This is a genomic window from Nostoc cycadae WK-1, assembly GCF_002897135.1.
In the GTDB taxonomy this organism is placed as follows: Bacteria; Cyanobacteriota; Cyanobacteriia; order Cyanobacteriales; family Nostocaceae; genus Nostoc_B.
Genome location: NZ_DF978442.1, coordinates 17,554 through 71,895, shown reverse-complemented (window position 1 = coordinate 71,895; position 54,342 = coordinate 17,554). Strand labels below are relative to the sequence as shown.

Annotated in this window: 49 protein-coding genes, 1 pseudogene and 1 CRISPR repeat array; of the genes and pseudogenes, 19 read left to right on the top strand and 31 right to left on the bottom strand. The window is 40.0% G+C overall.

The features are described 5' to 3' along the window. Window positions 1-144 precede the first annotated feature (144 nt). A complete protein-coding gene (locus NCWK1_RS25130; protein WP_103126586.1) occupies window positions 145-2,976 on the top strand; it encodes a pentapeptide repeat-containing protein in 2,832 nt (943 codons plus the stop codon). Window positions 2,977-3,206: 230 nt separating this feature from the next. Here the strand turns inward: NCWK1_RS25130 and NCWK1_RS30695 are convergent. Both NCWK1_RS30695 and acs read right to left on the bottom strand, forming a co-directional pair. Continuing rightward, window positions 3,207-3,419 (bottom strand): annotated as a pseudogene (locus NCWK1_RS30695) (hypothetical protein). A gap of 159 nt (window positions 3,420-3,578) precedes the next feature. Further along, entirely contained in the window at window positions 3,579-5,552 is a 1,974-nt protein-coding gene (gene acs, locus NCWK1_RS25115) for an acetate--CoA ligase (protein ID WP_103126585.1), read from the bottom strand. Window positions 5,553-5,830: 278 nt separating this feature from the next. Here acs and NCWK1_RS25110 point away from each other — a divergent pair, with 278 nt between their 5' ends. From NCWK1_RS25110 to NCWK1_RS25100, 3 genes are all read left to right on the top strand, one after another. Next, window positions 5,831-6,523, top strand: coding sequence for a hypothetical protein (locus NCWK1_RS25110; protein WP_187308245.1), 693 nt, complete (start codon window positions 5,831-5,833; stop codon window positions 6,521-6,523). A 45-nt stretch (window positions 6,524-6,568) separates the two neighbouring features. Further along, window positions 6,569-6,988 (top strand): hypothetical protein, encoded by a 420-nt coding sequence (locus NCWK1_RS25105; RefSeq protein ID WP_096574986.1) that lies wholly within the window; start codon window positions 6,569-6,571, stop codon window positions 6,986-6,988. Between the two features lie 407 nt (window positions 6,989-7,395). Next, window positions 7,396-8,115 (top strand): TerC family protein, encoded by a 720-nt coding sequence (locus NCWK1_RS25100; RefSeq protein WP_096574989.1) that lies wholly within the window; start codon window positions 7,396-7,398, stop codon window positions 8,113-8,115. Window positions 8,116-8,231: 116 nt separating this feature from the next. Here the strand turns inward: NCWK1_RS25100 and ndk are convergent, their stop codons facing one another. Next, complete coding sequence (ndk, locus tag NCWK1_RS25095) at window positions 8,232-8,681, bottom strand: nucleoside-diphosphate kinase (protein WP_096574991.1); 450 nt, start codon at window positions 8,679-8,681, stop codon at window positions 8,232-8,234. A gap of 206 nt (window positions 8,682-8,887) precedes the next feature. Here ndk and speA point away from each other — a divergent pair, with 206 nt between their 5' ends. After that, window positions 8,888-10,906 (top strand): biosynthetic arginine decarboxylase, encoded by a 2,019-nt coding sequence (gene speA / locus NCWK1_RS25090; protein ID WP_103126584.1) that lies wholly within the window; start codon window positions 8,888-8,890, stop codon window positions 10,904-10,906. A gap of 80 nt (window positions 10,907-10,986) precedes the next feature. Here the strand turns inward: speA and NCWK1_RS25085 are convergent, their stop codons facing one another. The 4 genes from NCWK1_RS25085 to NCWK1_RS25070 form a co-directional block, all read right to left on the bottom strand. Continuing rightward, a complete protein-coding gene (locus NCWK1_RS25085) occupies window positions 10,987-12,153 on the bottom strand; it encodes a nucleotidyltransferase family protein (protein ID WP_096574995.1) in 1,167 nt (388 codons plus the stop codon). Window positions 12,154-12,157: 4 nt separating this feature from the next. Next, window positions 12,158-12,394, bottom strand: a complete 237-nt coding sequence (locus tag NCWK1_RS25080; protein WP_103126583.1) for a hypothetical protein — start codon at window positions 12,392-12,394, stop codon at window positions 12,158-12,160. A 183-nt stretch (window positions 12,395-12,577) separates the two neighbouring features. After that, the gene (locus NCWK1_RS25075) at window positions 12,578-13,405 is read right to left on the bottom strand and encodes a segregation/condensation protein A (protein WP_096574999.1); all 828 of its coding nucleotides are present in this window, start codon (window positions 13,403-13,405) and stop codon (window positions 12,578-12,580) included. Between the two features lie 179 nt (window positions 13,406-13,584). Next, the gene (locus tag NCWK1_RS25070) at window positions 13,585-14,682 is read right to left on the bottom strand and encodes an AI-2E family transporter (RefSeq protein ID WP_096575001.1); all 1,098 of its coding nucleotides are present in this window, start codon (window positions 14,680-14,682) and stop codon (window positions 13,585-13,587) included. Window positions 14,683-14,808: 126 nt separating this feature from the next. Here NCWK1_RS25070 and pdxH point away from each other — a divergent pair, with 126 nt between their 5' ends. After that, window positions 14,809-15,453: a pyridoxamine 5'-phosphate oxidase gene (pdxH, locus tag NCWK1_RS25065; RefSeq protein ID WP_096575003.1), complete on the top strand. Its 645-nt coding sequence runs from the start codon at window positions 14,809-14,811 to the stop codon at window positions 15,451-15,453. A gap of 58 nt (window positions 15,454-15,511) precedes the next feature. Here the strand turns inward: pdxH and NCWK1_RS25060 are convergent, their stop codons facing one another. Both NCWK1_RS25060 and NCWK1_RS25055 read right to left on the bottom strand, forming a co-directional pair. Beyond that, entirely contained in the window at window positions 15,512-15,928 is a 417-nt protein-coding gene (locus tag NCWK1_RS25060) for a hypothetical protein (protein WP_103126582.1), read from the bottom strand. Continuing rightward, complete coding sequence (locus tag NCWK1_RS25055) at window positions 15,925-16,767, bottom strand: FAD-binding domain-containing protein (protein WP_103126581.1); 843 nt, start codon at window positions 16,765-16,767, stop codon at window positions 15,925-15,927. The genes NCWK1_RS25060 and NCWK1_RS25055 overlap by 4 nt, the downstream gene beginning before the upstream one ends. 123 nt (window positions 16,768-16,890) lie before the next feature. On the opposite strand from NCWK1_RS25055, the gene bcp reads away from it, so the two are divergent. Next, window positions 16,891-17,370 carry a thioredoxin-dependent thiol peroxidase gene (gene bcp, locus NCWK1_RS25050; protein ID WP_096575009.1) on the top strand — a complete coding sequence of 160 codons (480 nt, stop codon included), beginning with the start codon at window positions 16,891-16,893 and terminating at the stop codon, window positions 17,368-17,370. A 234-nt stretch (window positions 17,371-17,604) separates the two neighbouring features. Here the strand turns inward: bcp and NCWK1_RS25045 are convergent, their stop codons facing one another. The 11 genes from NCWK1_RS25045 to NCWK1_RS24995 all read right to left on the bottom strand — a co-directional run bounded on the left by NCWK1_RS25045 (window position 17,605) and on the right by NCWK1_RS24995 (window position 28,038). Then, the gene (locus tag NCWK1_RS25045) at window positions 17,605-18,705 is read right to left on the bottom strand and encodes a T3SS effector HopA1 family protein (protein ID WP_103126580.1); all 1,101 of its coding nucleotides are present in this window, start codon (window positions 18,703-18,705) and stop codon (window positions 17,605-17,607) included. A 410-nt stretch (window positions 18,706-19,115) separates the two neighbouring features. Next, window positions 19,116-20,294, bottom strand: coding sequence for a phosphotransferase (locus NCWK1_RS25040; protein WP_103126579.1), 1,179 nt, complete (start codon window positions 20,292-20,294; stop codon window positions 19,116-19,118). A 67-nt stretch (window positions 20,295-20,361) separates the two neighbouring features. Then, window positions 20,362-20,682, bottom strand: coding sequence for a hypothetical protein (locus NCWK1_RS25035; RefSeq protein WP_096575015.1), 321 nt, complete (start codon window positions 20,680-20,682; stop codon window positions 20,362-20,364). Window positions 20,683-20,718: 36 nt separating this feature from the next. After that, window positions 20,719-20,976, bottom strand: a complete 258-nt coding sequence (locus tag NCWK1_RS25030; protein WP_096575018.1) for a hypothetical protein — start codon at window positions 20,974-20,976, stop codon at window positions 20,719-20,721. Window positions 20,977-21,175: 199 nt separating this feature from the next. After that, window positions 21,176-21,418 carry a hypothetical protein gene (locus tag NCWK1_RS25025; protein WP_096575020.1) on the bottom strand — a complete coding sequence of 81 codons (243 nt, stop codon included), beginning with the start codon at window positions 21,416-21,418 and terminating at the stop codon, window positions 21,176-21,178. Window positions 21,419-21,530: 112 nt separating this feature from the next. Beyond that, complete coding sequence (locus tag NCWK1_RS25020) at window positions 21,531-21,788, bottom strand: hypothetical protein (RefSeq protein ID WP_103126578.1); 258 nt, start codon at window positions 21,786-21,788, stop codon at window positions 21,531-21,533. A gap of 109 nt (window positions 21,789-21,897) precedes the next feature. Beyond that, window positions 21,898-22,155 (bottom strand): hypothetical protein, encoded by a 258-nt coding sequence (locus NCWK1_RS25015; RefSeq protein ID WP_103126601.1) that lies wholly within the window; start codon window positions 22,153-22,155, stop codon window positions 21,898-21,900. A gap of 135 nt (window positions 22,156-22,290) precedes the next feature. Further along, window positions 22,291-22,536 carry a hypothetical protein gene (locus NCWK1_RS25010; RefSeq protein ID WP_103126577.1) on the bottom strand — a complete coding sequence of 82 codons (246 nt, stop codon included), beginning with the start codon at window positions 22,534-22,536 and terminating at the stop codon, window positions 22,291-22,293. 665 nt (window positions 22,537-23,201) lie between these two features. Beyond that, complete coding sequence (locus NCWK1_RS25005) at window positions 23,202-23,471, bottom strand: hypothetical protein (RefSeq protein ID WP_103126576.1); 270 nt, start codon at window positions 23,469-23,471, stop codon at window positions 23,202-23,204. A gap of 436 nt (window positions 23,472-23,907) precedes the next feature. Next, window positions 23,908-24,528: a CRISPR direct-repeat array (repeat unit 37 nt; unit sequence GTTTCAATCCCTAATAGGGATTAGGTGAAATTTAAAC). Window positions 24,529-24,830: 302 nt separating this feature from the next. After that, on the bottom strand, window positions 24,831-26,315 hold the full coding sequence (locus tag NCWK1_RS25000) for a M16 family metallopeptidase (RefSeq protein WP_103126575.1): 1,485 nt from the start codon (window positions 26,313-26,315) through the stop codon (window positions 24,831-24,833). A gap of 91 nt (window positions 26,316-26,406) precedes the next feature. Next, window positions 26,407-28,038, bottom strand: coding sequence for a M16 family metallopeptidase (locus NCWK1_RS24995; protein ID WP_245894987.1), 1,632 nt, complete (start codon window positions 28,036-28,038; stop codon window positions 26,407-26,409). Between the two features lie 234 nt (window positions 28,039-28,272). Between NCWK1_RS24995 and NCWK1_RS24990 the strand changes: the two genes are divergently transcribed. Beyond that, complete coding sequence (locus NCWK1_RS24990) at window positions 28,273-28,887, top strand: TetR/AcrR family transcriptional regulator (protein ID WP_096575033.1); 615 nt, start codon at window positions 28,273-28,275, stop codon at window positions 28,885-28,887. A 16-nt stretch (window positions 28,888-28,903) separates the two neighbouring features. Here NCWK1_RS24990 and NCWK1_RS24985 read toward each other — a convergent pair whose 3' ends face one another. Beyond that, window positions 28,904-29,401, bottom strand: coding sequence for a DUF4332 domain-containing protein (locus NCWK1_RS24985; protein ID WP_103126574.1), 498 nt, complete (start codon window positions 29,399-29,401; stop codon window positions 28,904-28,906). A 190-nt stretch (window positions 29,402-29,591) separates the two neighbouring features. Then, window positions 29,592-30,173, bottom strand: coding sequence for a TIGR04376 family protein (locus NCWK1_RS24980; protein WP_103126600.1), 582 nt, complete (start codon window positions 30,171-30,173; stop codon window positions 29,592-29,594). Between the two features lie 351 nt (window positions 30,174-30,524). Between NCWK1_RS24980 and NCWK1_RS24975 the strand changes: the two genes are divergently transcribed. Beyond that, the gene (locus tag NCWK1_RS24975) at window positions 30,525-32,969 is read left to right on the top strand and encodes an ATP-binding protein (RefSeq protein ID WP_103126573.1); all 2,445 of its coding nucleotides are present in this window, start codon (window positions 30,525-30,527) and stop codon (window positions 32,967-32,969) included. After that, window positions 32,966-34,255, top strand: a complete 1,290-nt coding sequence (locus NCWK1_RS24970; RefSeq protein ID WP_103126572.1) for a hybrid sensor histidine kinase/response regulator — start codon at window positions 32,966-32,968, stop codon at window positions 34,253-34,255. Before NCWK1_RS24975 ends, NCWK1_RS24970 begins: the two co-directional genes overlap by 4 nt. Window positions 34,256-34,327: 72 nt before the next feature. Here the strand turns inward: NCWK1_RS24970 and NCWK1_RS24965 are convergent, their stop codons facing one another. Both NCWK1_RS24965 and NCWK1_RS24960 read right to left on the bottom strand, forming a co-directional pair. Next, window positions 34,328-35,215 (bottom strand): alpha/beta fold hydrolase, encoded by an 888-nt coding sequence (locus NCWK1_RS24965; RefSeq protein WP_103126571.1) that lies wholly within the window; start codon window positions 35,213-35,215, stop codon window positions 34,328-34,330. Between the two features lie 100 nt (window positions 35,216-35,315). Further along, window positions 35,316-35,813 carry a HugZ family pyridoxamine 5'-phosphate oxidase gene (locus NCWK1_RS24960; RefSeq protein WP_103126570.1) on the bottom strand — a complete coding sequence of 166 codons (498 nt, stop codon included), beginning with the start codon at window positions 35,811-35,813 and terminating at the stop codon, window positions 35,316-35,318. A gap of 150 nt (window positions 35,814-35,963) precedes the next feature. On the opposite strand from NCWK1_RS24960, the gene NCWK1_RS24955 reads away from it, so the two are divergent. The 4 genes from NCWK1_RS24955 (at window position 35,964) to NCWK1_RS24940 (ending at window position 39,310) form a co-directional block, all read left to right on the top strand. Then, entirely contained in the window at window positions 35,964-37,448 is a 1,485-nt protein-coding gene (locus NCWK1_RS24955; protein WP_103126569.1) for a CIA30 family protein, read from the top strand. Window positions 37,449-37,696: 248 nt separating this feature from the next. Next, a complete protein-coding gene (locus NCWK1_RS24950; RefSeq protein WP_103126568.1) occupies window positions 37,697-38,044 on the top strand; it encodes a hypothetical protein in 348 nt (115 codons plus the stop codon). 5 nt (window positions 38,045-38,049) lie between these two features. Beyond that, a complete protein-coding gene (locus tag NCWK1_RS24945; RefSeq protein WP_096575050.1) occupies window positions 38,050-38,442 on the top strand; it encodes a GFA family protein in 393 nt (130 codons plus the stop codon). 493 nt (window positions 38,443-38,935) lie between these two features. Next, window positions 38,936-39,310 (top strand): hypothetical protein, encoded by a 375-nt coding sequence (locus NCWK1_RS24940; RefSeq protein ID WP_096575052.1) that lies wholly within the window; start codon window positions 38,936-38,938, stop codon window positions 39,308-39,310. A 204-nt stretch (window positions 39,311-39,514) separates the two neighbouring features. On the opposite strand, the gene NCWK1_RS24935 is transcribed toward NCWK1_RS24940, so the two are convergent. Continuing rightward, a complete protein-coding gene (locus NCWK1_RS24935; protein WP_187308242.1) occupies window positions 39,515-40,303 on the bottom strand; it encodes a DUF1868 domain-containing protein in 789 nt (262 codons plus the stop codon). Between the two features lie 165 nt (window positions 40,304-40,468). Here NCWK1_RS24935 and holA point away from each other — a divergent pair, with 165 nt between their 5' ends. Further along, the gene (holA, locus tag NCWK1_RS24930; protein ID WP_096575056.1) at window positions 40,469-41,458 is read left to right on the top strand and encodes a DNA polymerase III subunit delta; all 990 of its coding nucleotides are present in this window, start codon (window positions 40,469-40,471) and stop codon (window positions 41,456-41,458) included. Between the two features lie 110 nt (window positions 41,459-41,568). Further along, window positions 41,569-42,036, top strand: a complete 468-nt coding sequence (locus tag NCWK1_RS24925; protein ID WP_103126567.1) for a DUF4168 domain-containing protein — start codon at window positions 41,569-41,571, stop codon at window positions 42,034-42,036. A 183-nt stretch (window positions 42,037-42,219) separates the two neighbouring features. On the opposite strand, the gene mutL is transcribed toward NCWK1_RS24925, so the two are convergent. Beyond that, a complete protein-coding gene (gene mutL / locus NCWK1_RS24920; RefSeq protein ID WP_103126566.1) occupies window positions 42,220-43,890 on the bottom strand; it encodes a DNA mismatch repair endonuclease MutL in 1,671 nt (556 codons plus the stop codon). A 147-nt stretch (window positions 43,891-44,037) separates the two neighbouring features. Here mutL and NCWK1_RS24915 point away from each other — a divergent pair, with 147 nt between their 5' ends. Next, window positions 44,038-44,373: a rhodanese-like domain-containing protein gene (locus NCWK1_RS24915; RefSeq protein ID WP_103126599.1), complete on the top strand. Its 336-nt coding sequence runs from the start codon at window positions 44,038-44,040 to the stop codon at window positions 44,371-44,373. A gap of 55 nt (window positions 44,374-44,428) precedes the next feature. Here the strand turns inward: NCWK1_RS24915 and NCWK1_RS24910 are convergent, their stop codons facing one another. The 5 genes from NCWK1_RS24910 to NCWK1_RS24890 form a co-directional block, all read right to left on the bottom strand. Continuing rightward, on the bottom strand, window positions 44,429-45,472 hold the full coding sequence (locus tag NCWK1_RS24910; protein ID WP_103126565.1) for an adenosine deaminase: 1,044 nt from the start codon (window positions 45,470-45,472) through the stop codon (window positions 44,429-44,431). A 254-nt stretch (window positions 45,473-45,726) separates the two neighbouring features. Then, window positions 45,727-47,487: a serine/threonine-protein kinase gene (locus NCWK1_RS24905; protein WP_103126564.1), complete on the bottom strand. Its 1,761-nt coding sequence runs from the start codon at window positions 47,485-47,487 to the stop codon at window positions 45,727-45,729. 369 nt (window positions 47,488-47,856) lie between these two features. Next, entirely contained in the window at window positions 47,857-48,474 is a 618-nt protein-coding gene (locus NCWK1_RS24900) for a PEP-CTERM sorting domain-containing protein (RefSeq protein ID WP_096584692.1), read from the bottom strand. A 700-nt stretch (window positions 48,475-49,174) separates the two neighbouring features. Then, window positions 49,175-50,725, bottom strand: a complete 1,551-nt coding sequence (locus tag NCWK1_RS24895) for a YcjF family protein (protein ID WP_103126563.1) — start codon at window positions 50,723-50,725, stop codon at window positions 49,175-49,177. An 81-nt stretch (window positions 50,726-50,806) separates the two neighbouring features. Then, complete coding sequence (locus NCWK1_RS24890; RefSeq protein ID WP_103126562.1) at window positions 50,807-52,897, bottom strand: amylo-alpha-1,6-glucosidase; 2,091 nt, start codon at window positions 52,895-52,897, stop codon at window positions 50,807-50,809. Window positions 52,898-53,100: 203 nt separating this feature from the next. On the opposite strand from NCWK1_RS24890, the gene NCWK1_RS24885 reads away from it, so the two are divergent. Both NCWK1_RS24885 and NCWK1_RS24880 read left to right on the top strand, forming a co-directional pair. Then, window positions 53,101-53,712: a peroxiredoxin gene (locus NCWK1_RS24885; RefSeq protein ID WP_015113183.1), complete on the top strand. Its 612-nt coding sequence runs from the start codon at window positions 53,101-53,103 to the stop codon at window positions 53,710-53,712. 198 nt (window positions 53,713-53,910) lie between these two features. Further along, window positions 53,911-54,342, top strand: a 432-nt coding sequence (locus NCWK1_RS24880; protein WP_103126561.1) for a peroxiredoxin family protein, incomplete at its 3' end; no start/stop codon positions are given.

Sequence of the window (54,342 nt, the reverse complement as noted above, 5' to 3'; positions counted from 1 at the left end):
GAGGCTGAAAGTTGAGCCTTTGAGGCTGACAATTGAGCCTTTGAGGCTGACAATTGAGCCTTTGAGGCTGACGGTTGAGCTTTTTTTGCTTAAACTTGGTGAAATACTGTGACTCAGTACGTCTACCAACAAAACCTAACAGCAATGAGCAGCAAAACTGGTATTTTAATCAAGCAGCCTGTCTCAATATTAAACAAACGTCTTAATGTCAACTTTGGAAGTTTCTTTACAGCACTAGCTAAAACTGCGGCGAACGCTGCGACTGCTAATTTAGGCAACGTCCCCGAAAATGTGATAGAGATGGGTGCAGCTATTGGCTTGGCAAAAGAACCAGGAGAAATTGCTTGGTTACTAATTTTTCGGGCGTTAACTCAAGCGATGGCTGGTTTGGTAGATGATAGTCAAGATTTATTTAAGCAAATTGATAATCATGACATTGAGATTATAGTTAAACACCGTTTAGAAACCTGTCTACAAAAACTGGAAGACACAGAATTAACCATTGACCAAAACTTTTTTAATCACCCAGAAGAATTAGCTATTGTTGCAGCCGTTAAAACTCCTTTTCGCCAGTGGTTAGAAGATATTGTAGAGACTCCTGCACAAGCTGAAGCAATTAGCGATCGCTTGCCTATGGAATTCGTGTATGCTTTGCACAACGAATGGAAGCAACACAGCGATAAATATGCTGTTTTACAAAATGAACTCAATACACCTTTTGTTAAAGCAGGTGAAAGAGAAAAAACTTGGCAACGTTACTCTACATGGTTGCAAAAACAAATTAATGAACGGATGTTTTCTGAAGCCTTCAGCTTAGAACAAGTGTATATTTCCCCTCGTGCTTACTATGAGCGCAAAATTGAAGGTAACGATGATGATGATTTAGAAAGTCGATTAAAAGATTATTACAAGCAAGGTCAAGATTATGAACGCATTGTTGTTAATTTACAAGATGAACTACAAATTTGGGTAGACCAAGCTGATAAAAATGATGCTATCCGGGTAATTAGTGGCGGGCCAGGAAGCGGTAAATCTTCTTTTTCTAAAGTTTTTGCAGCTACACAAGCAAAAAAAGGCAAGATAAAAATCTTATTTATTCCCTTACACCTATTTGACCCAGAAGATGATTTAGTTAATAGTGTTGGTAAATTCATCAATAACCTGCGTGATATTCCTTTACCACCTAATCCCCTAATTTCAGAAAATTTTGTATCACAATTACTGATTATATTTGATGGTTTAGATGAACTAGCAATGCAGGGTAATATCGCAGAAGAAATTGCCCAAAAGTTTATTAATGAAGTAGAAAGACAAGTAAATTCTTTTAATAACAGTCAAACTCGCTTGCTGGTTCTCATTAGTGGTCGGGAATTAGTAGTCCAGAAAAACAAAAGTGAATTTCGTAAACAAAAGCAAATTCTCCAGATTTTACCTTATTTTGTAGATGAGAAAGAAAAGAGGAGACATAATTACATTGATACTCAAAATTTACTAAAGGAAGACCAAAGAGAAATTTGGTGGTGTCAATATGGTAAAGCTAGTGGTCTTGGTTATCCTGGCTTACCCGAAGAATTAGACAATGGACATTTAAGAGAAATCACTTCTCAACCCTTATTAAATTACTTAGTTGCTTTAAGTTTTGCTCGTGGAGCAGTTAATTTTGCCAAAGATAGTAATTTGAATGAAATTTATGCAGATTTAATTACAGCAGTTTATCAAAGAGTTTGGGCTAAGGATAACCCTATTATTAAAGGGGTTGAAGAAAAAGATTTTGTTCGCATTTTAGAAAGTATTGCTGTTTCTGCTTGGCATGGTGGAGATGTCAGAATAACTACCATAAAAGAAATTGAAAACAATTGTGATAGCTATATACTAGATAGAGTATTCCATGTTTTTAAGCAAGATAGAAAAGCTAGCCTAACTCGTCTATTAACTGCTTTCTATTTCCGTCAAAATGGCGTAAAAGGACGCGAAGAAACATTTGAATTTACTCATAAAAGTTTTGGCGAGTATTTAGCAGCAAAACGCATCGTTAGAGAATTAGCACTTATCTATAAAAAGCTACAAGCTAATAAAGAAGACCCCGATGATGGATGGAACAAGCAAGAAGCTTTGGTACGCTGGGCGAGATTGTGCGGTTTAACCGCTATGGATCAGTATATCTTTAATTTTATTGTTGATGAAATTCAGTTACAGCAAGATAAATATCAGATTGATGTTGCTGAATGGCAACAGACAATGTGCGACCTGATAAGTTATATGCTAAAAAATGAAATGCCGATGGAAAAATTGCAGTTACGTACTTTTCAGGAAGCTAATCGACAAGCACGTAATGCGGAAGAGGCGTTATTATTTGTCTTAAATGCCTGTGCTAGAGTCACACAAGAGATTTCTAAAATTGACAGGCCTTCCCCTGAAGCTTTTGGTAATTGGATTTCTCGCTTGCAAAGACAAAGAATCAATTTTAATGGTGATATATCGTGCTTAGATTGTTTGAGTTTTTTAGATTTAGAAGATTGTGTTCTAATTTTGAAAGATTTTTTCAATGCAAATCTTCAAGGAGCAAATATTCAACGAGCAAATCTTCAACGAGCAAATCTTGAAGAGGCCAATCTTCAAGGAGCAAATATTCAAGGAGCAAATATTCAACGAGCAAATATTCAACGAGCAAATCTTGAAACGGCGAATCTTGAAGAGGTCAATCTTAAATGGGCGTATCTTCAAAATGCGAATCTTGAAGGAGCGAATCTTAAATGGGCAGAGTTGGAAGGAGCAGATCTTGCATATGTAAGTCTTCAAGAAGCAAATCTTGAAGGAGCAAATATTCAACGAGCGAATCTTAACAATGCGTATCTTGTAGAAGCAAACCTTACAGAAGCAAACCTTACAGAAGCAAACCTTACAGATGCAAACCTTACAGATGCAAATCTTACCGATGCAAATCTTCGCGGAACAATTCTTGAGGGTAAAGTTTAAACTTACTCAAACCTTTGTGCTACTAAATATTTCTTCGCTGTCTCCAAACCATCTGTCCTCAGAACCAGCTTGACATTTGGCACACTGAAATTATATGTACATCAATGCAGCGCGGCGATCACATCTCAACTACGGACATTGGAGATAATGTGTTTTTTCATCCTTGATTTTCTCTGGCTTGAATATCTTCTGGTAAATCTGCCAGTTCTTTTAAAAACTTTTTAGTATATTCAACTTGCCACATTCTTTTTCTTCAATGACTGGTAATATTTCAAAGCTTCTTCTTTAGTCAGGCGTTCATCATTTTCTGACTCGTCCATTAACTTTACCAAGCCGTAGTTTTCTAATATTTATTCGATTTTTTCAAAGTCAGCAATAGAAATTTGTACAGCAATAGGTTGCTGATTTTCATCCATCACGTAATTTTTGCTTATTTCTAACATTGTTCTGACATTTGAATTAAGTGATTGGCCTGCTTTACTTCAGCTTTCAGGCATATACGATGATTTTATCTTGGACTAGGAGGGTGCGTTATGAACGTTAGTTCTAACGCACCGCAATTTCAGGTGGTGCGTTGCGCTACGCGACAACACACCCTAAATTTACGCACCTTCGCGCAGTTTATCTAATACGCCACGGTCTTCTAAGGTTGAAGTATCACCAGAAACTTCTTGTCCCGATGCGAGGTTACGCAACAATCGCCGCATAATCTTGCCCGATCGCGTTTTGGGTAAAGCATCGGTAAAGCGGATTTCTCCGGGACGGGCGATCGCACCAATTTCCTGCACAACGTGTTTTTTCAGTTCTTTACTCAATTCCTCGCTAGGTTGATGACTACCTTCTAAAGTGACGAAAGCTACGACATCTTCACCTTTGAGTTCATCTGGCTTACCTACTACCGCCGCCTCTGCAACTGCTGGGTGAGACACTAAGGCTGATTCAATTTCCATTGTGCCGAGGCGGTGTCCCGACACATTCAACACATCGTCAACTCGTCCCATCACCCAGAAATAACCGTCTTCATCTCGTCTCGCACCATCGCCAGCAAAGTAAGTATACTTGCCATCTTGGGGCGGAATATGTTCCCAATAAGTGCGACGGAAGCGTTCAGGATCGCCGTAAACAGTCCGCATCATTCCCGGCCAAGGATGGCGCACTGCTAAATAGCCACCTTCGTTATCGCCTAAAGAATTGCCATCTAAATCAACGATGTCTGCCAAAATCCCAGGGAAGGGACGCGTCGCGGAACCAGGTTTGGTGGGAATTGCCCCCGGTAGCGGTGTAATCATAATTCCACCTGTTTCAGTTTGCCACCAAGTATCGACAATTGGACAGCGATCGCCACCAATTACCCGGTGATACCACATCCAAGCTTCGGGGTTAATTGGTTCGCCGACGGTTCCCAGCAAACGCAGCGAAGAAAGATTACGCGCTTTGGGATGGTGTTCGCCCATTTTAATAAACGCTCGAATCGCCGTTGGTGCAGTGTAGAAAATATTCACCCCGTATTTTTCAATTACATCCCAAAAGCAGCCGGGATTGGAAGCACGGGGCGCACCTTCATACATCAGCGTGGTTGCACCGTTAGAAAGGGGGCCGTAAACAATGTAACTATGTCCAGTAATCCAACCCACATCCGCAGTACACCAATAAACATCAGTGTCTTGCAAATCAAAAATCCACTTGGTGGTGATATGGGTGTACAAGTTATAGCCAGCAGTGGTATGCACAACGCCCTTGGGTTTGCCTGTACTCCCCGACGTGTAAAGTACAAACAGCATATCTTCGCTGTCCATCGGTTCCGCCGGACAATCAGCCGATACACCTTTTTGTAAATCGTGCCACCAATGGTCACGGCCGCCCAACTGCATATACACATCTTGTCCGGTGCGTTTAACTACCAAGACGTTTTCTACAGAAGGGACAGCACCATCAGCTAAGGCTTTATCGACTTGTTCTTTGAGGGGAACGATCGCATCTTTACGCCAACCACCATCAGCAGTGATGACTAATTTAGCTTGGGCATCAATTAAGCGATCGCGCAATGCTTCCGCACTGAAGCCACCAAATACCACACTATGAGGTGCGCCAATTCTCGCACAAGCTAACATAGCGATCGCCGCTTCCGGTATCATCGGCATATAAATACCGACGCGATCGCCTTTCTGCACTCCCAACTGCTTTAATACATTGGCAAACTGGCAAACTTCCCGATGTAATTGGGCGTAAGTTAAAGTCCGGGAATCCCCTGGTTCACCTTCCCAAATCAACGCCGCTTTATTTTTGCGCCAAGTGGTGAGATGTCTATCTAAACAGTTGTAAGAAATATTCGTCTTACCGCCAACAAACCACTTAGCAAACGGCGGTTGCCAATCTAATACAGTGTGCCATTTTTCAAACCAATGCAGTTCGGTTGCGGCTAAGTCTGCCCAAAATTTTTCCGGGTTAGCCTGGGCTTTGTCGTAGAGTTGTTGGTAATCTTCTAAGCTTTTAATATGGGCGTTCTGCGAAAATTCCGCAGCCGGATGGAATAAACGCTTCTCTTGTAGGATTGATTCTATAGTTGGCTGTGACATAAAACTATGAATGCACTTCTAACACTGAAATATATTGTTAGCGGAGTTGTGGCAGAAAGTGTTTAGATTTTCATTAAGTTCGTCAGGTCGCCTGGGAGTAACAGGGGAAGATTTTGCTAAAGTGAACTTAGTATCGGGAGCGATCGCTGATGTCTGAGCCTACTATTGTAGACTTTGACCTATTCAGGGTATTGACCCTGGGAATATTTGATAGCATGATGAAGTTAAGGACAGTTTTTTAAATAAACTCAGTATTTTTGACCAAAGTAGGGCATCATTTGCAAGCTAAAGAGATTAAGGAGCAGTTACAATCACTGATTGAGCAGTCATCATCGATAGATCCAAATCTAGCGAAAAAATTAGATGAAATTAATCGTTGGGTCAAAGATATTAAATTAGGTTCCCTAACGGCCAAACCATTCGTGCTGGCGTTTCTTTTAGAGGTAATTACTGATTCTACGATTTGGCTGTTAATTAAATCCTTACCTTCAGCCGCAGAACAACAAGCCAAATTAGCCCAAATGACACCGAATGAACGGTATTGGTATGGTTATCTTTTTCCTAAGTGGATTAATGCAACTGACTCTAAATTTTATATTTGGAAGCAAAAATTGATGTCCGGTGAATTTAATCAAGTTGATGATGATATTATTAAATCAATAGCTCAAGATATTGTCAGTCGAGAAGGTAGTTTTTGGCAGCGATATATTGCCGACCTCTCTATGGCAACAGATTTAATTGTTAGCAGTCGAAACAATCAACCGCTATGTATTCAAGTTACCAGCGTATCTGAAGAATTAAGTAACCAAAAGTATCATGACTGGAAAAACACACTTAACTTGTGGGAGATAGAAAGAGGCTTGTTTGTTAGTTACAATCCCAAAGATACTAATTTCATTAATCAGTTAGTCAACGTTGCTTTGTATAACAGTGATTACCTTGCTGAAGGCAAATATCTAAAATTTGCTTAGTTTTTTTGATGTATTTCATCCAGTTAACTGCTTATCACAGCTTTTATGCCTAACCAACGTGAAACTGCAAGCTACGAAGGACAATTAGATAAACTTGCCCAAGCATTAGCAAAAGCACGCAAAATGCAACAAGATTGGCTAACTTATGGTTTAGATTTTGTGCATATATATGTTGAAGATGTTGATGGAGATTGGCTAGAAACTTGGGGACATGATGAAATTTTAGGTAATCACTTATTAGATACGATTAAGGAATTTTTAGTCAGTAACGATATATTAGCTGTTCAGGTAAGACAGCAATTAAATGAAAAATCGTTGTTTGATTTTGCGGTTAACTTAGCAGAATGTGAAAGAATTATTGATGAGAATGACAGATTATCAGCCATCAGAAATTTGTTGGCTGACGATATAGATAATGCAGAAGTTGGGAATTTAGCCAATCATCTTTTACGAAAATTTTTCTAGCGGCGCATTACCGTAATTGGGGTGGAACGTAACACAAAATAATAATTGTTGGGTTCCACTTCGTTATAACCAAACTAAAATTCAGAGGATGTCTGAGAATCATTAAATATTTCTCATACACCTCCCTAGCCCACTGACAAAGCGGGAAATTATCTCAAAATCTCCCCTTTTTAGCAGGTATTTTAGGGGATATGAAATGTTTTCTTACTTACAAGCAAAATTTTTAAACATATTCTGGAATTTGTGTATAATGAAATACATTTAAACAGAATAGTCAACAATACTTGAATACGATCGCCGCAATTATGCAGCCTCTACAAGTTAAGCTGGATAAAAGTAGCGATTGATTGCGCTTTTTATAGAAGAAACATTCTGTTAGTTTTTATTTTTCTGCTTGAGAACCCGGAATGCTAGACAGCATATTTGATTATCTCCACTTTCATTTCAGCGTAGAAGCCCCTATAGTCCTGTTAATTCTGGTGTTTTTAGAGGCGGTGCTATCAGCTGACAATGCCATTGCCTTAGCGGCAATTGCCCAAGGACTAGAAGACAAAGAACTAGAACGTAAGGCGCTGAACTTTGGTTTAGTTATTGCCTACATATTACGGATTTCCCTAATTTTGACTGCTACCTGGGTACAAAATTTTTGGCAATTTGAACTTTTAGGTGCAGCTTACTTGTTGTGGCTGGTATTTCAACACTTTACCTCAGAAGAAACATCAGACTCTCACCATCACGGGCCGAGGTTTAAAACTGTTTTACAAGCCATACCTGTAATTGCATTTACAGACTTAGCATTTTCATTAGATAGCGTTACAACCGCGATCGCCGTTTCCCAAGAAAGATGGTTAGTACTCACAGGTGCCACCATTGGGATCATTACACTGCGATTTATGGCTGGGTTGTTTATTCGTTGGTTAGATGAATATGCCAATCTGGAAGACGCAGGTTATGTGACTGTAGCTTTTGTGGGTTTGCGCTTGCTATTGAAAGTCATCAACGATGATTTAGTTCCACCAGAATGGTTAATGATTAGTGCGATCGCCATAATTTTAGCTTGGGGCTTTTCTAAGAAAACTGTTCCTTCGTTACCCCAAGCCGAACCAGAGAAAACAGAAGTAAAGTAAAAAGTAAAAAGTAAAAAGGTAAAAAATTTTTTACTTTTGCCCTTCGGGTTCGGCAGTTGCTTCAAGTCGGGAAACCCGCCCAACGCACTGCCTCACCTTTTTACTTTTGCCTTCTCTTACTCGTGCAACCAAGAGAATATATGTGGTTGCCAATTAACTAATTCTTCATCTTTAAACCACAGAGCAATTTCTGTTTGTGCAGTTTCGGGAGCATCAGAACCGTGAATTAGGTTGCGTCCGATGTTGATCCCAAAGTCACCACGAATGGTTCCTGGCTCTGCTGTTAAAGGATTGGTTGCACCAATAATTTTTCTGGCAGAAGCAATGACACCATCACCTTCCCAGACCATCGCTACAACTGGGCCAGAAGTGATAAATTCAACTAAGCTACCAAAAAAGGGTCTTGCCCGGTGAACACCATAATGTTGTTCAGCCAACTCTTGACTCACATGGAGAAACTTCAACCCCACAAGGGTAAAACCCTTAGTTTCAAACCGACGGATAATTTCGCCAACTAGTTTACGTTGTACGCCATCAGGCTTAATAGCTAAAAATGTGCGTTCCAAAGCTGTCTCCCAAAACTTAATAAAATTTTTATTTAGTCAAGTGTCCATAGTCAATCATCCAAAGTCAATACATTCTTGACCATTGACTATTGACCGTTGACTCTTGACCAATCAGAGTTTATCTCAGAAATCATCACTGGGTGCATATCCATTACCAAGTGAATGAGTTAAATTGTTTATTCGTGGGTGAAACACAGAGGTCAGAAATGGGTGTTGAGTCAACTGCTACATCTGATGAGGTGGTACTACTACCGTCTAGTGGGCATAAATCTGAAGTGAAAAATCACAAACAAAAAAAGTTATTACCACCAAGCACTACCGCAAGCGATTTGCCTCGCGCCTGGAAAATAGAGGATAGCGAGGAATTATATCGCATTGAAGGATGGGGACAACCTTATTTTTCGATTAACGCAGCAGGTCATATTACTGTTTCCCCCAAAGGCGATCGCGGGGGTTCCCTTGACTTATTTGAATTGGTCAACGCCTTAAAACAACGTAATTTAGGGCTACCCATGCTAATTCGCTTTTCCGACATTTTGGAAGACCGAATTGAGCGCCTAAATGCTTGTTTTGCCAAAGCGATCGCCCGTTATAACTATCCAGGTGTTTATCGTGGTGTATTTCCTGTTAAATGCAACCAGCAAAGGCATTTGATTGAAGATTTAGTCAAATTTGGTAAACCCCATCAATTTGGTTTAGAAGCAGGTTCCAAGCCAGAATTAATGATTGCCCTGGCTTTATTGGATACCCCAGGCGCAATGCTCGTTTGCAACGGCTACAAAGACCGGGAATACATCGAAACGGCGATGTTAGCCCAAAGATTAGGGCAAACCCCAATTATCGTTTTAGAGCAGATTGAAGAAGTCGATTTGGTAATTGCAGCCAATCGCCAGTTGGGAATTAAACCAATTTTAGGTGTGCGCGCCAAACTCAGCACCCAAGGAATGGGACGCTGGGGAACTTCCAGTGGCGATCGCGCCAAATTTGGTTTAACCATGCCAGAAATTATCGAAGCCGTAGACAAACTGCGCGAAGCCGAATTGATGGACTCTTTGCAGTTATTGCATTTCCATATCGGTTCACAAATTTCTGCCATCAATGTCATTAAAGATGCCATCCAAGAAGCCAGCCGTATATATGTAGAGTTGGCGATGTTGGGAGCAGATATGCGATATCTTGATGTCGGCGGTGGCTTGGGTGTAGACTACGACGGTTCTCAAACCAACTTCTACGCTTCCAAAAATTACAATATGCAGAACTATGCCAACGATATCGTGGCAGAGTTAAAAGATACCTGTACAGAACGGCAAATTCCCGTACCTACACTGATCAGTGAAAGTGGCAGAGCGATCGCCTCCCATCAATCAGTACTGATTTTTGATATTCTCAGTACCAGCGATGTTCCCCTCAACTGCCCAGAACCTCCACAAGAAGGAGAATCTCCAATAATTAATTATTTATGGGAAACTTACCAATCAATCAACAAAGAAAATTACCAAGAGTTTTTCCACGACGCGACGCAATTTAAAGAAGAAGCAATCAGCCGCTTCAACTTAGGCATTTTGCGCCTGCGCGAACGAGCTAAAGCCGAGAGACTCTACTGGGCTTGTTGTCAAAAAATTCTGGAGATTACCAGACAGCAAGATTACGTACCCGACGAACTGGAAGACCTAGAAAAAATCATGGCTTCCATTTACTATGCCAACTTATCGGTGTTTCAATCAGCACCCGATTGTTGGGCGATCGACCAGTTATTCCCCATTATGCCTATCCATCGTCTCGATGAAGAACCAACGCGGCGGGGAATTTTGGCAGACCTCACCTGCGACAGTGATGGTAAAATAGACCGCTTTATTGACCTGCGTGATGTCAAATCAGTTTTAGAACTGCATACCTTCCAACCAGGAGAACCTTATTACTTGGGGATGTTCTTGAATGGCGCTTACCAAGAAATTATGGGGAACTTACACAACTTGTTTGGAGATACCAACGCCGTTCACATTCAACTCACACCCAAAGGATACCAAATTCAACACGTCGTCAAAGGCGACACCATGAGTGAGGTAGTTAGCTACGTGCAGTATGACTCAGAAGATATGGTGGAACACATCCGCCAGCGCTGCGAGAAAGCATTAGAAGAAAAACGCATTACTCTTGCAGAATCTCAACGACTCATGCAAACTTACGAACAAAGTCTCAGACGATACACATATCTAAATAGTTAATAGTCCAAAGTCAATAGTCCAAAGTCAATAGTCAATGGTTTTTCACCAATGACCAATGACCAACGACTATTGACAATTGACTAACTAGCGTTTGTCCCTAGCAATTCTTCAATCGCCTGCCGTTCTAGAGGAGTATGCACTGGTGGTGCTTGACGAGCGTCAGTAATTAGCCAGTCTAAAGAAGCCGCTTGGACATCAATAGATGCGCCCGTCTTATCTACGCAATAACGACCAAACACCAGCTTATCAACTAGACGAACTCCCGGCCCCAAGCGTGACCATTCAAAAATTACGCTATTATCTACAGTCGCGCCACTGCATATCCAACAATTCGGGCCAATCATTGCTGGGCCAACAATTTTTGCCCCGTCTTCAATTCTGGTCATACCGCCGATGTAAACTGGGCCTGTGATATCCACTTTGTCCCAATTTACAGCCACATTTAAGCCAGTATAGATACCAGGGGCGACTTCATGACCAGGAATTTGTACGTTTTTGATTTCACCCAGCAATACGCCGCGAATTGCCCGCCAGTAGTCTGGTACTTTACCAATATCTACCCATTCAAAATCCATCGGAATCGCATGGAAGGGCGCACCAATTTCCACCAACTTCGGGAATAACTGACTACCAATGTCATATTCCACACCAGAAGGGATATACTTAAACACCTCTGGCTCAAAAATGTAAATCCCTGTATTGATATTGGTACTGAGGGCTTCTTCCGTTGAAGGTTTTTCTTGGAAAGCTTTGACGCGCCCATCCTCATCAGTAACAACAACACCATAACTAGAAACTTCTTCTAGAGGGACAGACTTAGAAATGATTGTTGCAATTGACCCTTTGGATTTATGCCACTTAACAGCTGCTGTTAAATCCAAATCAATTAAAGCATCACCGCACAATACAACAAAAGTATCATCAAAAAACGGCGAGAAATCTTGGATGCGACGCATCCCTCCCGCCGAACCAATTGCTTCCCCTACCAATTTACCGTCATCAATTTTGCCTTCAAAAGAATAGGCAATTTGAACGCCAAATCGCTGACCGTCACGGAAATAGTTTTCAATCTCTTCAGCTAAATGGCTAACATTGACCATAATTTGGTCAAAACCATGTTGGCGCAAAAGTTCCAGCAAAAATTCCATCACTGGCTTTTGCAAGATGGGAATCATTGGTTTGGGAGTCGTGTAAGTAATTGGACGAACGCGAGTACCCTTACCCGCCGCGAGAATCATCGCTTTCATAAATTTATTCCTCAACCACAAGCCAGTTTACTTTACTCAGTACTGAATGCTGAGTGCTGTTAGCAGTAGCGGGGCGTTTAGCCCCTGAGTCAGGTAAAAAGTACTTAGTACTTTCGTATTCGATAAAAGTCCGGCCTTTAGTAGGCGGAAGCTGCTTATTTTGAGTTAATTGATACTCCACTACTTGAGGGTAGTCTTTTAACTCAGCACTCTTCATTTTCAACGAGTGATACTTAATCATCAGTTTTGATTCTGCTCTAAGTAACTCCTAGAAACAGGGATAACAGTAATTTGCTGGTTATTGCAACCATAGCGAGAGATAGACTACAAGCGTAGGCGTATATTCTAAATTTGCTAAAACTTAAAAAAATAGCTTCCGTATGTCTGGGTAATTTACATAATATTTTTAGGATGAACTAGTAATTTAGTTTATTGGTTGTTCTACTGATTTTGGGATATTAGCTACATCTGTAATCAGTCTAATTTGAATCTCTTGGTAAAATTCCTCTTGAAATAGCTCAACTTTCGATTGAGCAGATAACAGCAGTAAAGCCCAAAAAACGCCAACTAAGTGACTATGTTCGGACTGGTGGCTAGAACCATTTTCTTGAGGTTGCTTCGTTTGAGACCACAATTGTACAAGCTGTTCGAGGCTAACATAATTTTGTTCTTGCATTAATTCTTGAGCAGCAAAACGCAATACCTCCTCCAGTTCCCCTGCTACTTCTGTCAGATTTTCTTGGTGAGCCAATTCTAGCGCCTGCCGCATGGTGCGGACACTAGGCTGACGCTTTACACGAATAGGCTTATCAACTTTCTGGACAAGTTTTAGCTGATTTGCCATCAGCTGCAATTGCTCAATTAGTTCTTGCAGGGTAACACGGCGCTTAGGTGGTGGCATAGCCGATGGACGACGGCGCAGTTGCAGCTCTAATGGCAAACGACGTTGATGTGAGAGGCCGTTTTCCATATCAGTCAGGCCATCATCTTCTAGAATTTCTTGAACATCTTCGGCTGTTGACCACTGCATCAAGGTATTCGCTTTGAATAACACCAGCATTGATGCAGATAAAAAAGCCTGTCCAGATTGCGATAAATCTGCTTCGTAGCCTTTTGTTGTTGTCTCCGGTGCCATAAATTCCAAATAACGGTCAATCACCTCAATTACCTTGACATCCCAAGGGTCTATTTCTCCTCGTTCAGCTTGGTCAATTAGGAGTGTGATGTTCTCTAATAGCTCGGAAGCATCCATTCTGATTTCCGAATTATGGAAGTTGTCATTTGAGGTTGGTGAAACAAATCCCAGCAAAATAGTCTAGTTAATTTAATTATTTATGGACAAACTAATATATCATTAGGTTTTTATACTGCTGTTTCAGCAAGATAACTTAATAGTCAACGGTCATTAGTTATTTCTTGCCCTGTCCCTACCTAATTTCTCTGGTCTTCTGGTGGTTCGTGGGGAATAGTGACAGTTGATACGAAATTACCTCCTTTGTTATTCTTGATCGCATCAAAGGTGCCTTTGATAGTACCAGCGATGGGAACAGCCACAAGTGTACCCAACAATCCGGCAATTTCAAATCCCATCAAAATAGATACAAAAATCCAAATCGGATTGAGGCCAATAAAATCACCTAGTAATTTGGGGGCTAGGAGATTATCTTTAATTTGCTGCATAAAAATCGCGGCTAAAGCAACTTGCACTGCTAACCAGCCATTTTGCAACATAACTAAAAGTGTGACTAAACTAATGCCAAGAGTTGCCCCAATAAAGGGAATCAGTTCTGATAAGCCGATGAGTATGGCAAATAATAGGGCAAAGGGAATTTTCATGCCGATAAAAATCGGAGTGAGAGTCACTATCATGAATAAGCCGAGTAATAGTTGACTCAAGAAGAATCTTTGAAAATTTAGCTGTAGAGATACGGTTAGAGGTATGCCAATATGAGATGGCAAAAGATTAATTAAACCGTACCAGACGCGATCGCCATATAAAAGCATATAAAATGCCAAGACAACCACTAATACTAGATTTAATAATCCTGAGACTAAAATTCCTGCCACACCCACTACGCTAGAAGCCAACTGTTGGACGATATTTTGAATACTGGCATTGATTTGATTACTCAGCACTCGTAAATCTAAAAAAGGCAAACGTCGCCGTTTGGCAAATTCCTCAAGCTGTTCTAGGTTTGCTTGACTAGCGGTTAACCAGTCAGGAATTTTATTTAAAAGTTGAATTGTCTGGTCAATGACGATGGGGACTAGGGTAATGCCCAAAATCACCACTAGAGTTAATGTCACCAGCAAAACTATAATTACTGCCTGTGTGCGCGTGATGCGAGCGCGTTCAAAAAACTTCACTGGGTAATTAAGTAAAAAAGCTAAAATCGCCGCAATGCTCAAAATGGTGATGGGATGCTTGAAATAACTGAAAAGTACCGATAGCAGCCCAACATTGAGAGCAATAATCGGGCCGCTCAAACCGTAGAATAACAGAGTTTGTAGAGAGGCTGAACGGCGCATTAGGTTTAACGCTCTAGATATTTGTGGAATAAATTTGGGAAACTGGCATTAATACTAGGCATGATTTATAGATATTTTTAACAAAGCCCTGTATAAGTGTATCTGTTATAGAGGAAATACATGACCATGAACCCCACCATAGCTGACATCCGCAAAGACTACACATTACAAGACTTAACTGAAACTGAAGTTGATCCTAATCCATTTATACAATTTAAAAAATGGTTTGAGCAGGCATTAGCAGCGCAATTACCAGAACCCAATGCGATGACTTTAGCTACTGCAACACCAGATGCTAAACCCGCAGCGAGAATGGTTCTGCTGAAAAACTTTGATGAACGAGGTTTTGTCTTTTTCACCAATTACAACAGTCAAAAAGGGCAGGAACTCGCTGAAAATCCTCAAGCAGCTTTAGTGTTTTGGTGGGCAGAACTAGAACGCCAAGTGCGAATTTGTGGTCATGTAGAGAAAGTTTCGGAAGAAGAGTCAGATGGATATTTTGAGATTCGTCCGCCCAAGAGTCGTCTCGGTGCGTGGGTTTCTCAGCAAAGCGAAGTTATAGAAAGCCGAGAAATGTTAGAACAAAAAATGCAGGAATTTCAGAGTAAATATGAAAATCAGGAGATTCCCCGTCCCCCTCATTGGGGAGGGTTAAGAGTCATCCCTTCCGAAATTGAGTTTTGGCAAGGTCGTCCTAGCCGACTACACGATCGCCTGCTATATACTCTATTAGATGATGGTAGTTGGAAAATTGAGCGATTATCACCTTAGAAATGGGGAATAGGGAGCAGGGATGGAATACTTACTCAGTACTCAGCAATTTGCCCTATTATTCAAAAACGTACTTTTCTGCGACCTTCCAATAGCGGGAGAAGCGTTTTAAATCGATATAGCCGTCATATTCAAAAAATGGTTCCACTGCTAATACTTCCAATTTTAATGAACGTTCTATTTCATCGCAGATATCATCAAATCTGGGGCTGGGACTTTCGGCTGTGACTACTAAATTGGCATGATTGTCTTGAGCAAAGGCTAAAATTTCTTGGGCTACATTACCCCGGCGGATTTCTACTGGCAATTCTAGCAAGCATTCATAAATAAAGGTGATGCGTTTGAGGCTTAATTGCCATTCCTCAATCAAAGCATCGTCCCAAACCCAAATGGCCGGAGCATCGGGATATTCTTGAAGTGCCGGGTTGAATGGACTAAGACAGTCGCCGTGTATCCAAATAATTGGTTTATTCATTTTTTTCCTCTCTTCCCATGCTGCCAACTTTGACTATTTGGTTTTTTGGTAAATTCTCCTTGGGGAAATAACCGCTGTTCTAATTCTTCATAGCTACCTTCAAAATCGCAGTGTCCATATAGAGGACATTTCTGACAATAGACACCTTTGGTGTAGCGTTCTAAATTCTCGCGGTTGAAAAAATATGGTTTATGACTAAAAGTACTAGCAACCCATTGCCAAGACATATTATTACTGGCAGGATCACCATCTAAAAGATGTTGCAAAAACCACTTAGCACCAGCTTGCCAACGAATACGCCGCCAATGCACAATGTAAGCGGCTAACCACATCCGACTGTGGTTGTGTAAGTAGCCAGTTTCCCGCAATTCTTGGCTGAAGCTGTCGATGCACACTCTACCAGTGCTACCTGCTTGAATATCTGTTGGTAATTCTGCGGCATAATCTGGCGCTGTATAACCAGTTTTGTATTCTTCTTGGTCTTGCCAGATGCCATTACCTAGCTTGACATACAATCTCTGCCAATAATCCCGCCAGCCTAATTCGTTAATTAATTTAGTTGCCTCCTCTGGCTGTTCTGTCTTGTCTAACACGTAGTCACGGATTTCTGCTAGGCTCAAAACTCCATAGCGAATATAAGGTGAAAGTTTTGTCACTGCACCTGTTAAAAAGTTACGGGTTTTGCTGTAGTTGGTGGGGTCTACTTTTTGTAATGCTTTTTGAGCAGCTTTGCGTCCGCCAATTATGTTGCTGATATGATTGTCACGTTCTGCGGCTTGGGGGAACTGTTCTCGCAGATAAGCTATCAATTCATCGCGTCCAGTAAATTTACGTAGCATGAATAGAGACTATGACAGTTGGGTTGGTGAACTTATATTTTGCACCATTCTCAACAAACCAGATAAAAGCGATCGCCAACTTCCGGTAAAATTTTGAGGCGATCGCTATTTTATCAATCCATTATGAGCAACATTCCCCAAGTTAGACAACCTGCACCGACTTTTTCCACACCTGACCAAAATGACAATTTACTTAGCCTAGATGATTTTAGCGGGCAATGGGTTGTCCTTTATTTTTATCCCAAAGATGATACTCCTGGTTGCACGACAGAAGCCCAAGATTTCACAGCATTACATTCAGAATTCAGTCAATTAGGAGCCAAAGTTTTAGGTGTCAGTCCCGATTCTGGTAAGTCTCATTGCAAGTTTATCAACAAACATAACTTGTCAATTACACTGTTGAGCGACCCAGAACATCAATTAGCAGACTCCTATGGTGTTTGGCAATTAAAAAAATTTATGGGCAAAGAATATATGGGAATTGTACGGTCAACTTTTCTGATTTCACCAGATAAAATTATTGCTTACGCTTGGCCAAATGTGAAAGCAAAAGGTCATGCACAAGCAGTATTAACAAAGTTGTCAGAATTAGCAAATAATTAAATATATGTAGGAATCTGCTTTGATTCCTGAAATGATTTGTGTAGGAAGGGAATAAGAAAAGCTAAGAAGGAATAAATGTGTACTGAGCTACTTCTTTATTCATCATTCCATCTCTTGCTAATGTACAGATAAAGATGATTCAAAGTTCTCAAAGAGTAAGCGATTAGTCAGAGATATATAGCTTGTTGTGCTTTTGCAGTCTAAATTATTTAAGTTAATTTACTTCATTTATCATCAAAATAAAGGCATATAGATATCTTGAGAATTAGCATTCAGATAAGGACGTTGTAATTCCACTTGAGATAAGGAAAATTGTTCAAAAATCGCTGTTATCCGATTAGCTGGTGTATCATTTTCTTGCTCCCAAGCATTAAGCAAGCCATTGGCAATAATTTGACAACGATGCGTCCCAAAACTCTCTTGTTCAGCAAATCTGCGATTAGGTTCTTCAGCGATCGCTAATCCAGGGGCGATAAACTTAGTAAATAAAGGTATTTCTGGTTGAAAATAAAATTGACATTCTGCATACACCCTTTCTAAAACTGGGTGAATTACTTCATAATCGTTTTTATCAAAGTAGAACACTGCTGAATCATAACGTTCGTAATCGGAAGGATTGTATAAGGCTTTAAATGAGAAAGGAATCTCTAGAAAGTTAAGCTGAGTAGTCAAAGTTTCCATAACTGCACCTGCACCTTCTGGAGTTAGATTAAAGTAAACACGCACCAATCTTTCCCGATTTGTCGCAGTTCCAGCGTTCGCTACTGCCATATAAAAGCCATTTTGGACAAGATTTTTGGGCATTTTAATTGCAACATACTTACCCACAGAGGGAAATTGATTTTGAGGTAATAGATGACGGCTACGCTCAATTTGTAGAGTCAAACCATCCTTCTGTACTGTTAAAGTGTTATCTAGATTTTCTTGTACTACTTGCCAATTGTAATTCCAATAGCCTTCACCCCGATTACTTTCATGCAGACGCTCATAAAAAGCTACATCGACACCCAGTAATGTATTATTTTCGAGATTTTGATTTAACGCCACATTGTTAGTTTCTGTATTGGCTGTCAGAGAACTTTTTAAAGAGTTATTGTAATAAATGCCGTAGAGAAAACCTCGCAATTGCAAACTTAAGAATTTTTTTTGCAGCGCCGCAGGTAATTGCTGAAAGCGAGAAACTGCGGATTCTGGCAATTCCAATGGTTTGTAATCGGGGTGTTTAATACAATAAGCAGATTGAATTTCAATGTTATAAATAATGTCTTGTAATGATGTCTGCAATGATTCAGGAATTTGTGAAAGTTGAGTTACGATGGAATCTAACATTTGCATAAAAGCTTACCTGTAATTGAAGAAGAATATAGCAGTCAAAATTCAGCAGTCAAAGGATGTCTGAAAAGTCGAAAATTATACTAGTAACCCCTCTCCAAACCTCTCCCCGTTTCGGGGAGAGGCTTTGAAACGCTCTCTCATTTCCTGTCTTCAACATGCTGCGCGGATGTAGGAAGGGGAGGATCAAGATGAGGTTTTTAAGACTTTGATTTTAGCGAGAATAAGTAGGTCGGTGTAATTAAAGATAACTAGTGATGTCTGTTATTTGTCATTAGTCATTGGTAAGCGTTTTCAGAATATTTACGCTTCCTAATATAGTTTGGTTTATTTCCACCGACTTACTTCTCACAGAGCCTCTTAGAATGTAGAAGAAAATTATTTTTCTACTCTCCTTTTATCTTTAGATAGGTTTAATTGCGAGATAAATTTGTTGGTAAAAGTTCTACAGCTTCCACTCCAAAAATTGTTTTTATAGATGCTTTGGGATTACACAACAAACTTTTAGCAACTTGAAGCATACAGATTCCGACATTACCAAAAGTTTTTTCATGCTGGAGTCCGGCTTGAATAGCTGTAATTAAGGCTAAACCGCAAAACTGCACAACTCGTTCTAATAAATCTGGACGAGTCTCTAAAATGGCTGGAAAATGCGCTAAATAAGTAGACATCAACGCTGCAATGGAAGGCTGAAGTATCTCTAAAGGTGTGGTAGCAAGACGTAATGACTCTTCAATTGCCATTGATTTGCTGGTAGTCATACTATATAACCAGAATTGCAGATAGCTGGCGATGAGCATTCCTAAATCATGCGCCGGATCTCCCCAAGCAGCGCGTTCCCAGTCAATCAAGCGAATCATACTTTCATCTGAGACAGAGTTATTTGCAATAGCCTCTTGCCAAGTTAAAGATAAAAGAATATTGTTTAGCTTCAAGTCATGATGAGTTAAACAATAGCGGGTGTAAGAACGGTTTAATTCAGCGATCGCCTGTCCCAAACTATCGTAACGTTGATAAAGGGTAAAAAATTTTAATCCCTCACTCGGAACCATTCCAAAAATTTCTGGGGTAATTCTGTCTAATCCTAGGGTGAGGTTGGGACTTTTTGGGTGAGATGTCTGCTCGGCTTGGTGAAAAAATTGTACATAGTCTGGATGTGTAATAGTAGCACGGTGAATTAATGCCAAAGTCTTGCCAACTGCGATCGCAATCTCACTAGGAAAGACATTTTCTTTCATGTAAAAATCAGCTAGATCTCGATAGTTATTGAGATAATTGAAAACAATAATAGAGTTTTCAGCATCAAAATGTACTGCTTCTGAACAAAACAAGCGAATATGATTGATATCAGGAAAATGTTGCAAAAACTGATGCACTCTCCATTCTGCAAAAAACTCTCCAGCCGTGTTTCCTTCTCGATTTAGGCGCTCTTGCTTAACTAGCAGTTGCCGATTATCAGGTAAAGTAACTAACAAGTTAAAATTTTTAGCAGGCTTTGGCTCAATTTTACTTAATGACTGTTCTGCTTGAGTACAAAGTCCAAAAGTAAGTAAGTATTCGAGAACATTTTGAGAGCTTAGTAAAAATGGCATAGCGTTAGATATTTTTCAAGTTAGCTAAAAAAATCACAGAGTCAGTATTTCAATTGTGATACAGCAATTAAAATAAGCTAAATACAGAACGGGTAGTTTTATTCCTAGTAATTTTGAAGGATTTTGCTATTGAGGAAATATTGTAGATAGCATAAGCCGATAGGACAAAATTCAAGAGATTATAAGCAAAGTTAAGAATTTGCTGAAATTCAGATTCACCACCATATATAGACAGAGAATCTAGCTCATTTACTTCGGTCAGGTAGCTATCTAAGTCACCAGAACTTAGATCATTAATAATAATTTTTGCCATTTCATCATTCCCAGTAAAGATATGGCTGACTCTCATGGATTCGATAATTACTGAAGATGATTTTTTCCAATCCATGAGAGCCATTTAGCTTAGTAGTAAACTACAAATTTATTAGTAATTAGACTTACTGAAAGATTTGGCTAGGCTAAAAATATGCTGGATAGCATAGACACCAACAAATCCTTCTATCAGCTTATTAAATACACTGATGTATGAGTCTGAGCCATACCCGTAGTCGGCAGAATTGGCATTCTTACCGCCATGTGCAGCACTCAGATCAACATCACTCAGATCATTGAGAAAACTTTCAGAATCTTGGAATAATTGAGAGCCAGCAACATTTAGTTCCGAAAGAGTAATGTTAGCCATAATTCTGTCCTCTAAGACTTGGTTGTAATCAGGTTTATTTGCAGATAATAAAGCAAAATTCAGCTTTATTATTAAGATGCTGACCCTACGAATTCTCTAATTAAAGCTGGAGAAATACAGCCTGCATACTCTACAAAATATCAAATACAGGCTGATTTATTGCATGTAGACAGAGAATGAGTATTAAATTAAAAAGCTATTAGTAACCATAGCCACCTTTAGAACTGAAGGAATTAGCTATACCGAAAATATGCTGGATAGCATAGACATCAAGAAATCCTTCAATCAACTTGTTAAATCCGTAAAAGTCGCTCACAGAATTACCATTAGCACCATGTGTAGCGATCGCATCAACATCGCTCAAGTCATTTAAGAAACTTTCAGAATCTTGGAAAAATTGAGAACCAGCAGCATTTAATTCTGAAAGAGTAATATTTGCCACGATTTTATCCTCAAAGACTTGCTGAAATTTGATAATTTGTGCCGAGATTTAAGCTATCTTTCGCATCATAATTAAGCGAAAGATAGCTTAGTAGTAAATTACAAAGCTATTACTAGGCAGCAGAAATATTGTAGCCGCCGTGGCTAAAGGATTTAGCTATGCCATAGATATGTTGGATAGCATAAACACCAACAAATCCTTCAATCAATTTATTGAATCCGTAAAAGTCACTAACATAACTATTGGAGTTACTATCAGCACCATGTGCAGCGATCGCATCAACATCGCTCAGGTCATTTAAGAAGCTTTCAGAATCTTGGAAAAATTGAGAACCAGCAGCATTTAATGCTGAAAGAGTGATATTTGCCATGATTTTATCCCCAAAAAATTGCTGACAATTGGTAATTTATACCGGGAATTAAGCTATCTTTCGCATTATAGTTAAGCGAAAGATAGCTTAGTAGTAAATTACAAAGCTATTAGTACTGGGAGTTGCTGTAGCCACCGTGGCTGAAGGATTTAGCTATGCCATAGACATGTTGGATAGCATAGACATCAACAAATCCTTCAATCAACTTATTGAATCCGTAGAAGTCGCTAATATAACTATTAGAGTTACTATCAGCACCATGTGTAGCGATCGCATCAACATCGCTCAGGTCATTTAAGAAGCTTTCAGAATCTTGGAACAATTGAGAACCAGCAGCATTTAATTCTGAAAGAGTGATATTTGCCATGATTTTATCCTCAAAAAATTGCTGACAATTGATAATTTGTGCCGGGATTTGAGCTATCTTTCGCATTATAGTTAAGCGAAAGATAGCTCAGTAGTAAGTTACAGAAAGATAGCTTAGTAGTAAATTACAAAGCTATTAGTAGCCGGAAACACCGTAGCCGCCGTGGCTGAAGGATTTAGCTATGCCATAGACATGTTGGATAGCATAAACATCAACAAATCCTTCAATCAACTTATTTAATCCAAAGCCGTCGTAACCATAGCCATAGCCAGAACCACCAGCGATCGCATCAACATCGCTCAGGTCATTTAAGAAGCTTTCAGAACCTTGAAACAATTGAGAACCAGCAGCATTTAATTCTGAAAGAATGATATTTGCCATGATTTACTCCTAATACAATTGCTTGTCATTAAGTTGTTTTTGTGGGCGATTAAGCTGTGTTTTGCTTAACCGTTAATGCAATTTTTATTTATGCAAACTCCAAAAGTCAACGCTATAAACACCTTTATAAAGACTCAAATAAATGTCTTATGTCTTTTTAGAATTTTATATTTTGCTTGCCCAATTATTGTAAGTTTGTATTAATATCAATAATTAAGGTTAACTAAGTACATACCTTGAAGTTTATAGAGGGTGGTGTATGGGTAATACTATTTACTTAAATAACGGGGTAAATAATTTACTAAGAGCGCACAAATATGCGCTCTTTCGATAAATGTATGTATGGTGGCAGTCAGACATGTTAGGACAAGTTGAAAGCTTGAATGCCAGGAATAGCAAGACTGTTCCTCCTGCCTTCTGCTATAAAGATGAGAATTACATTTATTTACATAAAAAATCGTACGTTCTCATACTGCTTAAATTGAAAACGTACGACTATTAATAAAATAACTTGGCTGAAAAAGCTGCCTGTAAATGAACTGATATTGATGAGCAGCAACATAAAATACACAGAAATCCCATGAGTCAGGAGATAGAATTATCAGTCTCTCCTGACTCTTTTATTTTGGCTACTAACTTTCTGAGCAACAGCATATAGCCCAGAATTAATAATAAGCGTAATAATCGTCGTATGGTTGTCTTCTACCATAACGATTATTAGGTTGTTGTTGTTGTTGTTGTCGCTGCTGCTGTAGTTGATTCGACACACCCTGAAGAATATCATTGATATTTTGTTGCAGCTTTAATAAATCACTAGTGTCGATTGTGACTGTACTTGCACCTGCTTCTATAGTTCTAGCTTCCCAAGCAGTTAGTTCAGTAATATGCTGTTCATCATTATTAAGATAAAGGTCTGAGATTGTTATTCTTGCCATTGATTTTACCTCCGCAAATACGGTGATCCTAATTAGTGCAGCTATAACTAAAACCTAGCTACACAACATTTAAAATGTCTCTCTTATATTTTGTATACACATTCAAAAAATTCAAGGTTTTTTAATTCATTTATTAGACACAATTAAAGGAGTTTCGTCTATAAAAGCAAAATTTTTATCGTAATGTAAGTTTTTAAGTCCAGAGTTTTGGAATTGAGATCATCCCACTTTTTTGAATTTCATTGCGTAGGCGTTAGCCTTCCCAAAGGGTATGTAACGAAGTGAAGTGAAGCAATCGCAAAGTCTCGAACTTAGGAACAAAAATATGCGATCGCTACCATACGAGAAGGTTTCGCCTACGTTGTTCCTCCTGGCAATGATATTTATTCTCTCTAATTGTTAAATAAAAACTGGGATGTACCCGTGATAGCAATGTGTTTCAATCCCTAATAGGGATTAGGTGAAATTTAAACTCCATCATTTTTGAATACGATTCTTGGTAATTACCGTTTCAATCCCTAATAGGGATTAGGTGAAATTTAAACTTACTTGGGATCTCAGCCTATTATCAAAGTTCCAAAAGGTTTCAATCCCTAATAGGGATTAGGTGAAATTTAAACCAGGGGCTAGTGCCTGCGCCTCATTAATTATCTGTTTCAATCCCTAATAGGGATTAGGTGAAATTTAAACGCGAACCAATTTAGTTTGTATTGACGACAGTAATTGCGGTTTCAATCCCTAATAGGGATTAGGTGAAATTTAAACGTAATTCTACTATTAGATAAATAATCTCCAAAGCGGTTTCAATCCCTAATAGGGATTAGGTGAAATTTAAACCCTAGTAATATTAGTGCTTATAATGCGTTGATTGCGTTTCAATCCCTAATAGGGATTAGGTGAAATTTAAACGCCATCAAAAGAGCGTACAAAGGAGCAGTCAAAGAGTTTCAATCCCTAATAGGGATTAGGTGAAATTTAAACATAATCACAACCTCCTAAAAGAGAATTAGCAATAGAAATGTTTCAATCCCTAATAGGGATTAGGTGAAATTTAAACTGCGGGAGCCTGAAAGGCGTTCTGTATTTAGTTTTCAAGGTTTGATTTCGCGGATGGGTTGATTTTAACATGAGTAAATGTCAGTTGATTTAAGCAAAATAGCTGAAACATAGACTGGATAGGTAGTGCGGATGATTTTTATTTATTTTTTCTGCAAAAGCTTGCAGTGAAAGGAATCCAGCTATTGTCTTTCAAGAGAAATTTTGTACACCTACCCATCCGCGCATTTTGAGGAATTTTATTTCCTGCTGTCAGATACCCGAATTGTTGGAAAAGTCGGGTATCTAGGTATTATATTGCGATTAATTTTTCGTTTGTGAGGGCGAACCGGGAATGGTTACGTCTATGGGTGTGACTTGTTTGGCTAAACCTGTTAATGGCGGTTTAATAGTGGTTTGATTTCCGACAACTAGAGTTACTAAGTTTTCGGGTTTGAGGTATTGCTTGGCTACCCGTTGCACATCGGCGGCTGTTGTGGCGGCGACGGCTTTTTGATAACGAAACAAAAAGTCGGATGGGTAGCCGTAATATTCATATCGCATCAACCGCGATAAGGTTTGACCGGGGTCTTGAAAGTTAAACACAAAGGAGTTGAGGGTAGATTCTTTGGCAAAAGCCAATTCTTTGGAACTTACAGGTTGAGCTTGGATGCGTTTAATTTCTGTTTGTAAGGATTTGACAAATTGGACTGTAGCATCAGAACGGGTTTGTCCACCGGCTAAGAACATACCAGGGTAATCAAAGCGGGGACTCCAGTAACCATATACAGAGTAAGCTAAACCTTGGCGCGATCGCACTTCGTTAAATAATCGTCCACCAAACCCATTTAACACACCATTCAATACATCGAGTGGTGCATAGTCTGGGCTGTCGAATCTACCACCTAAATGCCCAATGAGTACGCTACTTTGAGTTAACTGTGGCTGATTGACAAAAAAGACTCCGCCTGTAGTGGCTGTGGAGACTTCTGGTAACTGGGGTTGGGTGATTTTTGGGTTACGTTGCCAATCACCTAATTTCGCTTGAATGAGCGATCGCATTTTTTTACTATCAAAATCTCCCACAATGCCCAAAATCATATTATTGGGGTGAAAGTATTGCTGATAGAACTGAACTAAATCGTCGCGGTTAATTTGATCCAATGTGGCATATTCTACAGTCCGGGCATAAGGGCTGGCTTTGCCATAAACCAATTTCTTGAATTCTCGACTAGCAATTCCATTAGGATCATCATTGCGTCGTGCAATTCCACCTTTTGCCTGTGTTTTGGCTAAATCTAGCTTATCTTGGGCAAATACTGGTTCCCGTAGCACTTCGGCAAACAGTCCCAATACTGTTTCTGTATCTTCACTCAATGCGTCAAAACTAGCGTTACCTGAGCCTTCTCCAATACTAGTCTCTACAGATGCTGCCCGTTGTTCTAATATTTCATTGAGTTCATCGGGTGAATGCTTTTTAGTTCCCCCAGTCCGCATGACTGCACCTGTTAAACCAGCTAACCCAACTTTCTCGCCTGGTTCCCAACGGCTACCTGTACGCACCAAGGCTGAACCACTGACTAACGGCAGTTCATGATCTTCTACTAAATACACAACTAGGCCGTTTTTTAAAACAAATCGCTCATATTTGGGTAACTTGACTGCCGGTAAAGCTGGTAGTTTTAACTCTGTGTAATGTTTGGCTGCTGTTGTCGCCGCTAAAGAAAAGTCAAAAGTCAAAAGTAAAAAGGCGAAGGCAAACATGACAACATAAATTAACCTTCTAGCATTTGATATTTTGAATTTCATCGACCTCTTACCCTTATATCTGTGCATATCTCTTTTCCTCCTACCCTACGGGAAGCCGCTATCGCGTCTACGCGCCCTATGCGGTTCGTTTTCATCCTTGTTTCGACAACAGCTTACCAATGGTGCGATTTTCGGGTGTAAATGCTGCTTTTGCCACTCGTTGAATATCTGCCGGAGTTACCGCCGCAATTTCATCCAATTGCTTGAACAAGTTTTGCCAATCACCTGTTTTCACTTCATATTCCAGTAATAGCTGTGCCATACCTGTATTAGAATCAAGGCTGCGTAATAAATCAGCCCTAGCTTGGGTTTTAACGCGCTGTAATTCCACTGCTGTTACTGGTTGAGTTTTTAAGTTATCAATTTCTTGGCGTAAACCTGTGGCTAACTCATCAACCGTGTGGCCGGGAGCCGTCAGGGCATAAAATAGCATGAGGTTGGGATACTTATCGCCAGGAAATCCACTTTGTCCTTGAGCCGTCAGGGCTAATTGTTGTTTTTCTACCAACGATTTATATAACCTGGAAGTGCGCCCTTCACTCAGCAGCCTACCGATAATTTCATAGACGGCGTTATCTGGATGCTTAATTGCCGGACGGTGATAACCTTCTAAATACCAAGGTTGGGAAGCTAGTTCTAAAGTTACTTGGCGTGTTTCGGTTTGCTTGGGTTCTACAGAAATTTGAGATTGGGGTTTGGCTTTGGCTTGGAATCGTCCAAAGTAAATTTGTGCCAGTCGTTTAACTTCGTTGGGGTTAACATCACCGACAATTGCGATCGCTAAATTATTTGGTGCATAGTAAGTATCAAAGAATTTCTGCACATCTGTAGGTGTCAGGTTACGGATATCTTCGTCATAACCAATCACAGGCCTTCTATATGGGTGAACTTTGTACGCTGCATCAATGAATTTCTCGATCATCAAACCAATAGGTGAGTTCTCTACCCTTAAGCGCCGTTCTTCCAAAATGACATCTTTTTCTTTATAAAACTCCCGACTGAGTACAGGTTCTAGAAATCGCTCTGACTCCAGGGACATCCAAAGTTCTAGTTTATTGGATGGAAAACTGTAAAAATAGCGGGTGGCTTCTGTGGAAGTATTGGCATTTAAACCTACTCCTCCCGCTTGTTCGACAATTTGCCCCATCTCGTTTTGCTTGACTAGTTTACCTGCTTGGGCTTCTACTTGCTTAAATTCAGCTTGCAACCGCGCCACTTCAGCTTTTTTACCATCCGCCTTAGCTGTTCTAATTTGATTATCTAACTGTTCTAGGCGTTCTAGTAGCGGTTTTTCAGCTTTGTAATCTGTTGTACCAATACGTTGCGTACCTTTAAAAGCTAAATGTTCTAGAAAGTGTGCCACACCTGTTTTTTTGTCTGGCTCATCCACACCACCAACATCAGCGTAGGTCAGGAATGATACTACAGGCGCTTGATGGCGTTCTAAAACAATGAACTTCATCCCATTGTCTAGCTGAAACTTTGTCAACTGCTTAACCACCCGATCTAAATAAGGCTGAATCGAACTTTTAGCGGGTGTTTTGCTAGGTTGTAGTGTGCGTGGGGGAGGTGGTGCAGTTTGAGTTTGTGCCAAAGCTATTTCTGGTAGAGAACCAGAAACTAAGATGGCGATCGCAAAATATGTAATAAACAGCCGCAACAGTTTTAGCGATCGTTGGTTTGACCAATTGAAAACTGCTCGAAGGCTACGGAAATGATTCATAAGCAATAATTGGTTGAAGTGTGAAGTATTAAGTGTGAAGTCTGAAGTCGGAAAAATAAATTTTATCCTTCATCTTTGAGACTTCAGACTTACTTTGTCAAATTTCCTTACTGGAGAAACAGGTAAATAATTGGGCAGGGCGTTAATCTTGTATTAAGCTTTCCGTGCTTTTTGTACTCAACGTTAGACAATAAATGCTACCAGTCGCGTTCGGGAAATCACACCGTAACTGTTATGCGAGTTTTTAATTCTCCCCCCCCCTCAGAAGCACAAACACGTACCCGCATTTTACAAGCGGCCAGGCGGCTTTTTGCTTCTCAAGGATTTGATGGTACTACCACCCGTGACTTAGCACAATCAGCGGGAGTCGCTGAAGGTACACTATTTCGACATTTTCCCAATAAAAAGGCAATTTTAGTGGAGGTTGCCACGAGTGGCTGGGTGGAAATTTTAACAGATTTGCTGACAGAATTGAGCGAAATGGGCAGCTATAAGGCTGTAGCTCAAGTAATGCGCCGTCGGATGTGGAATTTCCAGAAAAATGCTGATTTGATGCGGGTGTGTTTTATGGAAGTGCAGTTTCATCCTGATTTACGCGATCGCATTCAAATAGAAGTCATCAATAAAATGACAGATGTGGCTGAAGCATTCTTTCAAACAGCAATGGATAAAGGTATCTATCGCCAAACCGATGCCAAACTTGTGGCTAAGGTGTTCCTCGGAATGTTTGCGATCGCTGGTTTTTCTAACAACACCCTTATGGAACCTGATGCTTCTCCCCAAGAAATGCAACACATGGCTGAAGGACTCGCTGACATCTTTCTCAATGGAGTGTTAGCAAAAGAGTAAAGCGGCGGTGCTGCACTTAGCGAGAAGTTGCGTGCGGAGGTTCCCCCCGTTGAGCAAACTTCGGTGACTCAGCACTCAGCACTGTCTTAGCTTGCTGATTCCATTGCTGGACTAACTCAATTGATGGACACAAATCTCGTCGTTGCAAAGTAGCTACTTGCAAACGCATGATTTGTCTGTGCAATCTGTGGCTAGGAGTTTCGGCTAATTGTGCGACGGAACCAATACCTGCATGAAGCAACAAACCACAGTATTGTGTACCAACAGTAGGAATTCGAGATAAATCAGCTAGAGCTAACCATTTGTTTACATACTGAAGATGAACTTGTAATTTACTAGCCAACGCTACCCTAGCTTCTAGAGTTTTACCTTGATTAAATAGACTCCGGGTAGTTTTAATTCCGCAAGTTTGGAGTTGAGATTGTTCTTCTTGACTCAATCCTGGTAACTGTTCAATCGGCCAGTCACCAGATTGAATCCGAATGCGGCTTTTATCCGTATGTTTAGCAGACATTTTTGAAAAATAAAATTATAGATTTACTTTAACTATTGTGACTTTAAGAAAGGATGTAGAAGTCAGCCGTGGGTATGTTTAAGGTGTTAGGCTAACTTACCGTAACATCACAAGGTCGTTAGGCGCTGAAGTAATTTTGTTCGTGAAATCATCTAAAAATATGCGCCTAACACACCTTACTGGACTATACTCATTTTTTCCCCAGATTCCGCTTCATGGCTTCTAACTCGTCTTCTGTTTCCCAACGACGAAATTTTTCTTCTAAGTCATCAAAACTATTAGAAGAACTCTGAGGTGCATTCCACCAGCCATTAGTTTCTATGCGTTGTTGCTGGGCTTGGGCTTGAGCGCGTGCGGTTTGTGCTTGTGCGGCTTTTGCTTGAACTTCCTGTCGTCGCACCTGGATTTTTCGCAATAGTTCTTGAGATTGGGTTAGGCGTTCTTTCAAGCCTTGCATGTGTCCCCATTTCTGGTTTCCTTCTCGCAGTAAGGCTGCTTCTCGTTCTTGGGCGGCGGCGACTAAATCTTGTCTACCACCATCTTTAGCTTTTTGTACACGAATGTGCCAACGCTGAATTTCTTGGGCGGTGGAGAGAATGTCGTCTTGCGATCGCTTTTCTTGGACTTGTAAATCTGCTATCAACTTTAAAGTATCTTCTTCTTGCTGACGTAGTTGCTCTAACAGCGCTTCTAACTCCAAATGTGGATTATTACGCAAGAATTCTTCTAAACGATTTTCTAAAAACCGACTTAAATCATCAAATAAGCCCACTGCCAGAACTCCAGGGTTGGGTGTGACTATTTTATTGTAGTAATTATCAACGCGGACGAAAATTCGTCTTTTAGATGGTGGGTTTGGTTTCATCAGTAAATAGTCGTGATGAACTGCATACCCTAGAAAAAATGGCAGAAGGCGGTAAAGAGAATAATTTTTTAACTCAGTATTCTTTCTTTGAAGTTCAATGTTATAAATTACACATATTCTTATAAAGTATCTTGCCTCTAGCCATTTTTAAAGTCATCCAAATATTTTGTTGAAAGTCATGTAAAGCTGTGATTCTCAATGATTGATTGGGCAATTTAACAATAGGTTTCTAGTGATTATTAATACATTTTTTAATATATGAAGCTTTGGAGAAGGTCTGAACCAATTCCATTAAAATGTGATATTAAAAACAGCTACTCCCGAAATTTACTGCTTAGATTTGTTGTTGGCAGCACTACAATTGCTGTCAGTATTGCAGCTTATTGCACCTATCTAGCAGCTCGCAACCTGGCGTTAGCAGATTTGCAACAAAGTGCGTTTCAACAGGTGCAAAGAGGAGTTGATGAAATAGAAGAGTGGTTACACGTCCGCAAAGTAGAAGTACAAACCCTGGCAAATACTGCAACGGTACGTACTTTAGATTGGTCTGTAGCAGACCCATATTTACAGGCAGAAGTCAAGCGGATCAATGAATTTTTCTTTTTCCAAATAGTTACCCCAGATGGTTCGTTTTCTAATACTCAGGTTGGTAGGTCAACAAAGAATATTAAGGATCGAGACTTCTTTCAAAAAGCAATAGCAGGACAAAGCAATATTTCCGATCCTTTTATCAGCCGTTCTACAGGAATTCCTTTAATTGCGATCGCCACTCCAATCTATGGCAATTCTCAGGCTAATGGTTCACCAATTGGGGTATTTCACGGCAATGTGAAAGTTGATCGCATCAATAAAGTTGTCAATTCCCTGCGCTACGGCAATAACAGCTATGCTTTCGCCCTAAATTCCCAAGGACAGGCGATCGTTCATCCTAACGCGGCTTTAATGTCAACCTTGGAAAAACCTGCACCCAGCCTGCTAAAAATTGCAGATCGTAATTTAAATGCGATCGCCCAGCAGATGGTAAACAAACAACAGGGAATTCAGTTGTTGGAAATTGACGGAACTAAAAAATATGTTGCTTATATTCCCTTACAAGAAGCTAATTGGTCTTTGGCTTTGGTAATTCCCCGCGAAAATATTGAATCTCGCTTGCAATTCCTGGATTTAATCGCGCTGATTGTCGCAGGGCTGACAGTCACCATGATTACTGTTTTGTGGCGGGTGCAAGCATTTGAACAAGCGCAACTAAAAAAATCTCAAACGGCGGCTGAGACAGCAAACCTCGCCAAAAGCGAATTTTTAGCCAACATGAGTCATGAACTGCGAACACCTTTAAATGGCATTTTGGGTTGCGCGCAAATTTTGCTGCGTTCCCAAGGTTTACCAGAAAAAGAACAATATCACGTCAACATCATTGAACAATGTGGTTCTCATTTACTGACTTTGATTAATGACATCTTAGATCTCTCGAAAATTGAAGCCAGAAAACTGGAACTACATCCCCAGGATGTGCATTTTCCGTCGTTTCTTCAGGGAATTGCCGAAATTGCTCAGATTCGGGCAGAACAAAAAGGGATTTTGTTTGTTTATGAAACCGTGAATGAATTACCTACAGCAGTTCATATCGATGTTAAAAGGTTGCGTCAGGTATTGTTGAACCTGTTGGGAAATGCCATTAAATTTACCGATGAAGGTCAAGTTAGATTTAAAATTCAGGCGATCGCGCAACTTGACTCTCATGGACAAACACAGAAATACTTTATTCACTGTTCTATCGAAGATACAGGAATTGGTATAGCACCAGCAGAACTGAGTAAGATTTTTTTACCATTTGAGCAAGTAGGTGAAAAAAAGCGTCAGACAGAAGGTACAGGATTGGGTTTAGCTATTACTCGCCAGTTAGTACAGATGATGGGTAGTGATATCCATGTCAAAAGCCAAGTTGGTGAGGGTAGTACTTTCTGGTTCGAGTTAGAAATGCCAGCAGCCAGCGAATGGGTACAATCAGCGATGGCTGCATCAACAAAACAAATCATTGGCTTTGAAGATAGTCCGCGCACAATTTTGATGGTGGATGATCGCTGGGAAAATCGCACAGTCATTACAAACTTGTTACAACCACTAGGCTTTGATGTAGTTGAAGCTAACAACGGTCAGGAAGGTTTAGCAAAAGCGATCGCCATCAAACCAGATTTGGTTATTACCGACCTACTCATGCCAGAAATGGATGGGTTTGAATTGATTCACAGTCTGCGTCACACCCCAGAAATTCAAGATATCAAAATTATTGTTTCTTCTGCTAGTGTCTTTGAAGCCGACCAAAATCGCAGTCTCCAAGCAGGTGGTAACGATTTTCTCAGCAAACCTGTACAAGTAGATGAATTACTCAATCAATTAGAACAGCATTTAAACTTGACATGGATTTATCAGCAGTCTCAGTCTGAGAGACAAGTAACCAACAAATTAGCTACAGTCAATATTCCATCAGATTCCTTGATTCCTCCTAGTCCCGAAGTATTGGGAGAACTCATCACATTAGCGGAAAAAGGTAACTTCAATGCCATCCTCAAGTGGGCTGATCAACTGGAGGCTTCAGAACCAAATCTTGCTAACTTTGCTAATCAACTGAGACAACTAGCAAGGCAATTTGATGAAGATATCTTGATCAGTTTTTTGAATCAAAATGAGGTAGAAACAAGATGACAGCAACAATATCTGAGCAAAAGTATATTTGCGATCGCCACCCACAAGGAATTATTTTAGTCGTTGATGATAACCCTGCCAATTTACAAGTTTTATCCAGCTTTTTAGATGAGTCTAACTTTGAAGTTTGGGCAGTTCGCAGTGGTGAAAAAGCTCTTCAGAAATTAAACAACGACAACTTACCAGATTTAATTTTGCTTGATGTGATGATGCCGGGTATGGATGGGTTTGAAACCTGCCAACATCTCAAAAAAGATCCTCGTTCTGAGGATATTCCTGTCATTTTTATGACTGCTCTCTCGGAAACTGCCGATAAAGTCAAAGGATTGCGATTAGGCGCTGTAGACTACATTACCAAACCTTTTCAGCATGAAGAAGTATTAGTGCGAATCGAACATCATTTGAAGCTAAGAAATTTGACCAAAAGTTTAATTGATAAAAACACTGAACTCCAAAAAACTCAAACCCAACTCATCCAAGCCGAAAAGGTAGCAACTTTAGGTCAACTAGCAGCCGGAATTGCTCATGAGGTGAATAATCCCATCAATTTTATCGCTGGTAATTTAAATTTTTTAGAACAGTATGTTCAGGAAATAATAGGTTTAATCGAACTTTATCAAAAGCATCTATCCGAACCACCTAACGAAATTAAAAATGCACTTGAAAAAAGTAATTTGAGTTTTTTGCTAAATGATATATCTAAAATTATTCAATCTATGCAACTTGGGACTAATCGCGTTACAGAAATTGTCTCATCGTTAAATAAGTTTTCTCGACACAGTGAAGCAGGTAAAAAAATCGCTGACCTACATGAAGGTATAGAAAACACCCTATTAATTATCGGTCATCGACTCAAAGCTAATGCTCATCGGGATGCTATTAAAATAATTAAAGAATATGGAGATTTACCACTTGTTGAGTGCTACCCAGGTGAAATAAACCAGGTTTTTATGAATTTGATTTGTAATGCCATAGATGCTATTGAAGAATCACAAAAAAATCAAAATTTTCAGGAGACAAGTAATAATCCAGGTGTGATTCGGATTACAACAGAGGTAAGAGGAGAGAAAGTAATTCTCAAATTTGCCGATAATGGCTCAGGAATTAGTGAAGCAGAGCAAACAAAAATTTTCGATGCTTTCTATACAACTAAACCCATCGGGAAAGGAACTGGGTTAGGTTTATCAATTGCTTACCAAATTGTGGTTAATAATCATCATGGCAAACTATATTACCAATCGCAGCTAGGTAAAGGTCTAGAGTTCATTGTTGAATTACCTATCTGATTATTGTGCCTGGTGAAAGACTGATAATTAAGGTACAGGAGAGAGAAGTTTTTGGGGTATGTCAAACTCAGGCTAATTTAAGTGCTGCTGTAATAGACCAATAATTACTTCTGGTAATTCTAAATGAGGCAGCACCCCAGCATCTGCGATCGCATAAAATTTTTCTACAACATCAGAATTTAAATTCGCCAATCTTCGTCCTAATTTGATACTAGTAAATTGTGCTTTTTCACCCCAAAAAAACACAGTTGGAATTGTTAATTGTTGCAGATACAAACTCAAATCAAAATACAAATCACCCCGCAAAAATGCTAAAGCAGCAAACCTCGCATTCGGTTGTTGTGCTGAAGTTAAATAAGCTGCTACCATTTCTGATGAAACACGTTCCGGTTTGGCAAAAAGAAAACTTTGTAAAAAATTTCGCACTGCTAATTCATTTTCCGCACCCAACGCATAAATTAAACTATCTACCAGCGGTGTATTAATTACTGAAAGTGGTAATCTACGTCCAGCACCTTGACCAAAATCATCAAAACCCGAAGGAGAAACTAAATATAATGATTGAAATAATTGCGGTTGACTAATAGCTAAACGGATAGTCAAAGCAGCGGTTAACGATGAGGCGATAACCGTTACAGGCTGGTGACAAGTTTGAGTAATAAATTCGGCGATCGCATTTAGATAATCTTTAATTTGATAATCGCGTACTGGGTGTGCAGAATCACCCCAACCAATTAAATCAGGCGCTAAAATGCGATATTTTGCGGCAAAAGCTGGATACACTTTCGACCATTCATAAGCAGAAGCTCCACCCCCAAAATTATGCAGAAATATTAGTGGGGTTAAATCTTCAGTATCAGCATTCAACCAAGGTGCAGATGTTTGAGTATAATACACCATCGCTCCCAAGGAAGTATGAATCACTTTATGCCCAAAGCCAGGAGGTTGAAACTGAAGCATAAAAAGTATGAAGTAAAGTATGAAGTATTAAGTGTTGAGTAGAAAATAAATTACATAAAAGAGTTAAAGCTTTTGATTTACTACTCCCCACTCCCTTTATTTAGCGATTATCTCTAGTAATATGAGTTAGTTGATTTAAGTTATCACCACTAATTTTATAAGCATTTCCAAAACCAAGAATAAAACGACCTGAACTAGGAATCAGTTGAAAAATCCGAAAGTCACCTAAACTTTTTAACACTTCAATCATTTCCCCAAAGCGTTCTTGAAGTTGGTCAACAATTTTATTCCAAGTGTCTGTATCTCGTTCTATTAAAGTAGCCGTACAATCAAAACTTAAACGACGACGAGCAAAAATATTATTACTTTTTGCTTCATCTTCAATAAATAAAATACTCAACTGAGGGTTAGCATAAATATTTTGTGTGTGAATTGCCAAGTCACTGATATAAATATAAATATTTTTGCCTTCATCAATCACGAAAGGCGCATAACTACTATTAGGTATGCCATCCTGACTGACTGTGCTAATAATGACACTCTGAAACTCTTGCAGAAAACTTGCATATTCAGCTTGAGCTTGTTCTAGTTGGCTCATAAGTGTTTTTTTGTATGTTTAGCAACATTTAAGTAAGTATTTTAGTAGTTTTGGGCGATCGCCAAAACACCAATTTATTGTACCTACTTCCTCATATTTGAGAACAAAACCGATATCATGTAACAAACAACAAGTAATGAGGACGCAATTGTGAGTGACAAAAATCGTTCTCAATGGGACTTAGGCAGGTTTATCAAAACCCTGTCTTACTTTGAGGTTATTCCCTTTCTCAACTGCATACAAAAACTCATCCAAGGTCGTCCCCAAGACACAAAATCTAGACCTAATGGAGAAAAAAGCGTGGGTGTAATACTAGTAGCCGGTGCAACAGGTGGTCTTGGTAAACGAGTCGTAGGGCGACTTGTAAAACGAGGCTATCAAGTGCGCTGTCTGGTGCGTGATATTGACAAAGCACGGTCAATTTTAGGTAACGATGTTGACTTAGTAGTTGCAGACATTACTAAACCAGAAACTTTAAATACCTTAGTCATGGCTAATATTCAAGCCGTGATTTGTTGTACAGCCGTGCGTGTCCAACCAGTGGAAGGAGACACAGCTAATAGAGAAAAATATTATCAAGGCATTAAATTTTACCAGCCTGAAATTGTTGGCGACACTCCCGAAAATGTCGAATATCAAGGTGTGAAAAACTTAGTCGCAGCAGCCGCCACATATCTCCCCGCAGCCAACGCAAAACTTATATTTGATTTTACTCATCCCTCAGCCGAATTAAAAAATATCTGGGGTGCGCTTGATGATGTCGTCATGGGTGGAGTTAGTTCTAGTAATATTCAATTAACAGAAAATACCGCTGTGTTTGCTGGTAATGTTTCCACCGCCAACTCAGGAGGATTTGCATCTGTGAGAACTAAGAATTTTGACCCACCGTTTAATTTATCGGGTTACGCAGGTGTAGAATTACGCGTTAAAGGTGATGGTCAACGTTATAAAATATTCCTCCGACCCGATGTAACTTGGGATGGTTTAGGTTACAGCTATTCATTTGATACGGTCGCTAATACTTGGATAAATGTTCGCATTCCTTTTGGGGAATTAACACCTGTATTTCGAGCCAAAACTGTTAAAGATGCTCCACCATTAGATGCAAGTCGCATTAGCTCATTTCAACTTATGTTGAGCAAATTTGAATATGATGGTGCGTTAAATCCCAAATTTACACCTGGTGGTTTTAGCTTGCAGATAGAATCTATCAAAGCATATAACGGCAAAACTGCACCCCAATTTGTGCTTGTCAGTTCCGCAGGTGTCACCCGTCCCGGTAGACCAGGAATTAATTTAGATGAAGAACCACCAGCAGTCAGATTAAATGATCAATTGGGTGGTATTTTAACCTGGAAGTTAAAGGGAGAAGATAGTTTAAGAGCTAGTGGTATTCCTTACACAATCATTAGACCTTGTGCTTTAACAGAAGAACCAGGTGGACAGGAAGTAATATTTGAACAAGGTGATAATATTCGCGGTAAAATCAGCCGAGAGGATGTGGCAGAAATTTGTGTACAAGCGTTAGAACAAAGTAAAGTACATCATGTCACTTTTGAGGTAAAAGCAACAGAAAATAAAGTTAACTCTCTCAAATGGGATACGCTATTTTCTGATTTGCAACCTGATAGATAAATCAACTACCGATTTATCAAAATAGAATTCAGGAGCCAGGAATCAGCTTAAATTGTAGTGGGTATTATAGCGATGCTTAATACACTCACAAATATAGTGAGTTATGGCTAAATTAGCATTGCATGGCCGTAACTCACCCTACTTAATATTTACTTGGTGAACTCTCTGCGCCTTTGCGTAAAACAAATTCCTACGCTTACGTCAGTAAAGTCCCATACAGCTTATCTTCTTTCTTTGCAGTTCGGACAATGAAGAGAATTCAAGTATTAGGAATTGCAGTGGCTTTAGCTATCATACTTTGGGCTGGGTTATTTTCTAACACCGCATTATCACAACAAACCGAATCTCGTCTGAATAATTTACAGGCTGATTTTAATCGTATGGAGTTGCGTTTGAATCAAATAGAATCTCAACTCGGAAACACCCGCCAGTCTCCTAACTCCAGAACAACAATTACCGTACCACAATCAAGCAGAAGAAATTTGTCACAAACAGAACGAGATAAAATGTTTGACCGATTAGCGACTTTAGTGGTTGAATTAAAACAGCAAGTGAATACGTTAGAAAAACGCATTGCTAAGTTAGAATCTCGTTAATTAATATGACAATTAATATTTCAGAACCAATGATATATGAAGGCGGTTGTCATTGTAGTGCTGTACGTTTTCGAGTTGTAGTCAAGCAACACAAAGTCGATGATTGTAACTGTTCTATTTGCCGGAAAAAAGGGTTTTTACACTTAATCATTCCCAAGGAACAATTTACTTTATTGCAAGGTGAAAATAAGTTAATAACTTACCAATTCAATACAGGAGTTGCTCAACATAAATTCTGTAGCATTTGTGGGATACATTCTTTTTATATTCCCCGTAGCCATCCAGATTGTATCGATGTCAATGTGCGCTGTTTAGATGGTGATGTCATATCAAATTTTGAAGTTGTACCTTTTGATGGGATGAATTGGGAAGCTAATATCCACAAGTTGATTAATTAACATAGTGGTAGATAAGTAATTATAGTGGTGTTCATAATTTAAATGTTTTTCCTAAATAACGCGGAGAACAAGAAGAGATTGAGTAAGAAATAAAAATCTGCTTAATTGTTTCAAAAAGTAAACAATTAAAAACTAGATGCTGGACTTTTGGAAGAAGTCGGGGATCTGATTTTTCATAAATTATTTATAACTGCTATATTATTTGTATATACTCTATTCGCAGCACAGATGAGTTATCTGTAATTTATGATTTTTTGAAGAAAAAAGACAAAGTATATATTTTTGTAGAGCAATTGCTAAAGAAATATGAGGAAAAATCAACCACAGGCAATGTAGATTATATAAAGGTTGTACTAGGAGCGAATAGATGTCTCATTAGCCTGTTTTACAAGCTGATGTATCTGAATAAAGGGAATCTCTTCAATTCAACAAGCATAAAAAGATTATTCAGTTTATATCAGTTATTAACCCTTTGAAACTAGGGCGAATTTCTATGAATCAACCATATCTATCTCCAGATGATTTGCCTTCTCATAAAACAACACTAATTAGTGAATTATTACTTAGTCAACTAGAAGAAACGGTTAAACAACGCTTTTTTTCTACTTGCGATCGCACTGTACGTCTTTTACTCTCTGGTTGTCATTGGTATTTCAAAATTAATAGCGGCATTCTCATATTAATCATGGTTTGCCATGATATCGAAAGCTATCAGAACATTATGATGACGGTTCCCCATTTAGCAGACAAGTTAAAAAAGTTTGCCAACCAAGCTAAAATTAGTATTAGTTCTCCTGTGAACCAAGGTGTTCCTTGGGTAATTAGTGTCAATGATCTGTTTTTTGGGGAAGAATCATCTGAGCGTTAATCGAGAATGGCCTAGGCACAAAAATTGTCTGTTGAGACTGGATGTAGAAGTGCAATAGTGTTGAAGACCGACACCCTTCTCTAAAACCTTAATTTTTCGTTCTCTTGAGTAAATTCTACGTAATCTAAATTAGAAGATATGGAGACAAAAGTTAATTTTCTTTGTCTCCATATCCAGTTTTCCCCTACCTTGCCAGGTACAAACTTAAAAATCTAAACTTGGCCAGTCTGGTTCACGGTAATAGCGTGTCATATCATCAAATTTCCGCAATTCAACGCGGTTAACGAGAATTTCTGGAAAATCTCCTAACCATTGTTGATTTAATTCACAAAGCATATCACTGAGTTTATTTCGGTCTAAATTAGGTGAAATATCACCGAAGTAGCCTAATGTAATATGGGCTGTTAGGTGATAATGTTGTTCAATTCCTAATGCAATCAACTTGGGGTTTTGATAAATTTGCCGACGAAATTGAATAACTTGTTCATAGGAACTTTCATCTTTGGGTACTAAACAAACACCCAATGCTCTTGGCATCAAAACCAATCCCAACATTTGCCAGTAAATAGGGTTAGTTCCCGATGTTATGGATTGTTGATATTGTTGAAAGATTTCCGCACAGTAATGGCGTAATTCTTCCTCAAATTTGGGATTTTTCTCACAAACATCAAGATAAGCATGATCCCAAATCAAGTCTGCCAAAGTTAAATGAAAGCTCGCAGGTGGGACTGGGACAATCAAATCATGGTTGACAGGCAGCTGCAACAGTTGCTCTTGATAAGTTGCTAATTTTTCGTAAAAAGCAGAGTTTTCGGCTGCTGCATCGGCGGTGGGGGTAATCAATGTATAGCCAGGAAAAGGTGTTGCTTGTCTCGTTCCCGAATGGGGTTGGAACTTTAAAGACTCCTGGATATGCTGAACTTGGGACTTATATGCTTCTGGTAGCATCATTCTTGCTACCCGGTTTAGATAAGTTTGGTAGTTGTCGTCCAATCTTTAATAGCCTCGCGTTCTTACTTGATAGATTTTAGGAAAAATTATCCAATTGTGACTAAGTTGACTTAAAAAGTATTTAGCATTTGGGAAGGGGCGTGGGGAAAAATATGAAGTCTGAATATTTCACCGTTGTTAGTCCCTGAGATGCTATGAGGTTGATATATGCCAGTTTTGGTTTACTGGGGTGAAGATGACTTTGCTATGGAAAAAGCAGTTAATTCGTTGCGCGATCGCATTTTAGATCCCCTGTGGACAGATTTTAACTATTCTTATTTTGCGCCTGATCAACCTGATACAGCGATTGCCGCTTTAAATCAAGTGATGACTCCCGCTTTTGGCGCTGGTGGGCGTTTGGTCTGGCTGATGAATACAAACCTCTGTCAACAATGTCCTGATAACGTTTTGGCAGAATTGACGCGCACTTTACCAGTAATTCCCGAAAATTCCTTTTTATTACTCACCAGCCGCAGTAAACCAGATGAACGGCTGAAATCTACAAAATTTCTCAAACAATTCGCCACGGAGTTTCGGGAATTTGCCCTCATACCACCTTGGAAAACTGAATTAATTGTGCAAGCTGTTCAGCAAGCGGCTCAAGCTGTGGGAGTTCAACTTACACCTCAAACGACTGAACTGTTAGCCGAAGCAGTTGGTAATGATACAAGGTTACTTTACAATGAGTTAGAGAAATTACGGCTGTATCATCTGGAAAGCAAAAAGCCTTTAGATGTAGATACTATTAGCAAATTAGTCAGGAATACTACGCAAAATAGTTTACAATTAGCAGCAGCAATTAGAACAGGCGATACAGGCAAAGCTTTAACTGTGTTGACTGACTTGCTAAATGCGGCAGAACCAGGATTGCGGATAGTGGCAACATTAATTGGTCAATTTCGCACTTGGTTGTGGGTCAAAATTGCCACAGATAACGGTGAGAGGAACCCACAGGCGATCGCTCAAGCCGCCGATGTTAGCAACCCTAAACGTATCTACTTTTTACAACAAGAAGTCAAATTTCTGTCTGTGCAGCAACTAATTTCGTGTTTACCGTTACTGTTGGAGTTAGAAGTCAGTCTTAAGCAAGGATCTGCGGAAATATCCACACTCCAGACAAAAGTAATTGAACTTTGTCAAATATGTAAAGGCAACTGAAAATACATATAAAATTTCGGTACACTGAAATTTCGTTGGAACTTCTCACTCCAAAAATAATTCACAATCAATAACGCACCCCTAAGATTGAGTCCTGTGTCACAGACATTATGAACAACGTTGCTAGTTTGTTTTTCCGAGATACTCTGAAAAATTTATTACCGAGAAATTTATTTTTTGGAGTTATGGCTAGTGCTAGTTTGTTAGCCGGCATTTTAACATTTACAGCCAAAGCTGATGCTCAAACTCCATCTGTGAACAACAACGAAATTGTCAGCTATGCCCAAGCTGTTTTAGCAATGGAGCCATCGCGCCAACAAGCCTTTGGAGAAATTAAAAAATTAATCGGTGGTGGAGAAATTCCCCAGATTGTTTGTAATAACCCTCAAAGCATTGATAGCCTACCACGCAAAGCCAGAGATATTGCTGTTAACTACTGTAATCGCTCTCAAAAAATAGTTGAAGAAAATGGTTTAACCATTGAACGTTTTAATAAGATTACTGTAGAAATTCAAAATGACAATAACTTAAAAAGGCAGATTTACAATACATTAATTCGCCTGCAAAAAAAATCCTGATTTTTATTAGAGGAGAATTCAGAATTGAAAAACTTTCTACCGCTGCTTTTGAGACTTAATGTGTTTAGTTAAATAATTTGAAATGTTAGGTGATTTATACTGAGTTTTTTAGGCAGAATAATAGTGAAAATCACATCGTTAATTGTTGCTATTGACCATTGACCCTTGACTATTGACTGAAATTCATATTCCGTGGCTTTTGCCAATTACCCAATGCCTGCGGAAAAATCGGGCTAAGGCAGATTCTTCTAGTGATAAATAGATAGGTCTGCCGTGGGGACAGGTACGGGGGTTACGAGTGCGTTGCCATTGGTCTAACAGTGTTTGCATTTCTTGGATATTTAGTGGCGTACCGTTACGAATCGCACTCCGGCAAGCAACGGCAACTTGAGCCGCTTGTAAGTCCCCGCCCCAACTGAGTTCTAAAATAGCTTCTGCACAGTCTTCTCGTTGCTGTAAAAGGGCGGGTATATTACGAACTGCCCAAAGTTGTTCACCAAAGGTTTCTATCTCTAAACCAATGCGTTGCAGTTGAGAAACTTGTGCTGGTGATAATTGATAAAGAATAATTGACGGTTCGACACGCACAAGTTGCCAGTTATCACAGATTTGTTCGTACAAAACTCGTTCGTGGGCGATATGCTGTTCTACTAGCCACATACCACCAGAATGTTCAGCCACAATATAAGTGTTGCTAACTTGGGCGACAGCTTTTAAAGAGTGCTGAGTAGTTTCTGGTTTGGGATTAAAGTTATAACCACCTTTTTCTTCTGCGGCTTTAAGTAATTTACTTACTCTGGTGGTGTGGACAGCTTCAGGAAAATTAGCAGCATCAATGCGGAGTGCTTGATCAATAGCTTGAGTTATTTGTTCTTGCCAATAGTTGAGTTCATTGAGATATATTTCGGTTTTTGCAGGATTGCGATTCCAGTTAATTTGGTCAGGAGAAATTTCTAGATGTAATAAACAAATGGGATAGCGATCGCGTGGTAAAGTCCGATGAAACGCTGAGAAAATCGTTTGTTCAATTTCTGGTGATTTCACCATTCTGCCATTAATCGCTATTCTTACCCAATCTGGTCGATGGCGATGACAACGGTCTGGTAATCCTACTACTAAATTAAGTGCTGAGTGCTGAGTGCTGAGTGCTGAGTTGGGGGGATGGGGGAGTTGAAGTTTTAGTTCTTGTAAATCACCTTGGCGGACTTGCGGTAAAATCTGCGGCAGTAGTTTTCCGGTGGTGGCTGCGGGAGAAATGGTGAACCATACTCGGTCATTTTGCCAAAGTTGCCATGTTACTTGCGGATGACAAAGAGCAATTTGATGAATTGTTGCTTGTACAGCTTTCATTTGCTGTGTCGCACTAGGTAAACCCTGACGGCGAGATAAGCAATTACCAAAAAGATTAGAGACTGTGACTACTGTACCAGGTGCGATCGCTGTTGCTTCTACTTCTAACGCCTTGCCATCATCACCATAAGCAACCCGCCACCCCAAATTACCATCGGCTGGACGACTCAGAATTTCTAAATCTGCCAAAGTTGTCAGGCTGTGCAAAGCTTCACCACGAAATCCCAAGCTGTTAATTTTCCATAAATCATCACTAGAGCGAATCTTACTAGTACTATGGGCTGTGGCGGCTTGTTGCAGGTCTTCTAGGTTCATCCCACAACCATTGTCAGCAACGCGGATGCGCCAGTGTTGTGGCCAGAGGTAAATCACAATTCTGGTTGCACCTGCATCTAGAGAATTTTCTGCCAATTCTCTAACTACAGATGCCAAGGAGTCAATCACCTCGCCAGCCGTAATCAGATATACAACTTCTGTGGGTAAAGCTTGAATAGTAGATGCCATAAATTACAGTTTAGGACAGCAAGCAACTCTTGAATAGAATAAGTATTTTTATCTGTCCAGAGATAATTTTGGATTAATTATAAAGAAACCTCAATTAAAAGACGATTGTTGATAGATTGCTTGTGAGGTTGAAAGCGGAAAATGCTCATGAGTAGTAACTTAGCCACCGATGCTCACGAATTAAAGTCTCGTTTGGAATGGGGTCAACCAGCTTTTACAATTATTGATGTGCGCGATCGCCACAGTTACAATTACGTGCATATCTCTGGGGCAATTCAAATCCCCGTCGATGACTTGGAAAAACGCGCTACATTTTCTCTACACAAACAACGTCATATCTATGTGTATGGCGAAAACGAACAACAAACCGCCACAGCCGCACAAATATTACGCGATGCTGGATTTACTGAGATAGCTGAAATCAAAGGTGGTTTCATCGCTTGGAAAATAGTCGGCGGTGCGATGGAGGGTCTTGCTGTGTAATATCAACTGGAGAATGGGGAGTAGGGAGTAAACTTTCACCCCTAACCCCCTCTGGCTAATCTTTCATCATCATCACTTTTGGCGTTTCTGGCTGTAATAAACCATTTAACAGCGATGCTGGACGGTGACTATAAGGCCAAGCAAAGGCATGGCGAAAAGCCGCGTCTTGGCAAGCTTGTAATTGAGCAAAGCTAATAATGTCGTAAGTCAAGAGATTTTCGTATTCAAATGGTAAACGGACATTATGTAAGCCAGCATTGTCAGTACAAATGGCAATATCTACCCCAGCCTCAAAACAACGGTCAAAGACTAATTTGAGTTGACGGATATCCTGTAAAGTGCCTGTTTTGATGTATGTTGTCGGGCAGACTTCCAAACACTGCCCACGTCTGGCGATATCTGGAAGTAATTCTGGATATAACAAAGGAATTTGGATACCGTGACCAATCCGCATCAGATAGGGTAGCAGTTCTGGGTAACAACCAGCGGTGGTTTCGTAAAGATGTCCAGTGGTATTAATGCCTTGCGATCGCGCATAATCATACAGACTAATCCATTCTTGCAGGCGATCGGCGTAGTAGCTATCACCCCCTGCAACATCTATTCCACAAACATACTGTCTGTTTTGCACCGCCAAATCAATAATTGCCTTATTTACCTCAAATGGTAGGCGCGTGTGCATACACAAAATTTGGCTAGTCACAATTGGGCATTCTTGAATATGACTGGCTTTGCCCACTACGTCCACAATTTCCGCCATCTTGTCAATTCTTTGGGATTGACTTAAATGTTCTGGTGTCCGTAGGTATGGGGTATAGCGCAGTTCAAGATAAGCCAAATTTTCAAATATATAAGCACCCCGTACCAAGCGATAAATAAAGTAAGGCAAAGTTTCTACAGTTTGCACACTTTCAACTAAGGTATGCAATTCTAAATATTCATCTAAGGTATTGCGAGGCTTGGTATAAAATTCTTCAAATTCTCCGTAGTGAGGAAAGCGAGAAATGAATTCCGCAGAATGTCGTTCAAAATATCGCCATAAAACGCGCGGTACAACTGAACCGCCCAAATGCCTATGTAATTCAGCGTGTAAAGCCATAGTAGTTTATTTAGAAAATTTCAATAATAGTAACAAAAACATCAAAAAGAAAAATCTATACTGAGAGTAAGATTCTGTAAAGCTAAGGTTAATTAAAATAATTGATCAAAAAATTGAGAATTTTTATATAAGACTCATACTTGATTTTTGCAAAAAATCAACACATTTCTATCTATCTTCTTTCCTGTTACCTTTTCTCTCTCTACACAAGTATTTTTAGTAATCAAACCAGAGTCTTATATATGCACTATTAACTAGCGAATATTTACTTCTGGTAGTTGATTTTCTAAATGCGAATTGAGCAGTTTATTTGTATTTTCTTTAGGAGCAACTATACCGAAAGCTAAATCTTGACTGCGCGTTTGCCAACGTTGCTTTTGAGTATACTCTTGCAGTTTAGTTTGAGCTTGAGCATACACTTTTGTATCTTTAGGAATTTGATGCAGAAACCTAACCGCCCCATCAAAGTCACCAAAAGCTGCTTTTTTATAAGCATTTTGTAAAAAGTAAGTGGCTCTAACTTGCCGTTTTTGATTATATTCAGCCAATTTTTTCTGCACTATAGCGCCAGCCGAACTTTCATGGGGAATTTGGCTCAGATATGCTAAAGCAGTCGAAAAATCTCTAGCTTCAGCTTTTGCATAAGCTTTAGTGAGTAAACTTTGTGCTTGTGTTTCAATATTAACTCGTGCTTGTTGAACAAGTTGGTCTGTTTTTGATTGCCAATATAAAATATCTGGGACTTGAGAAGCTGTTTTTAAGACATCCGACCATCTATCTTCATTCAAGGCTTGTTCTGCTAATAAATATTGTTCCGCAGCCTGAAGCCATTCTTTTTGCCAGGTTTCGATAGTGGCTTGTACTTCTGGGTAAACATTGCTGTAGGATGGAATTGATTTAGCCAGTGCGATCGCACCTTGCAAATCCCCAGCTTGATAGTTCTCTGTGGCTTTATATAAAGTTTCGCTTTCTGAATATGCAGGAGAATTATTTAGTAAAGAATAAACACCAAATCCCATCAACAAAGAATTAGCCGCCAGTCCGATTTTCATCCCTGTGAGTAATGGCGATAGCTTGTCAGAATGAGAATTTTGCTGATTATCATCACTAGTACGTACCAGAGGTGATGGCTCACTATATCGTGTTGCTAAAACTGGAGATGGCTGAGTTTCTCGCCGCATTTGTTTGAGTACACGCAGTACTTCACCCGCTGACTGAAAACGTTCTAGAAAATCATAGCGGATCATTTGGCTGAGAATAGCAGCTAAATAATCACCAACTGGAGTGTTGGGTAAACGCCAGATAATTTCATTTGTTTGCGGATCAACTTTAAACTGTAGCGGTTCTAAACCTGTGAGCGCCTGGATAGCAATCATACCCAAGGCATAAATATCACTATTAGGGCGTGTTTGGCCAATAAATTGCTCTGGTGGAATGTAACCCAATGATGTTACGGGAATCCAATCAATTGGTAATTCAGTATCTAGAGAAAACTTAACAGACTGGATAGAACCAAAGTCAATTAAAACTAGTTTGCCATCAGTACAGCGTCTAATTAAATTTTCTGGTTTGATATCACAATGAATCACACCTTGAGAATGTACAAATTCTAAAATTTGTAAGACATCTTCTAAAAATTCCACAACTTCGCTTTCAGTCCATAGACATCCCCACTGTTGATGAATTGGTAGTTCTGCTGTTAAATCATGTCCTTCGACAAACTCTTGTACGAGATATAATCGCTCATGTTCTTCAAAGCAAGCGATGAGTTCGGGAATTTGCGGATGGCTACCCAGACGTTTGAGTGTTTCTGTTTCCGTGAGAAAATGCAGTCTTAATGTTTCTAAATAGCTAGTTTGGCAATTGCTGGCTTTCAACTGCTTCACGACATATTTAGGGTCTTCTGGGTAATCTATGTCTATAGCAGTATATGTCTGTCCAAATACTCCTGCACCCAGACTTTCAACGATTTGGTATCGTGATTGTAGTACTTTACCGATCATGTAGTGGCTCATAAGCTGGTTACTTAGTAAGTCCTCATATAACTTTTCGGACATCACCTGATTGTTTCCGGATGTCCTGAAAAATAAATCACTTGAGCTTTAATTACGGTCTTCTTAGCTTGTTAATTTTTACGTATTTTTATCAAAAAAATAAAGTTACTCTGCTATTTGCACTACATATAAATTTAAATTAGCGAGTCATTGACTATAGTATCGAGAAAATAGCGATCAATGCCGTGTTTTTACGAGCAACATTCGCAAACCTAAAGAAAAGGGTTCCTTGCGAGGAGAGAAGGAACCCTTGTGCGTATTTGCGTAGAAAAGAACTCTGCAATCAAGCTAATCCAGTTTATGAATTATCCCCGTCTTTCAGGAATGCAACTATGCTACAGGAGCTTTTTGTTTACGCTTCATCCATAAACCCATAGCACCAGCAACAGCAATACCAGCAGTAGAAACAGGCTCAGGTACAGGTGTTGATTTGATGGGGATTTGTCCAGCAACTATAGTGTTGGAGAATATTACACTACTGAACAGTCCATCAGTTGGGCCATTTCCGGGTGAACCTGTAAATCCTGGATTAAATACAACTCCTAAACTTGCTGTTTCTGCACCTGTTGATGCGGCGACAAAATTGGTAAAGCGAACACCATTATTCACTGCTATACCAGTGTTACCAACGATCGCACTAGAAAAGGTTTTTAAAATATTGTTAGAAGCATCTCGTACATTTACCAGCCAACTGCTTAAATTAACTTGTGTTGCAGTTGGTAGTTGATCTACATCTACTGTGTAACTTCCATCAAAAGAACCATTTTGCAAAGCTACAGATACACCGCTAGAACCGGGAAGCGCTAGGGATTCAAATTGACCAGAAAAATTATATGTGGTTAAAGTTGCAGCTTGGGCGGGAGCATTAGCCACAGCAGCTAACATAGCAGCACCAAGGGCAATACCGGCAGTAGCTTGAGATAGTTTTTTGTAGGATGTTGTAAGCATGAGTTGAGTTTCTCCAAAAGTAGGTTTCATAAATTGGGGGAGTGCTGACAAAATTTTTGCAAAGTGATTTCTGCACCAGAGAAAAAATCTCTAGCTATCAAGAAGTTAAACATCACTTAATTGCATTAGTGAAAAGCTTTTACATCAGCAAGCTGAGTAACTTCAGTAGTTTTTTTCTAAGTGACTTCTATATATCTGCATAATGCTTAGTTGGCATAATACCAACTTTATAAAAGCTGTACTTACACAAATTTACGGAAATCAAATGATGAATTCGAGCAACTTTTTTTCGATGTCAGCAATATTTTTGTGGCTACGCACTTTATTAATTTGCTCAATAGTACGGTATTCACTTTGCTGCATTTTACATCTCTAATTAACTCCCTAGTTTAATAAGCTCGATTGTCATTGTTGCCTCTGCACATCTCTATACTGTCAGTAGACAAAAAAAACGGCAATAAAAATGGGGTTATTTTACGAAAAGATTAAATTCAAGTTTCAGTAGTATCTAAGTGAAAATTACGTCAGTATTTGATTCTGTAAGGATTTATCAGTACTGACATCAGAATATGTCACAGTCACTACATATAATTCTCTTGGCGGAAAGTTTACAATCAGGGCAATTTTTTTAGTGGCGATCGCTTTGATACAGCAAAAAAGCAGTTTGGTTGAGGAAGGAAACCCAATTTACATCTCAGCACTACGGAACTTCTTCATCTTGTTCAACGGCTTCTACTCTGTCTTGTAATGGTTTGACAACTTTCGCGATCGCTTCTTGAATAAAAGCTTTAATAAACTCGTCTCGGCGGTTCATTTGAAACTGGCGCTGTACTACCTCGGTCATTCCGCCGTCGCCCCAATCTTGATCATGGCGAAAATACTCAATAAAACTTTTCCCCGCAATTCTGGTTAAATACGCAGCTGTCACCCCTTGAATGGCTCTACCAATAATGAATGTGGCGACATTCAGTTGCAAAGCTGTAGATACTAATTGAATCGCGCCCTTGACTATCCCTAAACTGGCAATGGTTTTTGCTAAAGATAAAGCTAACTCTCTTCCCCGTTCCATATTCAATTCACAGCCGTAGACTCTGCCAATTTCCACAACCATTTGGGCGTTCACAGCGGCGGTCGCCAATAAATCTACTACTGGTAAGGGTGTCACGGAGACGACACCAGCGCCAATCCACTGAAATCGCTCAACAATTTTATCGGCTTGACGGCGGCGCTGGGCATCAATGAGTTTACGTGCTTCTTCTCCTAAGCGTAAAGATTGCAGCAAAATGTTATCTGCGATTAAATCTTCACCCTCCGCCCGCAACACAGCCGCCATCCGCCGTAACAAGGGGACAATATCTGGTTCTGGTTCGTAGAGTTCACCAGTTTCTAGTTGAGCCGATTGAGGATTAGCGGAAATCGCTACAACATCGTTAGTTGCAATAAAGCCCCGGACTCGTTCTCGCAACCGAGCTAAAATGACTTCTTTATTTTCATCGGTATAGAGGTCAGTTTTATTGAGAATTAACAGCGATCGCTTGCCAATTTCTGCCAAACCCCGCAATGGTTCATATTCTGAACGTCGCAGGTCATTATCTACTACAAATAACAACAAATCTGCGGCTGTGGCTAATTCTCTCGCTAACTGTTCCCGTTCAGTTCCAGCGACTCCTGCTTCTAAAATTCCGGGTGTGTCGGTAATTAAAATTTTGCGCTCCAATCCCTTCAACCGCAGACAATAAGTCTCGCCTACTGTCGTTGTTCCCATTGGCGCATTTACTTGCCCCACCATCCGCCCCATAATGGCATTGACAAGAGAAGTTTTACCTGCACTCCCTGTGCCGAATACCACGACTTGAATTTCACCCCGTGCTAAATTAGCTTCAATTTCCCGTGATCGACTTAATAAAGCTTGTCGTGTGACTTCGTCTTGAATTTGCGATACTTGTTGGCGCACAGCTTGGATGGTGGAAGAAGCTGCATCAGATTTAGCGGCGGGGATTTGGGCTTGTGTAACGCGCCTGCGTCCTTGGCGGGAACGTTTTTCTCCTGTCTGAAGCACCAATACGTAATAAACAAAAGCCGCAACTAAGCCGCCAATTAAAACAACCAACAGCAACAGCAGCAAATTGCCCAGCAACGGCGAATAAGACAATTGCCAATAAAGGCGCGATAGGGAATCTATCAGCCACAGGCTCATGGCCAAAATGACGATGAGACCAACAATTAGCGTTACTATGCGCGATAAAGGCATGGGTAGCGGTGGTTAGTATTCAATAAGCAGATGCTTTGTATCTTAATGGTAGGACTAATGCACAGATGATGTGGGGTGTAATCAAAATTCATGGATATGACGCATCACCTCAGCCACTGACCAAGCTTGGGCGATCGCACCTCTGGGTGTGTGTGGTGGGTCGCCATCAAAAATTTCGGAAATGGAGCCAAGACAAGCATTTGCGAGAAAATGGTCTAGGAGAGGTTGCCAACTAAAAGGTAGTGGTTCTTTGGGGTAAAAACGCTGCCAAGCGCGAGTAAATGGCCCAATTAACCAACTCCAAACTGTACCTTGGTGATAGGCGCGATCGCGGTCGTGGGGCATACCTATATATTTACCAACGTATTCGGGATCAATGAGATCAAGACTGCGAAGTCCATAGGGAGTCAGCAAGCGATAGGTGGCTAAGTCAAGTACCTGATGACCTTGCTGTTGAGAAAATCCACAATGGTAGAGAGATAATGCGAGAATCGCATTCGGACGAATTTGGGAATTGCGGCGATCGTCTGGCTCAATGGTGTCGTACAAATAACCCAACATGGGGTTCCAGAATTTTTGCAGAGAAACTTTTACCTGTTGTGCTTGCTGCTCATAACGCTGCGCCTGTTTTGCTAGACGGGCTGCATCATCTACTGGCATTTGACTTAAGCGTTTTGCCCATTGACTCATCCAACACAAAGCAGAATACCACAAGGCATTAATTTCTACTGGCTTACCATGACGGGGTGTTACAGGCTGACCGTTAACTACTGCATCCATCCAAGTTAAGGCGACACCGCGAGCATACCAGCCTACTAACCCATCAGTAGCATCAACCTGGATGTTATAACGTGTGCCACCTACAAAGGCTTTGTGGATTTGCTGCACTACAGGAAATTGCTCTGTTAAAAACTCCCAGTCTTGAGTGGCTTCTAAGTAAAGTCCTAATGTTTCAATCCACCATAGGGCTGCATCAATACTGTTGTAATATGGCTCACTGTCAACATCAGGAAAATTATTCGGAATTAAACCGTGGCGACAGTAACGCCCAAAAGTTTGTAATAGCCCTTTGGCTAATTCGTAGCGCTGCGTTACTAATGCTAGACCTGGTAAGGCAATTAAAGCATCACGTCCTCTGTCATTAAACCAGTGATAACCAGCAATGAGTGTCGGGCCAGCAATGTCAGCCCGATAAACAATAAACTGATCGCTGGCTTTGAGTAGGTGCTGCCAAATGAGAGATTGGGAAGATACAGGGAGGATAAGATTTTCCTTTTCTTTCTGCTCTCCTGCTTTCTTGCTCCTTAATAACCTCCAGTCTCTATTTGCGGTTTTACTGCATCCAAAAATCTGGCAGAGCCTTTCTTGCTCTGCTTCGACTGCTTCTGTAAAGCTTTCTGGTACTAACAGGCTTTGTTGTGGATCAGGAAAACCTAACCGTGCTTCTAAAGTTACAGCATCTCCTGGCTGGAGAGTGACTGTTAAATAGCCAGGGCTATAAAGGTCTTCATAATCACTTAATCCCCGACGTGTCTCTTCGGGGAGGATGTAATTCCAATACCAAAATGCGTCTGCTTGATATTTGCCCTGTGTCCAACGTAAATACCAAGGTTTACCAAAGTTTCCAGAGGCGATCGCTTGCAAGCAAACTTGTTGTTGTCCTAGTAATTGGGAAAATTGTAAGCCTGCGGCCTTTTGCTGATGATGAAAGTCGCGATCGCAAATCAGTAGCCGCAGTTTAAGAATAGCTGTCTCTACACCATCATAACGATAGTGAATTAAAATCCGATGACTCAGATGCAACGGCGTGACTCTATTTTCTTTACTCCCTTCCCACCCATAAGGCATTAGCAGTTGCCTACTTAACTGCCAGTTGTCTTCACCCCATATCCATTTGGGAACTGGGTTTATGTCGAAAGATCGCAGAAGTTCATAACCTGTAGGCTTAATTTCACCACTACCCCAGATATTTGTACCTAACGCCACAACTCCTTTTGATACTTCTAAGCTTGCTTCTAAATGCGATAACAGCAGAGTACGCCCAGACGGTGGACTTGTCGCCGCAAACAACCAACCGTGATAAGTGCGTGTACGGACATCAGAAACTGTACCACTGGCAAAACTGCCTAAGCCATTGGTGAGTAACCATTCTCTTGGATCTAAATTGGCCATTTGCTACTCAGAATCGTTATGACTATGATATAGTCGTAACAGATCGTAATTGAACTGTGAGTCAGCCCAATTGGGGGACTGTGTTCCTCGAAGGGGTTCTCGACAAGTACCCGAAAGGGTGAGACAGCGTGGATGGGTAAGTTTTATCTGACCCGAATTCTAACGCTACTAAAACTGATATAAGTTGAAGGAGAATTAGGTTAATGTCCCTCACTTACGGAACAGAAGGAAGCCTCCGCGTTGGTCAACAAGCTCCCGATTTTACAGCAACCGCTGTAGTAGATCAGGAATTCAAGACAGTTAAACTTTCCGACTATCGCGGTAAGTATGTTGTCTTATTTTTCTACCCCCTAGACTTTACCTTTGTTTGTCCTACTGAGATCACAGCATTTAGCGATCGCTACGAAGAATTCAAAAAACTTAACACTGAAGTTCTCGGTGTTTCCGTTGATAGTGAGTTCTCGCACCTCGCTTGGATTCAAACCGATCGCAAATCTGGTGGCGTAGGCGACCTCAATTATCCCCTAGTTTCCGACATCAAGAAAGAAATTAGCGCAGATTACAACGTTCTTGACCCAGCAGCCGGCGTTGCCTTGCGTGGTCTGTTCTTGATTGACAAAGATGGTATCATCCAACACGCTACCATTAACAACCTAGCTTTTGGTCGTAGCGTTGATGAAACCCTGCGGACATTACAAGCGATTCAGCACGTTCAATCACATCCAGACGAAGTTTGCCCCGCAGGTTGGCAACCAGGTGATCAGACAATGAATCCTGATCCTGTGAAGTCTAAAGTTTACTTCGCTTCCGTCTAGAATTTTCTCGCTTTTAATTCCAATAATATTTTTTGGCATTAAAGGCAAAATTCATCCGCACCACAGATGAACCACAGATCAACACAGATTAAAATCAGTGTTAATTTGAGTGTTAATCTGTGGTTTTGTTTTATGGCAGGAGGCAGAAGGCAGGAGGCAGGAGGTAAAATTTTTAATATTTAATTCAAGGATAACAATATGCTAACTTCAACTGATTTCACAGGCTTATTTAATGAGCGATTTTTCCGTAACTTTTTGCCAATACCCGCAACTAGTTACTTTCGCCAAGAAATAGGCACACCCGATTTCCAATTACCCGATATCACTAATAGTACTGTAGTTAAATTGTCAGATTATCGAGGCAAGCAACCAGTATTACTTGCCTTTACAAGAATTTTTACTGACAAGCAATACTGCCCGTTTTGCTATCCGCATATTAAAGCTTTGAATGAAAATTATGAGGAATTTACAAAACGCGGTATAGAAGTTTTGATGATTACTAGTACCGACGAAAGGCAAAGTCAAATAGTTGTACAAGATTTAGGCTTGAAAATGCCCTTATTGAGTGACCCTAGTTGCCAAGTTTTTCGGAGATATAGAGTAGCTCACATCTTGCACCTGGAAATAGTA

Bases quoted from the DNA above. Each gene is read 5' to 3' on its own strand.
- NCWK1_RS25130 (WP_103126586.1), top strand. From the start codon at position 145: ATGAGCAGCAAAACTGGTATTTTAATCAAGCAGCCTGTCTCAATATTA.
- acs (WP_103126585.1), bottom strand. From the start codon at position 5,552: ATGTCACAGCCAACTATAGAATCAATCCTACAAGAGAAGCGTTTATTC.
- NCWK1_RS25105 (WP_096574986.1), top strand. From the start codon at position 6,569: ATGCCTAACCAACGTGAAACTGCAAGCTACGAAGGACAATTAGATAAA.
- NCWK1_RS25100 (WP_096574989.1), top strand. From the start codon at position 7,396: ATGCTAGACAGCATATTTGATTATCTCCACTTTCATTTCAGCGTAGAA.
- speA (WP_103126584.1), top strand. From the start codon at position 8,888: ATGGGTGTTGAGTCAACTGCTACATCTGATGAGGTGGTACTACTACCG.
- NCWK1_RS25085 (WP_096574995.1), bottom strand. From the start codon at position 12,153: ATGAAAGCGATGATTCTCGCGGCGGGTAAGGGTACTCGCGTTCGTCCA.
- NCWK1_RS25080 (WP_103126583.1), bottom strand. From the start codon at position 12,394: ATGATTAAGTATCACTCGTTGAAAATGAAGAGTGCTGAGTTAAAAGAC.
- NCWK1_RS25075 (WP_096574999.1), bottom strand. From the start codon at position 13,405: ATGGATGCTTCCGAGCTATTAGAGAACATCACACTCCTAATTGACCAA.
- NCWK1_RS25070 (WP_096575001.1), bottom strand. From the start codon at position 14,682: ATGCGCCGTTCAGCCTCTCTACAAACTCTGTTATTCTACGGTTTGAGC.
- pdxH (WP_096575003.1), top strand. From the start codon at position 14,809: ATGAACCCCACCATAGCTGACATCCGCAAAGACTACACATTACAAGAC.
- NCWK1_RS25060 (WP_103126582.1), bottom strand. From the start codon at position 15,928: ATGAATAAACCAATTATTTGGATACACGGCGACTGTCTTAGTCCATTC.
- NCWK1_RS25055 (WP_103126581.1), bottom strand. From the start codon at position 16,767: ATGCTACGTAAATTTACTGGACGCGATGAATTGATAGCTTATCTGCGA.
- bcp (WP_096575009.1), top strand. From the start codon at position 16,891: ATGAGCAACATTCCCCAAGTTAGACAACCTGCACCGACTTTTTCCACA.
- NCWK1_RS25045 (WP_103126580.1), bottom strand. From the start codon at position 18,705: ATGCAAATGTTAGATTCCATCGTAACTCAACTTTCACAAATTCCTGAA.
- NCWK1_RS25040 (WP_103126579.1), bottom strand. From the start codon at position 20,294: ATGCCATTTTTACTAAGCTCTCAAAATGTTCTCGAATACTTACTTACT.
- NCWK1_RS25035 (WP_096575015.1), bottom strand. From the start codon at position 20,682: ATGGATTGGAAAAAATCATCTTCAGTAATTATCGAATCCATGAGAGTC.
- NCWK1_RS25030 (WP_096575018.1), bottom strand. From the start codon at position 20,976: ATGGCTAACATTACTCTTTCGGAACTAAATGTTGCTGGCTCTCAATTA.
- NCWK1_RS25020 (WP_103126578.1), bottom strand. From the start codon at position 21,788: ATGGCAAATATCACTCTTTCAGCATTAAATGCTGCTGGTTCTCAATTT.
- NCWK1_RS25015 (WP_103126601.1), bottom strand. From the start codon at position 22,155: ATGGCAAATATCACTCTTTCAGAATTAAATGCTGCTGGTTCTCAATTG.
- NCWK1_RS25010 (WP_103126577.1), bottom strand. From the start codon at position 22,536: ATGGCAAATATCATTCTTTCAGAATTAAATGCTGCTGGTTCTCAATTG.
- NCWK1_RS25005 (WP_103126576.1), bottom strand. From the start codon at position 23,471: ATGGCAAGAATAACAATCTCAGACCTTTATCTTAATAATGATGAACAG.
- NCWK1_RS25000 (WP_103126575.1), bottom strand. From the start codon at position 26,315: ATGAAATTCAAAATATCAAATGCTAGAAGGTTAATTTATGTTGTCATG.
- NCWK1_RS24995 (WP_245894987.1), bottom strand. From the start codon at position 28,038: ATGAATCATTTCCGTAGCCTTCGAGCAGTTTTCAATTGGTCAAACCAA.
- NCWK1_RS24990 (WP_096575033.1), top strand. From the start codon at position 28,273: ATGCGAGTTTTTAATTCTCCCCCCCCCTCAGAAGCACAAACACGTACC.
- NCWK1_RS24985 (WP_103126574.1), bottom strand. From the start codon at position 29,401: ATGTCTGCTAAACATACGGATAAAAGCCGCATTCGGATTCAATCTGGT.
- NCWK1_RS24975 (WP_103126573.1), top strand. From the start codon at position 30,525: ATGAAGCTTTGGAGAAGGTCTGAACCAATTCCATTAAAATGTGATATT.
- NCWK1_RS24970 (WP_103126572.1), top strand. From the start codon at position 32,966: ATGACAGCAACAATATCTGAGCAAAAGTATATTTGCGATCGCCACCCA.
- NCWK1_RS24965 (WP_103126571.1), bottom strand. From the start codon at position 35,215: ATGCTTCAGTTTCAACCTCCTGGCTTTGGGCATAAAGTGATTCATACT.
- NCWK1_RS24960 (WP_103126570.1), bottom strand. From the start codon at position 35,813: ATGAGCCAACTAGAACAAGCTCAAGCTGAATATGCAAGTTTTCTGCAA.
- NCWK1_RS24950 (WP_103126568.1), top strand. From the start codon at position 37,697: ATGAAGAGAATTCAAGTATTAGGAATTGCAGTGGCTTTAGCTATCATA.
- NCWK1_RS24945 (WP_096575050.1), top strand. From the start codon at position 38,050: ATGACAATTAATATTTCAGAACCAATGATATATGAAGGCGGTTGTCAT.
- NCWK1_RS24940 (WP_096575052.1), top strand. From the start codon at position 38,936: ATGAATCAACCATATCTATCTCCAGATGATTTGCCTTCTCATAAAACA.
- holA (WP_096575056.1), top strand. From the start codon at position 40,469: ATGCCAGTTTTGGTTTACTGGGGTGAAGATGACTTTGCTATGGAAAAA.
- NCWK1_RS24925 (WP_103126567.1), top strand. From the start codon at position 41,569: ATGAACAACGTTGCTAGTTTGTTTTTCCGAGATACTCTGAAAAATTTA.
- mutL (WP_103126566.1), bottom strand. From the start codon at position 43,890: ATGGCATCTACTATTCAAGCTTTACCCACAGAAGTTGTATATCTGATT.
- NCWK1_RS24915 (WP_103126599.1), top strand. From the start codon at position 44,038: ATGAGTAGTAACTTAGCCACCGATGCTCACGAATTAAAGTCTCGTTTG.
- NCWK1_RS24910 (WP_103126565.1), bottom strand. From the start codon at position 45,472: ATGGCTTTACACGCTGAATTACATAGGCATTTGGGCGGTTCAGTTGTA.
- NCWK1_RS24905 (WP_103126564.1), bottom strand. From the start codon at position 47,487: ATGAGCCACTACATGATCGGTAAAGTACTACAATCACGATACCAAATC.
- NCWK1_RS24900 (WP_096584692.1), bottom strand. From the start codon at position 48,474: ATGCTTACAACATCCTACAAAAAACTATCTCAAGCTACTGCCGGTATT.
- NCWK1_RS24895 (WP_103126563.1), bottom strand. From the start codon at position 50,725: ATGCCTTTATCGCGCATAGTAACGCTAATTGTTGGTCTCATCGTCATT.
- NCWK1_RS24890 (WP_103126562.1), bottom strand. From the start codon at position 52,897: ATGGCCAATTTAGATCCAAGAGAATGGTTACTCACCAATGGCTTAGGC.
- NCWK1_RS24885 (WP_015113183.1), top strand. From the start codon at position 53,101: ATGTCCCTCACTTACGGAACAGAAGGAAGCCTCCGCGTTGGTCAACAA.